This is a genomic window from Exiguobacterium sp. s130 (assembly GCF_018619055.1).
GTDB lineage: Bacteria > Bacillota > Bacilli > Exiguobacteriales > Exiguobacteriaceae > Exiguobacterium_A.
In genome coordinates this window covers 57,672-114,357 of record NZ_JACSNI010000005.1, presented here as the reverse complement: position 1 = coordinate 114,357, position 56,686 = coordinate 57,672, and the positions used below count along the sequence as shown (strand labels likewise).

Sequence of the window (56,686 nt, the reverse complement as noted above, 5' to 3'; positions counted from 1 at the left end):
TAATGTTTCGCATAAACGAACGTCGGAAGATAGGCATTTGCCTCAATTGTTTTGAACAACAACGGTGAAGTCGGGCGCTGTAATCGTTCTGCTAGCCCAACGGTCGCTTTGCATTCGCTCAGCTGATCCAGCACTCGAATCGTCAATTCTTCTTCGATATCAAGTAATAAGACGAGATCAAGTAGATTTAATTCATGCGTCTCCATGAATTGATCACTTCGTTGAAGATGCATTGTGTAGGTAACGTCCAATTTTGTAGCGACAAGTGTCCATAGCTCTGGATGACGCGCCGCATAAAGGCCTACAGGAAAGTGAAGCGGCTGCCGGACGATGGAGCGATGACCCTCAAGTGTGTAGACTTGATTGACGTCAAGACCGTGCGCTAATAGCATCTCGAGTAACTGCTGACGATTTTGACACGCGACAAGCGTTTGGAACAGACGATCGATTTCGCTGAACGGTTGTTTCATCTCCAGTGCTAGTTCTAAATGAGCAGGTGAATCCTGCTCTAGCGATCGTTTAATGAATTGTAAGGCACGTTGCTCCGCATCGTTCAGTTGAGCAACGTGCGTCCGAAACATCTCGACGTCAAGTTCCCGAAAGGCTTGCAACGCCGGAGCAATTGATTGATTTTTCGTAAAGGGTTTCCACATGATTCCCTCGACCTCCTCATTCCAGTATCTCTTCGTAGTGTACGCAATATCCAATCGTCTTAAAAGCAAAAAATGGAGGATCTTCCGTTGTTTCCGGAAGATCCTCCATTTTTTTATTTTTCCCCGACTTTTAGATGAGCATTTCGAAAGACGTCATCGTGCTTCCCTGTCTTTTCAACACTTGTTCCGACAGATCCATAATATTCGATTTCATCCTTTGGTTGGATGAATTCGTATGTGATGGCAGGCTCGCCACGAAGGCGGACGTGTATGATTTGCCGATGCTGTAAAGAAAAGGAGGCATGCACTTCAAGAAAGGAGGAAGCCGATAAATCATGTTGTCGCTCTAAAATCGTCATCAATTCTTGCTCAGAATCACGGTAATTCCCTTGCAATTGAGCATACGAAATACCGACTCCTAAAGAGAGGATACCGATTAAACTAAGCGCGCAAATGACCAGCACTTTCTTCATGACTGATCCACCTCCGAGAAAAGTTCATTCTACTTATTCATCGGTTCATCCTTCGACGACGTGAAGTCTTTTTTAGAATCCTTTGCGTAAAACTGCATATCTACATGTGGAATATCATCCTCTAAATAAGGTTCGGATACAGTTTCGAAACCAAATGACCCGTAAAACCCTTCTAAGTGCGCTTGTGCTTGTAAGTAGATCGTAGCTTTTTCCTGCAAATAATCCATCGCTTTCTCCATCATTTGTTTTGCCAATCCAACTGATCGGTGAGTACGATGAACGGCAACCCGGCCAATCGCTAATCCTTTTGTCGGATGGTTGTATATCCGAAGACATCCAACGATTTGACCGCTTTCGTTACGTACGATCAGGTGTGTGGCTTGTTGATCTTGATCATCTAGTTCCGGATATGCACACTCCTGCTCAACGACGAAAATATCCATTCGTAATTTCAACAATGCATATAACGTATCGGGTGTCATGTGATGAAAAGACTCAAATGCGAATGCGTACATAAAAACTCTCCTCTTTAGTTACGACAAAGTCGTGATAATTGTCCAGCATAGATCGTGACCGGAATGTCTTTGAAAATCGTATCTTTTTCCCAGTTCAGACCGTTTGCACGAGCGACATTTTGAGAAGAACGATTATCGGGATGAATGATCGAGATGATTCGATCATGCCCTCGATTAAAAGCTTCCATCATTAGTCGTTTCGCTGCTTCACGACCATAACCGACTTTCCAGTGCTTCGGTTCGAGCCAATAACCGACTTCTAATTCTTCTTTTCCATCCACTTCCTGCATCAATAATCCAGCGAAACCGATTGGTTCATTCGTTTCTTTTTTGAATAACAGCAAAAAACCAGTTTGTCGTTCATCCGAGTATCGTTCCAATTGTCGATCGAACCATTCTCGTGCCTCATCTTCACTCAGAGCAACGCCACCATTGATATAGCGCATGACTTGCTCATTTTGAACAAGTGACTTGTAAAAGCTGAAATCCACTTCTTCGAATGGTCGCATCCATAATCGTTCACTTTCCATACTCATCGCCTCCTTATGTTTCTTTTCCCGAGTTCTTTTCCCTTCATTCCTCTTCCCTATTATTCTATCTGTGCGATGTTTTTCATTACTAATCGATGACATTCACTCCCTACTGCTTGCAATTCCCGGCATAAGTCGGTATTTTGGGAACAGTATGTTGAACAACGACTGCACAATTAATGTTAAAATATATTTTGAGCGCATAAGCGCTGGATAGGAATTTATGAAAAGGACTGAGACCATGATGACTGAACAAGTAATGACAGGGCTATATGAAGGCATTTCAAAAGAATCTGTACTGATCAATGAACCTTTAAAATATCATACGTATACAAAAATGGGAGGAATCGCTGATCTCTTCATCATCCCAACGTCTTATGAAGAAACGGCTTTTGTCGTAAGATATGCTTACGAACGAGGCATCCCTTTGACATTGCTCGGGAACGGATCAAATCTCGTCGTACGTGATGGCGGTATTCGCGGTATCGTTCTTTCGTTTGAAAAGTTAACCGACATTTCGGTCGAAGGACATGAACTCGTCGCTCAAAGTGGCGCAGCAATCATCGAGGCGTCTCGTGTTGCGTATGCGCATCAACTGAGTGGTCTTGAATTCGCTTGCGGGATTCCGGGAACGATTGGTGGCGCGTTGATCATGAATGCGGGCGCCTACGGTGGAGAAGTCAAAGATTGCCTTCATAGCGCCACTGTTTTGACACGACAAGGGGATCTGTTGAACATTTCGCATGATGAACTCGAACTGGGATACCGGACGAGTTGTTTCTCAAAGAAAGAATACATCATTCTCGAAGGACGATTTGCTTTGACGGAGGGTGATCCAGCATTGATCAAGGAAGTCATGGATGATCTAACGCATAAACGAGAAACAAAGCAGCCTCTCGAATATCCTTCTTGTGGTAGTGTCTTCAAACGTCCAGAAGGCTATTTTGCGGGTAAATTGATTCAAGATAGTGAACTCCAAGGAACCCGCATCGGTGGTGCTGAAGTATCAAAGAAACACGCCGGTTTTATCGTCAACGTCGAAAACGCATCAGCATCTGACTACATTGCACTCATTCGCCATGTACAAGAAACCGTCCAAGAAAAATTCGGTATTTTACTTGAGACAGAAGTAAAAATCATTGGGGAAGAAGCTTGATAATAATCTAATCAGAAAAGGTGAGCCCAGTATTTGGACTCACCTTTTTATTCATTTAGATCGACCAGTTTCCGTCACGCATGACTGATTCACGCGTCCCGTCTGCAAGTTCTCCCTCAATTGATAGATCCGCGGATCCAATCATGAAGTCGACATGCGTCATCGAGTCGTTCGCACCTTGTGCTTCTAGTTCTTCCGCTGAAAGACTAGGACCATTTTCAAGACACGTCGAGTACGCACGACCAATTGCTAAGTGGCACGAAGCATTCTCATCAAACAACGTATTGTAGAATAAAATACCTGAATCAGAAATCGGAGAACGATGTGGTACGAGCGCGACTTCTCCGAGATACCGGGCACCTTCATCGAGGGAAATTAAATCATCCAATGCTTCTTGCCCCTGTTTCGCTTCCGCTTTGACGATTTTTCCGTCCTCGAACCAAAGAGTAAATTCATCAATCAAGTTACCACTGTAGCTGAGTGGTTTCGTACTCGAAACATGACCGTTAACACCTGTCTTCTTCGGTAATGTGAACACTTCTTCAGTCGGCAGATTCGCGATAAAATCAACACCATCTGCATTCGGACCACCGCCACCTAACCAAACGTGACGTTCTGGTAATTCAATTGATAACTCTGTTCCTGGCGCTGTATAATGCAATGTTTTGTATTTCTTCTCTGTCAGGAATTTCGCTTTTGAACGCAGATTATGATCATGATCCGCCCATGCAGCAACCGGATCCGCTTGATCAGCACGGGTTGCCTTCAAAATAGCTGCCCACAGTTCCTCAATCGGTTCCTCTGCATCAGGAAATACTTTCTTCGCCCAGCTTTCAGAAGGTGCTGCTACGACACACCAGCTGACATTGTCACTCATGACGAACTTTCGCCAATTGGCGAGAGCAATACCAGCTGCTTTATTCGCACGCGCGATTCGACTTGAATCAACACCATTTAATAAATCTGGATCTTCACTGACGACTGATAAGAATGCTGTTTTTTCTTCTGCAAGCTGATCGTAACGTGCTTTTAACCAATCCGGGAATGTATCAAACGAGTCTTCTGGTGCATCAAAATAACGGATTTTCGTCATCTCATCATCTGACCATTGTACATATACTTGCGTAGCACCTACTTCATATGCTACACGTGTGATTTCGCGAACAAGTGGTAAATTCTCGATTCCCGCTCGCACCTCCAATTGTTGTCCTGGCTGTAGATTGATCCCGGTACGCACTGCTAAAGACGCGTACTGTTGTAATTCTGCTTGTGTCGGCATTATGTAATCCCCTTTCTTGTATCTTTATTTTCACGAAATAGTTGCAATTTTGCAAGAAATAAGGCGAAACTAGATAGAGAAGAGAAGGAGGCATCATCATGGAATTCACACCCGGAGATTTTAAATCAGCTTATACGTATTTTCACCGACAGGCACTCGATCTCGTCGGTGATGAAAAAGCACAACAAGAATTGTTGATTCGAGCAGAAATCGGACTCGCACATCTGACACAAGATATCGCGTCTACGGAAAGTTCTGATATCGAACGCGAGGCAGAACTCGTCCTTTATTTCCAATTAAAACAACTACTCGAAATGCTTCGTGCCCTCTATCAGAAAAAATTCGAGATGCATGCAGAGCAAGAACAATTATTGCTAACGGCAGTTCTGTACTTTACGTCTCCTGTTGACGCCTTACCGGACGATAACGTCCTCGGACTCTTTGATGACGCACAAATCGTCGAAACGATTTACGAAGAACTCGCCGCAGATGTTGATCGCTTTCAACATATGGAATGAATGAAAAAGCAGCTGTCGCGACAGCTGCTTTTTCATTATGCATTTTGTTTAGAAGCGATATGAACCGGTGCCGTAGATTGACGTGATTCATCTATTTCTAGTTTTTCTTTATTCAACCACGTATAAATCATTCCCATGAAGACTGCTCCACCGATGATATTCCCAGCTAAAGCCGGTAACAGATTGTGCATGGCTCCTGCAAACGTAATCGTATCCGGATGTGGCACGATTAATGCGATAGAGAACAATGCCATATTTGCGATGACATGATCAAATCCTGATGCGAAGAAGACTGCGACAAGTACCATCATCATCATGATCTGCGCTAATTCATTCTTCATGTTCTTCGGAATGAAAATTGCTAAACAGACCATCCAGTTACAGAAGATTGCCCGGGTAAAGATTTCCCACGTCGAATGATGAATTTTTGTTTCCGATACAGCAAACAACCAATTGTTCATTCCAAGTTCCTGTAAGATACCTGTTTGAGAGAAGAGTAATGCGAATGCTAATCCTCCAAGACCATTTCCGATCAGACAAATCAACCAGACTTTCATCGTATCCATCTTCGTTGTATAGCCGCGCATCGTTGCCGTCGTGAAATACATCGTATTCCCTGTAAACAGTTCTGCACCGCCATAAATGATCAAGACGAGTGCCACTCCGAACGTCAATCCACCGACAAGTGTCGCGGCAGGTGATTCTGCCAAATACAGCCCGTTAATTGCTTTTAAGGTAAAAATGATTGCAAATCCAATGAATATCCCCGCTAACATAGCACGAACTAAGTATTCGAGAGGACGCAGTTGTAGCATACGTGTCGACTTGATTGCTTTATTCCGTAACCCTTCTAATGCTTCTACCTCGTTCATTGTAGAAACCTCTCTTCCTTTTGTTCAACACTTCACAATGTTTGTTCATTTATTATAATACTTCCATCTTAAGAGATGTTCAAGTCTTGATTAGACCTGTTTTATCGTTTTCATAAAAGAACGAGATGTAAACGATATCATTGTGTCGAGATTGTGAAAAATGCCTTTTCTTGCTTTATACAATTAATTAGTTTGAATCGAAAATCCTGATGCGAAACGCTCGAAAAAGGTTTGTCGTCTGGAGGAATCAAGCACATATCCATCGATGACGACACGATTAAAACGTCCAGACGATGACGTAGCGCGTTCGATGTCAGATGGTGTATAGATGTCGAACGCGCTACGATCTATCTTAAAATCAGCTTTCGAATAGGGATCGGTATAGTGAATTTCAAGATTGGTCAAGTCAGGAATCGTCGAAAATAAAACGAGCGTATGATGCATAAGTACTTTTGATAAGCGAGCGTTCAAGAAATCCTGATTCATTTGTAATGTACCAGTATCGGTCCCGATCCAAGCACGCCGTTCTTTGCCTGTGACGTCATAAGCGAGCCGTAACGACTCTCCTTCGACATCTACCTGTTTTAATTCTGATGAAAACGGGAGTTGTTCAGCTAATTGGCGAACAGCTACCGTATTCATCATGGAAGCACCGACTTGTCTAGCTACGAGATCACCATCATGCCAAATAGATCGTTGGTTTTCTTCGTCTGGTTGTTGAAAAAGACGAATCCCCACCAATACGCCTAAACAAATACAGCCTATAATCAAGAATGTTTTCTTCATTTTCATCACCTTCCTAAAAAAACTTACCCTTTTTCATCTTTTTTCATAAGAAGGGTTGAAATTTTATGCATATGGGCGTACTCTTGCAGGCAGATACTCACAGAAGGAGGAGCATGAGGTCACTCATCATAATGCCATGACTACAACACACCCACAGAAAAAGAGAGTTGAAAAAATCAGTTTTTTAATCATAGGTACGCTGCTGTATTCCTTGTACATCAGCTTACTACTATCTCCAAATGATATCGGATCAGGTGGTATCATGGGGATCACGCTTGTCCTTCAAGAGCTTTTCCACACCCCAATCGGATTAACACAATTGCTCTTAAACATTCCCCTCTTCCTTTTAGGTTTCCGTTTCTTACGAAAGCGATTCATGTTCTTATCTGGCATCATTGTCGTTGCCTCTTCTTTTTTAATCGACTGGATTCCGACTCAGATCGTTCCCGAGTCATTGAACGATCCGCTTGTTGCCTCCATCTTTGCCGGTCTAGTCTCTGGTCTTGCGATGGCATTGATTTTCTTTGGTGGCGCATCGACAGGTGGACTCGATATTCTTGGAAAGTTTTTCTTTGCTCGTTTTCATAATTGGCCACTTCCTCGCATATTTCTGATACAAGATCTTGTCATCTATATCTTGGTATGGTGGGTCTTCGATTTGAAACACGTTATGTATGCTCTTATCATGAGCTTCGTTCGCGCCAAAGCTCTTCAAACGGTTTACAGTTTTTATTCCGCTTCTAAGCAATGTATCATTATTTGCGAAAAGGCGGATGAAATAAATGAAGTCATCACAAAAGAACTTGGTCGTGGTGTGACGATCCTTGATGCACGGGGAGGATACTCCAACCGAACGAAGAAAATGGTCTATGTCGTCGTTCAAAATAATGAAATCGTCCGTTTGCAAGAAATCGTTTCTTCTGTCGAACCTAACGCGTTCGTTACGTTCTCAGAAATCCATACTATTTTTGGGAATTATAAGGAACATTCGTATTCGTTTTAAACTCAAGCGCAGCCTAGCTGTGCTTTTTCTATTTCGTTTACTTTAAAACAGCTTCTCGTATTGCACCAGCTTTCCTGCTTTTTTATTCGGAATACTGATTTTTTTACTTTCTTCTCCCTATTCAAAAAATGGACAGGCTTCACTTTTTTTGCGATAGTAGTTAAGCTTATGACATGTCTATTTATTTAAAGGAATGATTGCATGCACTCACTTTGGCGTCAGCGTATTCTGCTGATCCTTTTGATCAGTTTATTCGCTTCTATCCCAATCATTTACGCCCTATCCGGTTATCGGACGATTGCAACGATAACAGAGCAAATGAAGGATCATGACATACCGTTAATCAATCAAGTGGACCAGTTGGTTGAACATAACCGAGATCGTGCCAATGCGGTGCGTGGTCTTTTATTGTATGAAGATAGTCGTTATCTCGAACAGTATTACTTTTCTACTTCTAAAATTCATGATTTACGAAACAGTCTAAATCAATCGTCGACCACGCCAGGAGCAATCAAGGATTTACTACGTCGCAATAATGTCTGGGAGTCCGAGATTGAACGAGTATTCGTCGTCTATGAGCGTCAGAGTCCAACGGCAGCAAAGCGCCTTGCCAAACAAACGACGCAAACGACACAAACGATTCTCGAGGACTTATCTCGTGTGAAAGATGATTTGTATAAGACACTTCAAGCAAAATTACAACAATCAGATACTTTAGTCGCTAGATATAAATGGATGTGTCTCAGTCTCTCTATTCTGTCCTTTTTATTAATTAGTGCGACAATCTTTTTTTCCCACCGGTTCGCACCTAACAAGTCAGACGAATCGTCCTTAGAGTAAACGAAAAGCGCAGCTTTGGCTGCGCTTTTCGTTTACTCTAAGAATTATTCAGATACTGCTTTTCCCTCTTGTACATGCTCCATCGCCATATGAACAAGCGACGACACATGATGGTCATCTAAAGAATAATACACGACTTTTCCATCTTTACGAAACTTGACGAGCCCTTGTTTTAACAGGGAGCGAAGATGATGAGATGCTGTCGCAATCGAGCAGTCGACAGAAGCAGAGACATCACAAACGCACAATTCCTCTTCGATCGTCAACGCATAAACGATTCGTAGTCGTGTCGCATCTGAAAGGATCTTAAATAATTTTCCGATTTCAAGCGTCGGAATCGTATCAACGACTTGTCCAATCTCAGACGCACGCTGTTCATCAATAGCAATCGTTTCACAACGGGGAATGTCCATGTCCGTCACCTCGTTTCTATTTCTATATTGCACCATGAGAAACAGGACATTTGCAAGTTCAGCGCATCCGCCTACGAATGAGCCAAAATACAACCCATCCCCCTACGTAATCACCGATATCCCAAACGATTCGATTTTGATCGACCGCACGTACACCGATATCGATGATCTTCGTACTCTCCAATCGATTCCTATAACGCTTACGTAATCGAGCAGGAATCGGGAGACGAAGCAGTATTCGATAATAGATGTCTAAGTGGGTGTGTCCCCAAATTTCTGTAGCGATCGAACTTGTCTTGATATACAACGGACGTTTGTAGCGTCTTTCATACTTTTCCTTCAGCAAGAGAGCCATTTCATAAGATACACGATTAGGACGCGGAAATAAAATTTTCCCCAAATGGTAGATCCCCCGATTATCTACGCGAATGATTTGTGGTTCCAATCGATACCGGATCCAATAGCCCCGAAAACGGATCGTCTGCCATTTCAATACAATCACCTCTGAACGGATTATACCCTGTTCTGAAGAGATTGATGCCATTCCCGTACAGCATCTGTCATATGTTGTGCAGCACGCCGTCGATCTTCTTTAGCAAAAATTTCCGAGATGACCGCATATCCTTCTAATGGGATAGGAAGAGAAGCGACATTCGTTGCCGTAATTCCGCCAATGCCAATTAAAGGTAAGCGCACGGCTTCGCGAATCGCTTGAAGCATCGTGTGTGACATCGAGTCGGCGTCTGCTTTCGATGACGTCGCAAATAGAGAACCTACACCTAAATAAGATGCTCCATCTCGTTCTGCTTCAATCGCTTGCGCGACGGTTGCTACCGATACGCCGATCACAGTGTTCGGTAAGAGACGTCGCGCTGCGGTTAGAGGAATATCTTCTTGTCCGATATGCAAACCAGCTCCGACAAGTAACGCAATATCAATTCGGTCATTGATAATCAAAGGAACATCATGACGATCCGTCAGTCTCTTTAACCGGACTGCCTGTTCGAAGAATTCCTTTCCCTGCGCTGTTTTTTCCCGTAATTGTATAATCGTTGCACCACCTAAAATCGCTTCTTCAACGACCGTTTCGATTGCAACTCCCGGATGATATCGACGATCTGTCACCGCATAAATGGAATAATCAATTGACATGTTCTACCACCTCCATCAAATCTTGCTCCGTCATCAGACTGATTGCATTGAACAACTCTCGTTTGAAATTACCTAGACCTTTTTCTGATGCTGCCTGTTCTCCTGCTTTTCCCATGATAAATGTTCCGTGGACTGCTGCCTCAAATGCAGAATATCCTGCACCAAGAAAACTCGCAATCAAAGAAGCTGTCATACACCCCGTACCTGTGACGTCTCCGAGACGCGGCGTACCTACTTGTAGTTCCACTTCGCGCATGCCATCCGTGATGTAGTCGATTGGACCTGTGACGACAATGACGGACTTTTGTTTACGAGCGAATGCACGAATGATTTCTCGATCCATGATCTCATCACTAGCAGCATCGACTCCTTTTGTTCGTCCATTCTCCCCAAGCAATGTCTTGATTTCTGAAGCATTTCCTTTAACGACCGTACATCCGAGTCTACTCAATTCTTTTGAAAAGGACGTACGCAATGATGTGGCTCCCGCTCCAACTGGATCAAGGATGATCGGAACGTTCAAGCGTCTCGCTTCGCTTGCGGCGAGTCGTTGAGTTGCTTGCATGTCTGCATCAATTGTTCCAATGTTCAAGACAAGAGCTTGCGCGCGTCGAACCATCTCTTCCACTTCGCGAATATCCTCCGCCATGACTGGAGATGCGCCAACGGCAAGTGTGACATTGGCGCAATCATTGATCGTGACTGTGTTCGTCAAATGATGAATGAGTGGTTTGTGTTTAAGAATGGTCGTAAACATGTGAATCCCTCCAAAGTGAATGAAAATGATGTGTCGGTCCAATCCCTTGTCCGAGAGCAAATCCATGACGAATCGCCTCTGTAACATACTTCTTGGCCTGACGTACACTGTCCGGTAAAGCTTCTCCAAGTGCCATCCGTGCCGCAATCGCTGCAGATAAGGTACAGCCTGTTCCGTGAGTATGTTGATTATCTAACCGATCTGATGTGAAACGGTATTCTTCTTGCCCGTCCCATAATAAATCCGTGGCAGCTCCCGGTAGATGTCCACCTTTTAACAAGACAGCTCCAGTCTCCATAGCCAACTGATGCATCGCAAGTCGCATCTCCTCTAGATTAGTAACTGATTGCCCTGTTAAGCGCTCTGCTTCCGGTAAATTTGGTGTGACGAGTGTCGCAAGTGGCAGTAACTCCGCGATTAGTGCTTCCTCTGCCTCCGTCCGCAATAGGGCATGCCCGCCTTTTGCGACCATGACAGGGTCTAGTATGATTGGAACTGTCTGTTTGCGAAGATGTGTTGCAATGACGTGAATCGTTTGTGCATTCGAGACCATACCGATTTTGATAGCATCCACACGAATATCTGAAAAGATTGAAGCTAATTGGGCATCAACGATTTCCGATGATAACTCTTCTACTGCTTGAACGCCCAGTGTATTTTGAGCCGTTACCGCTGTCAAAACACTCATCCCATAAACGCCCAATGCCGAAAATGTCTTTAAATCTGCCTGAATTCCAGCTCCACCACCGGAGTCAGATCCCGCAATCGTCAATACATGTTTCATATTTTTCTCACCTTTCCATCGAGCAATGTAAGGGAGTTGTTACCGACAAAAAAAGCGTCGACCGCTGTAAAAAAGCAGTCGACGCTATACGAAATCGTTATCCAACCACTTCGGTATCCGTTCGGCTCAACTTTCCTACGCTGGTATTATCCAGTTCAGGTAATAGGGTCGAAAACAGATTGGTTTTCCTCTCAGCCGGATTCCTCCAGCTCCCCTAGTTGCTCAAGTATTCATTTCGCCTTAACTGTAGCATAGCGGCAAGAAAAAAACGAGCCGAAGCTCGTTTTGAATTATAGATATGCTAATGGATTAACTGCATTCAGAGGAGAAGAGGCACTGTACTGATAGCCTCCGACATGTAGTTCGAAATGCAAGTGTGGTCCTGTTGAATTCCCAGTACTACCAAGTGTTCCAACTTGCTGACCTTGAGAAACTGTTTGTCCTGCATGAACAGATAACGAACTCATATGAGCGTAGACTGTCGTATAGACTTTCCCGTCAAGGAAGTGAGAAATCATGACGTGATTTCCATAAGGCCCACCACCTGAAGCTGTAATGACCGTTCCAGCTGCTGCTGCGACGATTGGTGAGCCGACCGAACCACTGAAATCGACACCATTATGGAACGTATAGCCGTTCGCACCGCTTGCTGGTCCAAACCCTTGTGATACGCCACCAGAAGATGGACGAACGAATTTCCCACCGCTCGAAACAACGGGTGAAGCAACTGAAGTAGGTGATTCTGAACTCTTACCTGCTTGTTTTGCTGCTTGAGCATTCGCTTTAGCGGCTTTTTCAGCTGCTGCTTTCTCGGCTGCTGCTCTTTCAGCCGCCACTTTAGCTGCTGCCTTCGCTGCCGCAATCGCACGTTCTTGAGCTTCAAGTGTCGCTTGTAGTTCTTTCGCGTCTAGAAGTTCTGTCGTAAACTTCGTCTTACCTTTTCTTAATTTTTTAAGCGTAGCACTGCGTTCTTTCATTTGAACTTTCAACGCTTTTTTTTGTTCGATTAATGTTTTCTTCTCTTCAACCTGCTCCGCCTTTTTTTCAACGAGCGCTTGTTTTGCTTCCGCTAGCTTTTGTTGGGTTGCGATGTAATCCGAAATCATTTTATCATCTTGCTCCGCGATTTTTTTCCCTGCCATGACACGACTAAATAAATCACCTAAATCCTTCGATCCAAAAATGACTTCTTCCCATTTGATTGAGTTTCCATCGTTTTCTTGGAAGACACGTAGACGATCACCGAGTAGTTCTTCTTGTTTTTTCAACATCTCTTCGTAGCGAACGATGTCTGCTTTTAATTCATCGATTCGCAAATTCAATTTCTCGATTTGTTTATTTTTTTCGGAAATCTGAAAAATCTTTTCGTTGATCGCTGCATCGATTCGATTGATTTGACGTTGTTCTTTCGAAATTTTCGACTCTTGTTTTTTAATTGCTTTTTCTAATTTACGTTGTTCTGCGGCATTTTCAGCCTTTTTTTCTTTGATCGTTGCTGCCGCAATTGGTTGTGTTCCTGTTATAAGTAATGCTCCCAAAACAATGGTAGAAATTAGTTTTTTTAGCATATATCGTTTTCCTCACTTATGTTTTTCATATTTTATTATAGTATTCAAGTTTCTCTCATATCTGAAATAGATTATAGCACCCTAATCGTTTCAAAAAAATTTCATTTACATTTCAAATGAAAACATTTTTTGTAATATAATCATTTATTTTTTGAAAATCGCAAAAAAAGAACCGCTGCATAAGCAACGATTCTTTACTGTTTAAAACATCGTCATTGGGTTCACTGAGCTGGCTGGACCAGTTGCACTATAGCTGTATCCACCGACGTGGATTTCAAAGTGTAAGTGTGGACCAGTTGAATTCCCAGTGCTTCCACGTAAACCGATTTGTTCACCTTGACTGACGCGTTGACCTGCGTGAGCATTGAGTGCGCTCATATGAGCATACAATGTTGTGTACGTTTTACCGTTTAATTGGTGAGCAATCATGATGTGGTTTCCGTAAGGACCACCACCTGATGCTGTAATGACTGTTCCTGTTGCAGCTGCAACGATTGGAGTTCCAACCGGACCACCAAAGTCGATCCCGTTATGGAACGTATAACCGTTTTCTCCACCTGCTGAGCCATAGCCTTGCGTGACAGCCCCAACCGTTGGATGGATGAACAGACCACCGGATGATGGTGACGGTTTAGGTGTCGCAGGTGCTGACGGTGTTGGCGCAGCTGGTGCTGGCGCAGGTGTAGATGCTTTTGGAGTCGATTGTTTCGTCGAACCAGAAGGTTTCGCGGCTTGCGACGCTTTCTCTTGTGCTGCCTGCTGAGCCGCTGCTTCTTTAGCTGCTTGTTGCTCAGCTTCTTTTTGAGCCGCTGCTTGAGCTGCTTCAGCTTCTGCTCGCGCTTTTGCTTCACGTGCTGCTTGAGCTTGACGCTCTTTTTCGATACGTGCTTCACGTTCACGTGCTGCCTTTTCAGCTGCAATCGCTTTTTCTTGAGCAATCAGAATTTGCTGGACTTCTTTTGCATCCATCAATTGTGTTTCAAATTTCTCTTTTTTCTTACGTAATTCTTTTAAGCGTTTGTTTCGCTCTTTTAATTGCGATTCAAGTTCTGCTTGTTGGCGTTTCAATTCTTGCTTTTCAACAACCAATTGTGCTTTCTTGTTTTTCACTTCTTGTTGTGCATCCGCTAATTGCTTTTGCGTATTTTGATAATCCGTGATCATTTTATCATCTTGCTTTGAAATCGATTTTCCGGCCATGACACGGCTAACGAGGTCACCGACGTTTTTTGCCCCAAAAATGACTTCTTCCCATTTAATCGAGTTCCCGTCATTTTCTTGCATGACACGAAGACGATCCCCAAGTAGTTTTTCTTGGCGTTTTAATTTCGCTTTATACTTTTCGATTTCTTTTCCAAGTTGAACGATTTCTCGTTCCGTCGCCTTAATTTGACGATCTTTCGTTTCGACAGCAAAGATCTTTTCATTCAAGGCTTCGTCTAATCGATTGACTTCTTGTTGCGTCTTAGAAATTTTTTGACCCTCCTGATTAACGGAAGACTCTAAGTTTTTTTGTTTTTTAGCATTGTCTTGTTGCTGTTGTTCGTTTTTAGCTTTCTGTTCACTTAAATCGTCAGCTGCTGCAAAATGAGGTGCTGATGAAAGAACTAGTGCGGAAACGATGAGCGACGCGAACGTTTTTTTCATGTAGTATTCCCTCTTTTTCTCTAGTAGTATGTCGATGCATTATATGGAATAACAGTTACGTTAAAATTAAATTCTATAATAGTTTTTCTTATTTATAGGAACGTTTTTGATTATAGCATTCATTCCTCTTCCATAATATTTCAGTGATATTTCATTTTAAATAAATCGTTCTTCTTCTATGTAATAGAAAATGATGGAAAACAGCTTCCCATTGCAACTTTGATTCATTTTTGGGAAACTGAAGCGAATGGAGGGAAACATCAGATGAAACTAGATCATACCGGCATCGCCGTTCGCGATATGCAAGAAGCAATCTCATTTTATACAAAAGTACTTGGTGGAAAATTAACAAAAGAGTACTCAAACCCCGCACCTGGTGTCGCTTCCAACATCGCCGTCATCGAGTTCGATGATGCGCATATCGAGCTGTTGACACCTACTAGCCAGGATAGTCCAATCGCTCGTTTTTTAAAACAACGTGGAAAAGGAGTCCATCACATTGCCTACCGTGTTGATGATTTAGATCAAGCAATCGCCGAAGCAAAACAACAAGGCTTAACATTTTTAGAAGATACGTATCGAACGACGCCGTTTGGACGACGACTGATTTATATGAACCCTCGTCATTCACATGGGGTTATCACGGAACTCTGTGATTATCCAGAGAACTCATAAAAAAATCAGCACTGCGACAACGCAGTGCTGATTTTTGTTTTATACGATTAGCCGAGTTTTGCAACGATTTCTCGATTGAATGCAGGAATGTCATCCGGTTGTCGACTTGAGATAAAATTATCATCAACAACGACTTCTTCGTCCGCGAAATCTACTCCAGCATTTTCTAGGTCGATGCGAATTGATTTATAACCTGTCATTTTTCTTCCTTTAACGATTTTGGCGTTAATCATCAACTGAGGTCCATGACAGATCGAGAAGATCGGTTTTTTTGACATATCGAATTCTTCGACGAATGAGACGAAACGATCATCTTCGCGTAGTAAATCTGGTGAAAATCCACCTGGTATCAAAAGGGCATCATAGTCTGCCGCCGATGTCTCATCAATTGAGAGATCAACGGTTACTTTTGCATCTTCCTGTTTACCAACAAGCTCTGCACCTTTTTTGGCACCAATGACAGTAATGTCGTGCCCCGCTTCTTTTAACGCATCAACCGGTCCAGTGAATTCTACATCTTCAAAATGATCGGCGAGTACGACTGCTACTTTTTTAGACATGTGATTCATCTCCTAATTTGTTTAAATTTAAATCGAATCTTCTCCGCGATCTCGTGGAGAAACCGGATCATCTGGCATCTCGTTTTTCCCTTTTAGGATTTCCTTTTGCTGCTCCTCTGTCAGTTTCCGTTCTTTATCAGACAGACGATCCCGTTCATCTTCCAATTTTTCATTTGGACGATCGGTTTCTTTTGGTGCCATCGAAAACCCTCCTTAAGGATGCATTTCTTATAACGAATCGACGACTTTAACAGAAAGGTCAACATCGATGTTGCCACGAGTCGCTTTTGAATACGGGCAGAAATTGTGTGTCTTCTCAAGTAGTTCTTCTGCTTCTTCTTGCGATACCCCAACGACTTCGACGACGAGTTTCGCCGCAATTTTCACACCGTTATCCGCTTCGTCCTGTAAGAGGCTGACTTCTGAATTCGTCCGCGTCTCGACTCGTTTTTTCGCTTGGCGCGCCATCAAATTGTAGGCACCATCAAAACAAGCGGCATATCCTGCTGCGAATAACTGTTCCGGGTTTGATGTCGGAATGTCTTCTTTGCCTTTTGTTCCAGGCATGACTAAATCAAGATTAATGACGTTATCATCTGAAGCGACTTTCCCGTCGCGACCACCGACTGCAGATGCGCGTGAAGTAAGAATGACGTTTGACATGATAGAAAACCCCTTTTCCTGTTGAATTAAAAAAAGACTTTTTTGCCACATAAACAGTAATACCCGTCACTGGCGGAGATAAACACAAGGAGTGTTCAATCCCTTTACCCTGCCATTCTTTCAATAACGAAAAAAGACGATGAACTTAATGTCCATCGTCTTTTGATTTTGCTATTTTATCCGATATCCTCTGTTGCAACTTCTTCTTGATCAGGCAATTGAAGATAAATCGACTTCACTTGGTGGTTATCGACTTCCATGACCTTGATCGTATACGCTTGATAGCGGAATTCTTGACCACTTGATACTTCTGTATCCTGTGCCATGACCCAACCACCAATCGTATCAATATCTTCTTCTTCAATACCTAGGTTAAAGCGTTCATTTAAGTCATCAATTAAGACACGACCTGAAATCCGGTATAATCGCTCATGAATCTGTTCGATATCCGCTTTCTCATCTTTATCGAATTCGTCTCGGATTTCTCCGACGATTTCCTCCAATATGTCTTCCATCGTGATGACACCAGCTGTCCCTCCGTATTCATCAATGACGAGTGCCATTGGCGTCCGTTCCACCTGCATCTTCAGCATCGCGTCTTGAAGCGGTGAATACTCGGATACGATCGGCAAGTTATGGATATAATAACTTAATGCTTTCCCTTTGTTCGCCATATGGTCCGTAAATAATTGTTTTGCATTGATGAAGCCAAGGATTTTATCCTTATCTCCTTCTTCCGCTACCGGATAACGTGTGAACTGATACTCTTCAACGAGACGAATAATGTCCTCCATCGATGCATCGTTCGAAATCGTGATTAAATCTGTCCGCGGTAACATGATGTCTTTCGCGATCCGCTCATCGAACGAGAAGATGTTTTGCATGTAGGAAAGTTCGGTCTGGTTGATTTCTCCACTCTTGTAACTCTGCGTCATGATGATTTTAATTTCTTCTTCCGAGTGAACTTCTTCGTGACCAGCAGGTTCAACACCAAACAAACGAAGAATGACCCGGGCTGAACCGTTCAATGTCCAAATGAAAGGTTTCATGACCTTACCGAACCAATAAAGCGGTGGTGCGAGTAACATCGTGATAGCTTCCGTCTTTTGAATAGCCAAGGACTTAGGAGCTAGTTCTCCAAGCACGACATGAAGAAACGTTACAATTGAGAATGCAAGGACGAACGAAATGATCGTCGAAACGGAGTTTGGGATGTCGATTTCTTCGAACAACATACTGAGAATCGCACCTACCGTCGATTCTCCTAACCACCCGAGACCAAGCGCTGTCACGGTAATTCCAAGTTGACAGGCTGATAAATAATAATCCAAATTCTCAAGCAGCCTTTTCGCTACTTTCGCAGTCTTGCTTCCTTCTGTAATCAACTGATCGATTCGAGACATTCGCATTTTGACGACCGAAAATTCGGCGGCAACAAAAAAAGCGGTTAAAATGATGAGTAGTGCAATGACGAGTAGTCGAATAATGATCGTCGTCGTGTCGAATGTCTCCATTGAGTGTGTACTGTCCAATCGTTTCCCCGAAGAAAGGGGATTCACCTCCATTAATATAAAGCCAGATGCAAAGGCATCTGGTCGTTTACAGCAAAAAGAAGCTTTATTCTTTCAAAGCTTCCTTACTTTTTCATATTCATACTATAACGGAACTTTCACAAAATGTGTACTTGAAGACACGATTTCAATCGGTCAGACCACGTATAGGATGAAGATTACAATCATGAGCAACATCGCGATTCCCTTTAACAACGCACTTGATAAGATACCGAGAACCGTACCGATTCCTACTGAAACGGCTGTTTGCCATGTTTTTTTACTAATGATTTTTTCCGTCAAGATGGCAAAGACGAACGGGAATATCAATAGTCCGATTCCTGGTAAAATAAACGGTCCGGCAATCAATCCCACTGTCGTCGCGATTTTAGCCGCTTGAGATCCTCCCCGTCGATCAACAGTGTAGGCGCTGACGAGATAATCCAGTGTGAACAAGAGAATGATGAAAATCGCTTGAATCACCCAAAAACTAATCGATAATTCAGAGAAACCGAATCCGAATCCATAAATCAAAAAGCCTACTACTAAAATCGGCGCACTTGGGATGATCGGATATACGAGTCCTGCAAAAGCGACGAGAAAACACACGACGATTAGACTCCATAATAAAATTGTCACTTCCATCCCTCCCTTCTTCTAAAGTTCTTGCTTTTATTACGAACGTGAAGAGGCAAAGGTTTCATCAAACACTTATTTCAATCGTCCTTCTAAAAAAGAACGATCCTACTCATTTTTATAGCATTATATTGATTAAATTCCTGGTTTAAAGTGCTTTAAAACCCGCTTGACTGACTGATTTTGAGCAATATGTTTGGTAGAAGTGTATGGATGTGTTTTACTTCTTTTCATAACGTGAATAACTTAATTGTTATAATAACGAATGGAGGATGAAATGAGATGGCTCAACAAAACGAAGCTACATTGCATACGGATTTTACGAAGATTTATATTGACGGTCAGTGGCGCACAGGCGCAAGTGACAGCAACATGACGAACACAAATCCATTCACTGGAGAAGAGCTCTTTACGATCTCTGCCGCGAACCAACAAGATTTAGATGATGCGTATGAAGCGGCTCAAGTTGCTCAAAAAGACTGGGCGAAAGTTCCTGCCTTAAAACGCCAAGGTCTCATCGAAAACTTCCTGAAGGTGTTGTACGAAGAAAAAGAGACTATCATCGATTGGCTAATCAAAGAGTCAGGAAGTACACGTATTAAAGCGGAAGGTGAATTCCTCGCCTCAGTCTTGATCGTAAAAGAAGCTGCTACCTTCCCATTACGGATGCATGGTGAAATTCGTCCATCGGTCGTACCAGGCAAAGAAAACCGAATCTATCGTAAAGCACTTGGCGTCATCGGTGTCATCAGTCCATGGAACTTCCCGTTCCACTTAGCTGTGCGGTCGATCGCTACTGCTATCGCTATTGGGAATGCAGTCGTCGTTAAACCGGCAACAGACACACCTGTCTCAGGCGGTTTAATTTTCGCTAGCCTGTTTGAAAAAGCTGGATTACCAAAAGGTGTTTTAAATGTTATCGTCGGTCGTGGTTCAGAAATCGGTGACGCCATCGTCGAACACCCTGTCCCACGCTTGATTTCCTTTACAGGATCAACTGAAGTCGGTCGCCACATCGGAGAACTTGCCGGTAAACACCTGAAGAAAACAGCGCTTGAACTTGGCGGAAACAACGTCTTCGTCGTACTTGATGATGCTGATCTCGATCGTGCGGTTGAATCTGCTGTCTACAGCAAGTTCTATCATCAAGGTCAAATCTGTATGTCGACGAACCGAATTCTTGTCGCTTCTTCGATTCATGATGAGTTCGTCGAAAAATACGTTGCTCGTGTGAAAGAATTACAGTATGGTGATCCATCACATGACCGGACACAAGTCGGACCACTCATCAATCAATCACAAGTCGAACGCATCCTTGAAGATCTTGAAAAAACAAAAGCTGCCGGTGCAACCGTTCGTGTAGGTGGAGAAGCAAAAGACAACGTCATTGCGCCAACTGTCGTCACAGGCGTCACGAACGATATGCCGCTTGCTAAAAATGAAATCTTTGGACCAGTTGCTGTCATCATCCCATTCGATACAGATGAAGAGGCACTCGAAATCGCGAACTCTCTCCCATACGGATTGAGTGGCGCAGTGCACGGTTCATCTATTGAACGTGCGACCGCTTTTGCACTGGAAGTCGAGACAGGTATGATTCACATCAACGACCAATCGGTCAACGATGAGCCACATATGCCATTTGGTGGTGAAAAAGATTCAGGACTTGGTCGCTTTAACGGTGAATGGGTACTTGAAGAATTCTCAACTGTACAATGGTTGTCCGTCATGCATGATCGCCGCCAATACAAACCATTCTTTGAATAAATAATCGGGAGCAGGGAACTCTTCCCTGCTCTACATACTTAAAAAAGGAGCTGAACGGTTATGCCATTATTACGATTCGACGTCATTGAAGGACGTTCTGAAGAAGAGTTGAACGTGTTACTCGACACTGCACATGACGCAATGATCGAAGCATTCGACGTGCCGGAACGTGATCGGTATCAAATCGTGCATACACACAAAGCTCACGAAATGGTCATTCAAGATACAGGTCTTGGTTTTAAGCGGAGTAAAGATATCGTTCTTATCAGTGTGACAAGTAAAACGCGGACGAAAGAGAAGAAGCAACGTCTCTATCAATTGCTCGCTGAACGATTAGAAGCAAATTGTGGACTTGCTCCGACTGATTTAATGGTTTCAATCGTCGAAAATGATGCGGCGGACTGGAGTTTCGGTCTCGGTGAAGCACAGTTTTTAACAGGTAAACTATGAGCGTTCAACAAATGAAACAATTAAAGGGGGGTGTGTTACCGATGATTTCCGGTAACACCCCCCCTTTTTCTTCATTCATTAAACTATTAACATAAACCCTAACATGACTTATTTCACAGTGACTTCGACCTTCTCACGGGGATTTTCTCGCTGTAACGGCGCTTTCCAACTAAACTGATCAGGTTCTGGAACGAAATCGAGGCCTCCTGGATGAAACGGTTGGCAACGAAGCAAACGGCGTGTCGTCAAATAACTCCCTTTTACTGCACCATGACGTTCAATCGCCTCCATCCCGTAATGGGAACACGTCGGATAGAATCGACATGTGGCTGGTTTCATGGGAGAAATGACTTTTTGATAAAAGCGAATGCCTCCCATTAAGACACGTTTCATAACGTCCCTTCTTTCTTCTTTTTTTCTAGTGTAACGCATCTGTTCATCATTTTCAGATGTTCTGCTTTATCCTAAAAGTAGATTTAAAAGAAGGATGTGTTGAGATGAAGGCATTAACATTCCACGAATTCGGAGGTTCTGATGTATTACGCTTCGAAGACGTGCCAACGCCAACAATCAGCGAACAGGAAGTTCTGATTGAAATGAAAGCGATCGGTCTGAATTTTGCAGATATTTATCGTCGAAAAGGAAACTATCATTTAGAAGGACAGCCTCCCTATATTTTAGGTTACGAAGGAGCAGGAGTCATCACCGCAATCGGTGCAGCCGTTTCAACGTTCCATATAGGTCAACGGATTGCTTTTGCGGACGTTCCGCTTGCGAACGCTGAGTACGTAGCGGCACCCGTTGATAAATTGATTCCGCTTCCTGACGGTATCTCATACGAAACAGCAGCTTCTGTCTTATTACAAGGATTGACGGCACATTATTTGACTCGCGACAGTTATCACATTCAACCAGGAGATACCGTCTTAGTTCACGCTGCTGCCGGTGGCGTGGGACAATTACTGACACAACTCATTCGTTTACTTGGTGCAACTCCGATTGGCTTAACTTCTTCTCCCGATAAGGCACAGATCGCAAAAACTGCCGGTTGTGAGTCTGTCTATTTGTACTCAGAGAACTGGGTCGAGCAAGTGCTTACACAAACTTCTGGTAGAGGGGTCGATGTCGTTTATGAGTCTATCGGTTCTACGCTAATGGACAGTTTCCATGTAACGAAAGTGCATGGGACCGTCGTCTTCTACGGTATGGCAGGCGGTGATCCCGCACCTGTCGATCCACGTCTTTTAATGGATACGTCCAAAACATTAACGGGTGGCGATCTTTGGAATGTGTTAACGTCTTCTGAGGAACGCATCCGCAGATCGGGTGAGCTGTTTGATTGGATTTTATCTAGTCACCTTAACCTGTCCTCTCCGACAATTTTTGCTTTATCTGATGGAAAAGCAGCGCATGACTTTTTAGAAAGCCGACGTAGTACAGGAAAGTTACTGTTAATTCCTTAATCATTTTTTAGAGACGACTCTCGTGAGTCGTTTTTTTGTGTGAAATTGGAATTATCGATTGATTTTTTATAATGAAGAGAGTAAAGTAAATCTCATCAAAACCTAAAACTCAAATTAGTTTTGAGTTTTAGAAAGGGGATTTGTATTTATGTTTCGCTCAGAATGGAAGAAATTGAAGAGTCCGATGATGATCGTCGTTATTCTCGCCCTCATCCTCGTACCGTTTCTTTACAACTCCATCTTCTTATCTGCATTCTGGGACCCGTACGGTCGTACAGAAGATATTAAGGTAGCTATCGTCAACGAAGATCAGGCGACAAAGTTTAAAGGAGAGAAAGTCGACATCGGGGATCAATTCGTCGATAAACTCAAAAAAAATGATGATTTTGATTGGCAGTTCTTGTCTCAGGATAAGGCAGAGAAAGAATTGCGTGACGGAAAAGTCTACATGACAGTCGTCATTCCAAAGAATTTTTCTAAAAATGCAACGACACTACTCGATGATCACCCGAAGAAGATTGAGTTAGAATATTACTTGAATCCAGCGAAAAACTACTCGGGAACACAAATTTCGAGTACTGCCGCAAAACAGTTAAACGAAAAAATCCGAAAATCCGTTACGAAACAATATAGTAGTGCTATATTCGGTGCATTAAAGAAAATCGCAAACGGAATGGAAAAAGCGTCGGACGGTTCCTCTAAACTCGAGGACGGTAACCATAAAACAGCGGATGGCGCTAGAACACTAGCAACAAATCTTGGAAAACTCGCAGATGGCAGTCTGACACTGTCCGAAAAACTCGGGGAAGCGAATCAAGGTTCGAAAAAACTGAGTGATGGTGTCACGACACTCGACGAAAAGACCACCCTCTTCGCTCAAAAAACGGGTGAGCTATCTTCTGGATTGAACACACTCGATGAAAACGGTGGCAAGTTACAGGCAGGTGCCGCGCAACTTCAAGAAGGCGCAACAAAACTCAGCGGTGGCTCAACACAGGTACGCCAAGGGGCAGAACAACTGGCTGCGGGTACTGCTCAGCTTAATGAAAAAATTCCTCAGTTGACGGACGGATTAAATCAACTGGATGAAAAAGCACAAGCTGCGAATGCCTTTTTAACACAACTCAATCAAGATGCTGAACGGGCGAAACAGGACTTACGGGCCCGTCGCCAAGCACTTGAGACAAACGTCGCTCAACTAAAAGAAGTTATTTCTGCTTCTGAACAGTTATCAGATGAAGAAAAACAAACATTACTCGGTTCTATTGGTTCATTAGAAGAAAATATTCAAAGTCTTGCTGCCCAAGAAGGTGCAATTGATCAGAGTCTTGCTCAAGCAACAGAAGCAACGAAGAAAATCGGTCAACTCGCCGCAGGTGGTCAGCAAGTCCAGTCTGCTGTATCGCAACTAAACGCTGGACAATTGAAGCTCGTCGATGGTGCGAAACAAGTCGAGTCTGGCGCACAACAATTAGCTAGTGGACAACAGACGTTCAATGAAAAACTCGGTCAGTATACTGCGGGTGTGCATAAAGCCGCAACAGGCGGTGCCCAACTAGCTGACGGCGCGAACCAACTGTCAGATGGTACACATCAACTTCAAGCTGGGGCTAGCGCGTTGAATAACGGATTAGGACAATTGGCATCTGGTTCTTCTACGATTACAGATGGTATCGGCAAAACAACAGAGGGTGCTTCAAAAATCGCGGATGCCAACACGAAACTTGAAGATGGAGCTAAAACACTGAAGGATGAGCTCAGCAAGGGAGCTAAAGACGCGACGGTCAAGCCGACAAAAGAGCGGGATAATATGCTAGCAGAACCCGTCGTCTTAAAAGAACATGACTATTCGACTGTCAACAATTACGGTTCTGGTTTATCAGCTTATATCCTTAGTATTGCCTTGTTCGCAGGTGCCTTGATGTTCTCTTCGGTCTATCAGATTCGTCCCGAACATGGTGAGAGTCTGACATGGCGCTTCCTCGTCGGTAAATTATCACTTATCTTACCGATTGGCGCATTACAAGGTGTCGCAGCGGCCACAGCCATCGTCTATGTGCTGGATGCTGATGTCGCGAGTGTCCCTGCGCTCTATGGATTCGCTGCCTTGACAGGTATGACGTTCATTACCATTCTGTTCACGCTCGCGATGCTACTCGGTCGCGTCGGACAGTTCCTTGCCTTCTTACTACTCCTTCTTCAAATCGGTGGTAGTGGTGGAACGTTCCCTGTCGAAATGACGCCAGGGTTCTTCCAAGCGATTCACGCTTTCTTACCGATGACATATTCGGTCGGTGGATTCCGCGAAGCGCTTGGACTCGGTGTGACGGATGTCCTCGTATCCAATAGTCAAGTCCTTGCGACCATATTAGTCGTCGCATTAATCATCTGCTTCGTTGGAGGGCTCGGAGCCAAACGGATTCTACTCTCAACGAAAGCGAGACGAAAACAACATGACACAGTCTGATAAAGAAACTTTGATACTCGACTCAGCAATGGCTTGCTTTTCAGAACTCGGTTATAAGGGAACGACGATCGAGCGTGTCGCCCGACGCGCTCATGTCGGAAAACCAACCGTCTATCAATTGTTCGAAAGTAAACTCAATCTGTTTGAATCACTCGTAACACGTGTGTTGCAAGAGATGAAAGAAGAAGCAGAACGCGCTTACGTCGAACAGGCGACCGTAGAAGAAAATAAACAAGCAATGATCGACGCCATCATCTATCATCAGCAACAACACTTATTCATTCTTCAAATCATCGAAGAAACACGCAACTTAAAATTACAAGAGATGAAGGAATTACGGATGCGGATTGAACGACATGTCGTCGAATATATCAAGACATTACTTGAGACTCGTCTTGGTCAAGACGATCGCGACATACCGGTCGATGTCACGGCCTTCCTGATCTTTCGAACGTATATCGCGTTGATCGCCGAATGGCCATCGATTGCGCGTCCACTTGAACTCGATACGATTCGACGTGCCATGTTGCGCGTTCTGTGAATAAAAAACCGCTGATCAATGGATTGGGCTAACCTAAAATTTTGAGACAATATAAAACACCTTCGGAGTGGTACACTTTTAAAAAGTACTAACATCGGAGGTGTTTTTGCATGAGCAAAAACGTATATTCAAGTGAAGTGAAATGGGCAGTAGTAAAAGATGAGCTGAGTGGTAAGTTAACGACGAAAGAGATTATGGAGAAGTACGGAATCAAAAATGAATCTCAAATTAAAACATGAATGAGATGGTATCGCGCTAACGAACATTATCGATTTGATCAGCCGATTGGAAAACAATATACCTATGGACATGGTCCAGATTCTGCAAGTGAGGATGATAAGAGAGAACGACAAATGTCTCATCTGAAGATGGAAAACGAAATCTTAAAAAAGTACATGGAGATTGAAAGAGAGTTGAGAAAGAAGTAGTCATAAAAATTGTAGAGTTTCTCCGGGGAAAGTATACAATCACCGCTATTCTTAGCGTTTTGAATGTACCGAGAGCAAACTATTACCGTTGGATTAAAGAATCTGTGAAAGCACCCTCGGTGCTCGAAAAAGCCATCATTGAACTAAGTAAGCAGACGAGGTATCGGAATGGACACCGAAAAATAAAGACATTATTACAGCAAATTTATCAGTTGAAAGCCAATCGGAATACCGTGCAGAAAATCATGCAAAAACACCATCTCCAATACCGGATCAAGCCGAAACGAAGATGGAAGTCTCAAGGTGAGCGCATCGTAACGGCACCGGATCTCATCAAGCGCGACTTCACAGCAAGTAAACCGAATCAGAAGTGGGTGACGGATATCACTTATATCCAATACGGTAGCACGACGAAATATCTTTCAACTATCATGGACTTATTCAATAACAAAATCATCGCCTACAAGTTATACGAGCATCAACAAACGTCTCTTGTGATCGATACGTTGAAGATAACGCTTGAGAACCGAAACTATCCCGAAGGGGTCATCCTTCATTCGGACCAAGGCAGTGTCTATACGTCATATGCCTTTCAAGAATTCGTTAAGAGCAATCACCTAATAAGTAGCATGTCTCGTAGAGGAAACTGTTGGGACAACGCAGTTATTGAATCGTTCCACTCTAATTTAATGTCCGAGGAGTTCCAGTACGTCAAATTTAACTCGCTAAGAGACCATGAGGTCTCTGAACGCGTTATTAATTACTTAAACTACTATAACGAAGAACGAATCCAAGAAAAATTAGGCTACCTGACACCGAAAAGATACGGTGTACTGGCAGCCTAATCAAGGTGTTTTATATGTGTCTCATAGTGCTAGGTCAGTCTATACGTTCATCGATTCGTCACGTTTTTTCCTGCAAGACATATAGTCATCTTTGCTCCTTCCCTTATACTAAAAAAGGAATGGAGTGATGATCGTTTTGAGTTTATCGACCGGAATTATCTTTGTATTACTCGCTTATACACTTATGTCGCTTTACGACATGTGGCAGGTTTACCGGACAACGAGCAAGCTCTGGATATTTGTTTTATTTCTTGCAACACTGATCAGTCTTGTTCTTGCCTTTTTCGTGGCCCCTGTACTTGCACTATTCTTCTACTGGTCACGCCACTCGTTGAAACGAAATATCGGTATCCTGTTACTGATTATCGTCTGCCTCGTCTCAATCATGACGAAACTGTCTGCATGATCGACTTCCTTCATGATCTATTCATGAAGGTTTTTTTCATGATCTATTTCCGAAGAAGAGACGTCGCATCAATTCACGTTCCGGCATTTCTGTTGTATTGAGTACATTTAGAAATGGGCGGTCATCGTAAGGAATCGTCAGGATTTCCGAACGAACTTGTCCTTTTTCTAAAGTGAGGATTGCTACTGGGGCAAGAGCTGTTTCCTGACACCCGATCGCTCCAGGGTTGATGTACAGCGTTTGATCCGTCTCAACTTGTTGTGCTGGATGGTGGTGACCAAAGCCAATGATTCGCGCCTCATTTCCGGAAAAAAGGACGGGTAAGTTTTCTTTCGTTCCATCCACTGCTGGCTTTAAGGGTTCCTCACCGATTTTCTTCGTCTGATCGGCATAGGCATAATGTGTCAGATACATCGTTTGTTCCTGATGGGTGGCATTCAATACACGCGGTAAACGCTCCAAATAACTCTGATTCTCCTGCGTCAATGAATCTGCAATCCATTGATGGTGCTCTTTCGCATGTTGGTAACTAGCGGGATAAACATCCCCATGAATCAAAGCAAGGACGCATTCATCATGGTTTCCAGAAATCGTCTGAATATCAGGCCGCTGCCTTAACAAATTGATGACCTCATTATGTTCAGGTCCGATACCGACGAGATCACCGAGACAATATACAGCATCGATGTCTGAAGACTGATCGAGGTAGGACAACACGGCACGCAATGCTGAAGCATTCCCGTGAATATCTGTAAAAATCATTACTTTCATGTAAACGCCTCCATTGTTAGTACATTAGGATTTCCCGATGATAGCGTAAATTCCTATTAGATTTAAAGAAAAAATAAATTGTCAGAAAATATTGATTATTGATCAGAAGCATGTTAGGCTTAGAAAAATTCACAGAGAGGGGCACGATTGAATGATTCCGACGCAACAGCCATTTAGCCAAGCCGGACGACTGATTATTCTATGCATGAGGGACTGAAAACTTTTCCGATGATGAAACGGAAATGATTTTTGGGCCCTCCTTTCGATGCATCGAATGAGGCGCCCGCACAGAATGAGTGGCGCCTATCCCAAAAATGGATAGGCTTTTTTCATGGCAAAAAATAGAGATAGATAGAGAGAGGATGACAACGTTGAAAGAATATGCGATGGATCGAATGGTAAAAGTATCAGCTGGAATGGCGAATGCCGTTCTTGTAACACTCGGTGTCGGACTCCTGATTGAGACGCTCGGCAATTTTTTACATATCCAAATGCTACTGACGATTGGCGGCGTCGCAAAAGTACTGCTTGCTCCTGCACTCGGTGCCGGTATCGCCTTTCAGCTCGGAGGAAACACACTTGTCCTGTTCAGCGCGATGATCGCAGCGACGATTGGTGGTGCTGCGCTTCAATCGACTGCTTCTGGACTCGTTCTTGCCCCCGGGCAGCCAATCAGTGCATTACTCGCAGCTGCGGTCGCTGTATACGTTGGAAAACGCATGACTGGAAAAACGAAATTTGACATGATGGTTATCCCGATGAGTGCTGTGCTTGCCGGTGGTATAACTGGTATCGGTGCTGCTGCCGTAACGACACCACTCCTTACAAAATTCAGCGCTATGATCACCGCTTCAGTCGAATCGTCTCCTATTGCTACATCTCTTGTCATTGCACTCATCTTTAGTGTCTTATTGATGTCTCCCGCTTCGTCCGCTGCACTCGCTATCGCTTTGCAGCTTGATCCTGTAGCAAGTGCCGCTGCACTCATTGGCTGTTCCGCTCAATTCGTTGGCTTCACATTGATGGCATATCGTCAGACGGATCCCGGTGGTTTGATTGCTTCTTTCTTTGTCACACCTAAAGTACAATTCCCGAATATCGTTAAAAATCCACGTCTTGTCGTTGCACCGTTTCTCGCAGCGATGATTTCAGCTCCTGTAGCGACGCTTCTTCTCTCTTTGAAAGTACCATATGAACTCGCTGGACTCGGTTTAAATTCGATGATTGCGCCACTCAATATCTTCGTCAACCAAGGTCCTCAGGCGTTCCTTATATTCTTCTTGACTGGTGTCGTTTTACCTGGCGTCTTGACACTCGTCTTCTATCGATTGACGACTGTCGCAGGCTGGACGAAGCGTGGCGATCTTCATCTCGAAATCCAATAAAATAATATCTCTACCTTCCAACTATTCCTGATTGATTTCGGGAATAGTTTTTTTAATGCAAAAAAATCGTTCCTTCGAAAAGGAACGATTTCGGTATGATTCTGACTGGGCTCGAACCAGCGACCTCTACCCTGTCAAGGTAGCGCTCTCCCAGCTGAGCTACAGAATCATGCTGTGTTGTTACTGGGTATATTTTTATTATAGCAGCATATCGAAAGGTGTAAAGCCTTTTTAACAAAAAAAATTATCTTTTTTCAAAAAGATCTTTTTGAATAAAACAGTTTTAAAGTTGCGGGTTCTATGAGTGTCCTCTACTATGTAAATAAGCACATATAAACGAAAGGAGTGTTCATATGAACTTTTTAACCCGATTCAGTTTAAAAAATTCGGTGGCTGTTTTCATCATCGCCATTCTTTTAGTTTTAGGAGGCGTCTATTCTTTCTCGAAATTAAAAGTCGATCAGTTCCCAGAAATCGAATTTCCTCAAATCTCTGTTGAAGCAGTATATCCTGGTGCTTCGCCCGACGATGTCGATAAACAAGTCGTCTCGAAGCTTGAAACTGCATTGAAAGGAATCGAAGGAGCTACTAAGCTGACAAGCTCTTCTTATGAAAGCATCGGTATCTTAAACATCGAATTCCCGTTCGATACTGACATGGATAAAGTCGAACAACAGATTGATGCTGCAATCCAAGATGCGAATCTACCAGAGGAAGCAACAACGAAATTAAATCGTCTGTCCTTTGGATCGTTCCCAATCTATAATATCTCTTTCTTTAGTAAGGATGGTAAAGACATCGAAAAAATCCTCAAGGACGATATCGAACCTGAACTTAATAAGATTCCAGGAATCAATAGCGTTTCCGTTGGTGGCTACAAAGATGATCTCGTTCAAATCACCGTCGATAATCAGAAAGCAACAGAAGCAGGACTCTCGCTCTCAAGTATCAAGGAACAAATCAACGGAAAGTATGTCTCGTTCCCATCTGGTCAGCTATCAGAAAACGATTCAAAAATACCGATTCGCGTTGAGGAAAAACTAGAAAATCTAGATAAACTAAAAAATCTACAATTGACACCCGTTGCAGGTGCGACTAGTTCAGCTAGTAGCGATCAAACAGGTGGTTCATCTGCTGGCGGTCCACCACAAGGTGCAACACAAGGACCACCAAGTACAACAGGTGGAGCAGCTACAGATCAGGCGTCTGAACCTGCAGAACCGATTCGTCTAGAAGATATTGCAAAAATCGAAGCAGTCTCGCAACAAAGCGAAAAAACACGTTACGATTTAAAAGATTCCTTATCGATGGCAATCACGAAAAAACAAGATGCCAATACGGTCGAAATCGCAGATGAAGTCACGAAGATCCTTAATAAATATGACGATCAAGTCGACTATACGATTGGGATCGATTCAGCGAAGGATATCGAGGAATCCGTCGCGACACTCGTCAAAGAAGGATTACTTGGTGCCCTCTTTGCCTCTCTCGCTGTACTCTTGTTCTTACGAAATATTCGCGCAACGATTATTGCCATCGTCTCGATTCCTTTATCGTTACTCATTGCTGCTATCTTCTTGAACTGGCAAGATATTTCTCTGAACATCATGACACTTGGCGGGATGGCCGTTGCGGTCGGTCGTGTCGTTGATGATAGTATCGTCGTTATCGAGAACATCTTCCGGCGTGTTCGAAAATCCGAATCCGGTATGACGGATGAGATCATCGAACAATCGACAAAAGAGATTTTAAAAGCAATCACGTCATCGACGCTAACGACCGTCGTCGTCTTCCTGCCAATCGGATTCGTCGGTGGAATCACTGGTAAGTTCTTCTTACCGTTTGCTTTGACAATTATTTTCTCATTACTTGCTTCACTACTCGTTGCGATCACGATCGTACCGATTCTTGCGAAATTTGCCTTTAAGAAGGTTCCAGCAGAAGAAAAAGAAGGTGCTCTTCAACGGTGGTATGGCAAGCTGATTGAAAAGTCACTCTCGCATAAGGCGACGATCTTAATTGTATCGTTCATTCTTCTCGGCGGTTCTCTAGCGATCGTTCCACGTCTCGGCTTTACGTTCATTCCGAACGAAGCCTCAAAGACACTAACGGCATCGCTTGAACTTCCGGCTGCCACATCGCTCGAGAAAACGAGCGACGTCTCATTTGAGATGGAAAAGATGTTTGATAAAGAACAAGCAATCGCTGACGTCACGACGTCTGTCGGAGCACGAGACTTTACGACAGGCTTACGTCTCGATAATAAAGCAAGTTATTTCTTGAACCTGAAGGACGGCGTAAACGTCGAGAAAACGATCAAATCACTTGAGACACAGATGGAGGACATCGCTCAAGAGGAAAACGTCAATGTCAAAATCAGCGTAGCTGAATTATCAACAGGTGGTCCTCCGTCGAACAACAACGTCGATGTCGACCTGTTCTCGAACGATCTCGAAGCGCTTCAAAAAGCTGCGAAATTAGTCGAGGATAATATGTCCAAAAATAGTGATTTAAAATATATCACAAACAACTTCAGCGAAAAACAAAAGCAATTCCTCGTTGAAATCGATCCTGAAAAAGCAAGTGATCGTGGACTATCCGGCTTCCAGATTCTCGGGACCGTCAATGATCAAACGAAGCCTGTTACTGTTGGCACGTTGAATCTTGATAATAAAGATCAAAATGTACAATTGTCTTATGAAAAAGGACTCGTTTCGAAGAAAGATCTCGAAGACGTCCAACTGTTCTCAGCAAACGGTCCTGTTGCTCTAAAAGATGTCGCGACCGTCAAAGAAGTCGAGACCTTCACATCAATTCAAAAGCTCGACGGAAAAGTATATGCTCGCGTTTCCGGACAAGTTAAAGGAGACGACGTACAAAACGTTTCTAATGCTGTAAAAACAGAGGTCGAAAAAATTAATTTACCAGACGGTGTCTCGTTGACAAGTGGTGGTGGGAATGATGATACAGTCGAAATCTTCCAATCACTCGGAATTGCGATTGTCGTTGCAATCGGACTTGTTTACCTGACAATGTTGATTACGTTCGGAAAAGCACGAATTCCGTTCATCATCTTGTCCTCTCTGATCTTTGTTCCAATCGGTTCACTCGTCACGCTCTTCCTTGCGAATGAACCATTGTCTGTCAGTGTCATGATCGGCTTCTTGATGTTGATCGGAATCGTCACCACGAACGCAATCGTTCTCGTAGACCGCATCGGTCAAAACGTCGGACGTGGTATGCCGATTCGCGAATCATTGATTGAAGCGGGTAAAACACGATTGCGTCCAATCCTGATGACCGCATTCGCAACGATCATGGCATTAGTACCACTCGCATTAACAACTTCTTCAGGGACATTGATCTCAAAAGGTCTCGCCCTAACAGTTATTGGGGGGTTAACGACATCTACGTTGTTAACACTCATCATTGTTCCAGTCGTCTATGAACTGTTCTTCTTCAAAAAAGCGAAAAAAGAACGAACAACCAATTAAGTGAACATCAAAAAAGCCCATCGCTTGGATTGCGATGGGCTTTTTATAGTGTGAGGCTTATGATTCCAACGGTTCATCCGTCTGCTCCAATGTACCGTCATGTTCAGCTACCAATCAGCATGCCGGTCATTGTCAAACAGTCCATCTCTTTCATTCAAGACGAATAATAGATGAATCCAACACCCTCTATTTATCATGTTTTAAGATGTCGAAGTCTTTACTGGTTTCCAAGGAGCAAGATGAAAATACTCTTCCATTGTCAACCCACTGAGTTTCAGGCGAGCAGCAAGCGTCGCCCCTACATAACGGTAGTGCCAGCTTTCATACGTATAACCTGTCCACGATTCTTTACCAGATGGATAACGAAGATGGAAACCATACCGGTGCGCATTCGCGAACAGCCATTTCGCCTCTTTCGTCTTCGCAAAACTGAACATCGCGTATTTAGAAGAATCTGCTCCCCCTATATCAAAAGCGAGTCCTGTCTGATGTTCGCTTTTTCCTGGCTCCGCACTATAAGTACTCGCTTTTTCATATCCATCTCGCGCGACATATTTATCAAACAATGCCTTTTGGTAAGCGTACGAACGGTATGTACTAAATGCGACCAGCGTAATCCCCTCTTTTTTTGCCGCCAAGCGCATTTTCTCAAAAGCTGTACGCGCTTGCTGATTCTCTCCAGGAGCGTACGTCGAACGGAGTGCTAAGTTCTTATTCGCGATGAGTGTCTTACCGATCCGTTTCCCACCGATTTGTTCATCCGTCAGTAGATACTTCGTACTCGCATAACCAATCTTCGTACCATATTGTACTTTTGACCATATACCGACTTTCGACAGTTCCGTCACATAGATCCCCGTCGGAATAACCGCAAGACTCGGTTGATCAATCGATGCTCCTTTACGCAAATGAAGAGATGTCTTTGCTTGCCGATAAGTAGAAGTCGATGCTTCGACTGTTGGTATATACACTGATGTACAGGCCGCTGTTAATGTCAACGTCGTGATGAGTGTCGTGATGTATTTCATGAATCGTATATCTCCTTTAATGCATGTTCTAATCTGCATCCATATTTTAGATTAGAATACCATTCTTTTTTTCAAACAGGGTTCTTTCGGAATGCTTGTCATGAAAATGAAGTATTTCTGAAGTTTTCTAAATGTAGCTTAAGGACGAATTACAATGGGTAAATAACGATGTATGCGTTTTCGAAACATGATTCTGATGTAGAAAGGAGTAGCGTACGTGTCACTTTGGGAATGGATTTTCAGTATTGGTAGCATCTGCTGGATTGGTGAGATGGTTCGTTTTCGGAATCGCTCCGAGTCTAAGTCAGGGGCAGCAGAACAAGTGAGTTTTTATTTGATTTTCCTTGTCCTAAGCGGAACGATCGTCTGCGCTTTCCTCTTTGCGAATGAAACCGTTTCTTCTATCATGCGCATCTTTTCATGCATTTTATTATGGTGTGGTGTTTCCTTACGTCTATGGGGAATTCTCCACTTAAAGCAACAGTTCACTCGTCATGTCGTCGTGGCGTCGGGTGATCAGCTCGTCAGTAGCGGTCCCTATCGCTTTTTACGTCACCCGTTATATAGTGGATTGTTGTTGATTACGATGAGCTTCCCCCTGTTCACCGGTCAGTTCGGACTTTTCATTCTCTCTGGACTTCTGATGTTCATTTTCTTGCTCTACCGGATTCGAATCGAGGAAGCGATGTTGACAAAAGGTTTCGGACCTGCCTATACGATGTGGGCTGCAAAACGAAAACGTTTGATTCCATTCATCTATTAAAAGGAGAAGTGATCCATTTGAAGAAACGTGCAATCGTCATTGGAGCTGGTCTTGCCGGTATGTCTGCTGCCATTCGTTTAGCTGGAGATGGTTACGCAGTCACGATGCTTGAAAAAAATGCAAACGTCGGTGGGAAACTAAATCAGCGCAGCGGGAAAGGATTTACTTTTGATACTGGTCCATCGATTTTAACGATGCCTTGGGTACTCGAACAACTCTTCTCAAGTGTTCATCGTAACTTAGATGATTACTTAGAAATCGAACGCATTGAACCGCAATGGCGTACTTTTTTTGAAGACGGGACAAAAATCGACGTCAAAGGTGACTTACCCGGAATGCTTGAAGAAGTCGAGCAAATTTCGTCACGAGCGGATTTCGTCGAATTGTTCCGGTACTCAAAACAAATGTATGACTTATGTCTCGACAGCTTTTATAAATACAGTCTCGAAGATTTAAAGGACTTAAAAAAATACCATACGATGTCTGATTTATTAAAGATGGACCCGATGAACACCGTCGCGACCGGAACAAAAAAACACCTCAATGATCCGTATCTCGAACAGCTGTTCAACTACATGGTCATGTATGTCGGTTCCAACCCTTATCAAGCGCCAGCCGTCTTCAATCAAATGATTTATGTACAGATGGGACTTGGCATCTATTATGTTAAGGGCGGGATGTATCAAATCGCGCGTGCTATGAAACGATTGCTTGACGAGCTCCGCGTCACGGTGCATCTCAACTCACCGGTTGAACAAATCGTCCTTGAAAATAAAAAAGCAGTTGGTGTCCTTTCGAATGGTACGTTCCATGCAGCCGACATCGTCGTCTCAAATCTTGAGGTCATCCCGACTTACGAACGAATCGTACCTGAGAAAAAAGCCCGGAAGCGGGCAAAAAAATTACAGGCATCGTTTGCTCCCTCTGTTTCTGGACTCGTATTATTACTTGGTGTGAACCGTGAATACAGTGGACTAGCACATCACAACTTCTTTTTCTCAGAAAATCCAGAGCGCGAATTCGCTCAAATGTTCAAAGAAGGAACGCCTCCTGAGGATCCGACGATTTATGTCGGGGTCTCGTCGAAATCTGATGCTTCGCAAGCGCCCGATGGAAAAGATAATCTGTTCGTCTTGACGCATGTCCCTCCTCTAACACTCCAAAAAGGCGAGGTCGACTGGGATGCTTATCGTGAAGTTGTTCTTGATAAACTCGAACGAATGGGACTTTACGGTCTTCGGGAATCAATCGAGTTTGAATATCGCTTCACCCCAGAAGATCTGAAGGACTTATATGGTCCAAACGGTGGATCGATTTATGGTGTCGCAGCCGATCGGAAGAAAAATGGTGGATTCAAGATTCCATCGAAGAGCGACTTATACGAAGGACTTTATTTCGTTGGTGGTTCTACACACCCAGGCGGCGGTGTGCCGATGGTCACCTTATCCGGTCAATTAACAGCTGATTTGATCCGAAAACATGAAGGTGCTATTCCTACGCCTTAAGATTTCTTTGATTATAAAAGAGACGGAAACTGATTTACTCATCAGTTCCGCCTCTTTTTTACTTTACATTCGTCAAAAGTGGTACGACGTGAATATCTACCTCTCCTCCTGATTTCACTTCCATCCGGCACACGGCTGGCATCGGTAAGGATTTCCAAAATGTATAATCAAATGTCGGATCGAATGTTTCGAGAAGTAACACCATAATGTTTCCATGTGTTCCAAGAACAACTATTTCGTCGGAATGCTTCTCCACCAGTTCATCGATGAATTGCCGAATGCGTTGCGCTGCTTCTTTGTTCGTTTCGCCCCCGAATGGATTATCGTTCGGATGTTGCCATACATACATAACCGCCTCCTGAAAACCGTCAAGCTCTCCAGGTGCTAGTAATCGCTCTCTTAGTTCTTCTACCTCAATAATTGGTTGTCGACGTGCCTCCGCGAGCGGTGCAACCGTCTCGATCGCCCGCTGATACGGACTACTATAAAATCTGTCGATTGGAATTTCTTGAAACGTTTCAAGTAAACGTCTCGCATCTGCCTGTCCTTTATCGGAAAGTGGACGTCTCCGTTCATCCGGTGAGTATGTCGAATGTGCGTGCCGTACGAAATACAGTGTCGTCATGTTTGAATCTCCTTCTTACTAGTGTATCCAGCGGTATCCGATTCCGCGAACCGTTTCCAGATGCTGTTCGATTGGAAAACCGCAAACACGTAGTTTTTCTCTTAAATGTCTGATATGCGAGTCGATTGTCCGCTCGTCTACAGACGCTTCCGCTCCCCATAACATCGTCGTCAGCTGATCCCGTGTCCAAACACGTCGTGGAGAATCTAAAAATACACCTAACAATTCAAACTCCGTCTTCGTTAACGAAATCGTTTGTTGGAGGTAACAACAACGATAGCTTTCCCGGTCATAGGATAGACCATCATACTGTTGCTGTAATAAAACTTCCATTCGTCCGATCAGTTCTCCTTCTTGAATCGGCTTTGATATGTAATCATTCGCCCCTACTTCCCGTGTTCGAATGATGTCTTCCCGCTGATTCCGTGCCGTAACCATCAAGATCGGGATGTTAGAGTGTTTTCGAATGAGACGACAACATGTCCATCCGTCCATATCTGGCATCATGACATCCATTAAAATCAGGTCGAATACGTGCTGACGGCAGAGGTCAAGAGCTTGTTGCGCAGAATCCACAAGCTGACACGTGTACCCATACGGCTGAATATACAATTTTAACAGTTCAAGCATTCTCGGTTCATCATCTACAATCAATACATGCGGCATTTCATTTCTCCTTCCACTGCAGTGTCACTTGTGTTCCATGTCCAAGCTGACTCTTGATGTTCAATTCTGCTCCATGTGCCTGCGCAATTGCTTCAACGATGGAGAGTCCGATTCCAGTTCCTCCATGTTTTCGAGAACGAGATGCTTCCGTTCGGTAGAGCCGTTTCGTTACATGAGGTAAAGATTCTGCAGCAATCCCTTCTCCTGTATCTTCGATTTGAATGAAAGCCCCTACTGCGTTGACACCATAACGAACGATGATTGTTCCCGAAGTCGTATGTCGACGTGCATTTTCAATGATATTTACAATCATCTGACGGAGCTGCTGAGCGTCACCTATCACTTCTAATCGCTCACCTTCTATCTCGAACGAAATATTTTCTTGTTCGATGTCCAGGCGCATCAATCGTATCACTTGATGAATCAAGTCTTCGACATCGACAGGTTTTCGTTCCATCATAAAAGCATTGGCATCAATTCGTGCCAGCCAAAATAATTGTTCAATCCATTCATTCATTTGCTGACTTTCTTCTCGAATGATCGTAATGTAGCGTCGTCGTTCATCCGGCGTCAACGTTTGGCGTTCGAGAATATCTGCGTATCCCTTTATATATGTCAATGGTGTGCGTAGTTCATGAGATACGCTTGCTAAAAATTCGGATCGTTCTCGATTCAAAAAATCGAGATCCTGTTTTAATTGCTGAATCGAACGCGCCAATTGTCCCAGTTCGTCTTGTCGATCAATTGGCAACTCTCCACTTTCCCCATCCAATAGACGCGCCGTCGCTTTTTCCATCTGAATCAACGGACGAGAAATGATTCGGGTCGTCCAAATGCTTGCCGCACCTGCTAATAATAGTGCGAGCAGACCCACTTGGAAAAACTGCTGTTTCAACGGATCAAGTACGTGATCTACGATTGCTTTAGAAGCGAACATGAAGACATGACCACGATGTTCCTCGTCAATGGTGATGGGACTGTCCGTCATTAAAAAGTTACGCATCGTTACGATTTTTCCTCGTTGACGATAATCAAAATCTGTATGTTGTAATACACGTCTCATCTCACTCGTCAAAGGACGTGATGCTTCGAGTTGTTTCCCTCTTGCATCGGTGATCACGACAGTAAAGGATGAGTTCGCTTCCATCATACTGACATGACGCATCGTCGTTTGGTCGTAGGAATCGACCAGGACATCACGATGGGTATTCCCTCGGTTCAGCAAACCATCCACCACTTCCTGCGTTCGTATTTGAGACAACTGATAATACAACGTCCCGAACAATACACTGCCACAAATTAAAAATGCCGCAAGAACGATTCCTCCGACCGAGTATGAAATACGACGCATGACGTTTCCCTCCTTATCTCTCCATTTTAGTATAGCGAAAAAAACATAATCACTGCCGATAAACGAAACTGTCACTTCATCTGCACACGATTTGCACATACGCTGGGTATAGTAAAAAAGACTAATGACTTCAGGAGGGTTTTAATATGAAAAAATCATTGACGTTAACTGTACTTGCTCTTAGTTCTACGCTTTGGCTCGGTGCATGTGGATCCACTTCAAATGACGATGGAAGTAATAGTGACTCACACGACATGTCACATGGAGATATGATGCATTCGAGTGACGGAAAGGTACCGTCCGGTTTAAAGGAAGCCAGTGATCCGACTTATCCGAAAGGAAGCAACGTCACGTTGACGACGGATCATATGGACGGTATGGACGGAGCTAAAGCAACGATTGCGGGAGCTTACGATACCGTCGTCTATGCGATCAGTTACAAACCGACTACTGGTGGAAAGATGGTGAAAAATCATAAATGGGTCATTCAGGAAGAACTCGATCCCGTTCCAACTAAGCCACTGCAAGTTGGTGATGAAACGACTGTCAAGGCGGATCATATGAAAGGTATGGATGGAGCAAAAGCGACGATTGATGAAGTAAAGGAAACGACGGTCTACATGGTGAACTATGAACCGACGGACGGTGGAGAAATGGTGAAAAACCATAAATGGGTCACAGAGGATGAGATAAAGAAATAATAAAAAAAGCCCGCTTTTCCTATAAAGGAAAAGCGGGCTTTCGGTATGATTCTGACTGGGCTCGAACCAGCGACCTCTACCCTGTCAAGGTAGCGCTCTCCCAGCTGAGCTACAGAATCATGTTTGCAGTACGTTATGTACTTGCTAGGACATATATTAATATATCAAGAAACTAAAAGGCTGACAAGTCTTTTTCTGAAAAAAAATAAAAAAATTAAAATGGAGGAATTGAACCCCGCTTCCTCCATTTTGAATGACTTACAGGAAGGTCGACACTTGATCGATCGGTAAACGGAGTGCCGGACGCTTTTTCGCATCTTCGACCGCTTTTCCGACAGCAATCAACATGACCGGTACATACCGTGACTCGGTAATGAACGTTTCCGCAAAACGTTGATGATCGAATCCACCCATTGCGAGTGTTGATAATCCACGCGCTTCTGCCGCAAGCATCAATTGCATCGCAGCAAGGCTCGCATTCGACATTGCCGCATCGCGCCCATAGGCTTCACTTTGATAAGCGCCTTCTACCTGTGCCTTGATCGAATCAAATAAATCCTCTGTCATGCCACCTGCTTCTACTGCTGGACCGTACACCGGATTGTAGTTTCGATTAGCTTGAACATCACCTAAGATCGCAATGACTGCTGAAGCCGAAGTGATAGCCGGCTGATTGTATGCGATCGGTGCAAGCTGTTGCTTCGCTTCTTCTGAATGGAAGACCGTGAAATGCCAGTGTTGCAAATTCCAAGCACTCGGCGCCGCTGTCGTCCATTCTAATAGTTCTTCCACTTCCTGTTTTGAAAGTTTGAACGTTTCGTCGTAATGACGAACCGAACGTCTTTCTGTTAAGACACGCATTGTATCCAGTGTTGCCTGTGTCATGTGTAAATCCCCCTTATTATTATCAGATTACTTAGATATCGTAGCATGTCTCTTTTTTATTGTCCTCTATCAATACTTCAAATGAATTTACTGTTATAAAACAATAGTTGACATTAAACTTCTGTACTAATACAATAAAAACAAGAAAAAGACCATTGCGTTTATTTTGAAGGAGGAAAAACACATGGAACAACCCCTTTACCAAGAAGCATCTGCTGCATTCTATCGTGAGCTTCCCGTCAAGACGTGTGCCCATTGCGGAAAAGAGATGGATGAACAATGTGAATCCTATCAAACGGAATGCGATGAGTGTGCTGTAACAGAACACTAATAACACATGAAACAATCACTTATTCAGTGGTTGTTTTTTTATTTCTTACAAACTTCTTCTAAATAAATCGATATTTTTTAGAAAAATCGATTTTTCGTCATCTTTTTGTCATCTGTTTGTTACAAAAGAAACAGTCAGAATGTTACATTATCTGTATATGATATTTTTGACAAAAGGAGCGACAGACAACGATGGATCCATTTACCTCAAGCCACGCTAGCGAACTCGGTCCACGACCGCGTACAAAAAAAAGAAAGTTTTTCCCTCGGTTCTTCTTACTTCTCACACTTGTCTTTCTCGGAGTTGGGGGATATGTCGCTTATCGATACGTATTTACTCCTGAACAACAATCCATTACGACAGGTAAATCCATTACTGTAGTCCCTGTCGTCAATATGGAAAAAGCACGCGTGGAAAAATGGAATGGTGTGACGAAAAAAGTCGCTTATTTAACATTCGAGGATGGTCCATCCGCATTAACACCGGACTTACTTCGAACATTGGATCAACTTCAGACTCGTGCCACTTTCTTTTATCTCGGAACACAAATAGATGCTTTTCCGCAAGAAGTCAAAGCTGCTGCTAAAGCTGGACACTATATCGGATTACACGGGGAAACACACGATTACGATACATTGTACGAAAAAGGACAGTATGTCTCAGAGATGCAAAGTGTTCAGAAGAAAATCCATGAGTTGACGAAGCTAACACCACATTTGACACGACCACCTTATGGCTCTGATCCAGGCATCACGAAAAAAATGGCATCTGCCATTCATTCAGCAGACTTCCGAGTATGGGACTGGTCGATCGATTCAATGGACTGGTATTACAAAGATAGTGCAAAAGAAGTGGCTAATACGGTCATTCGGCGAGCAGAGCGTCCATTTGAAATCATTCTCTTGCATGAACAACCACAAGCTATCAAGGCCCTTCCGGCCATTGTTGCCGGACTTCAGAAAAAGGGCTATCAGTTCGCGATTTATGATGAAGATTTCCATATTCCGTACAACTTCGTGCAATACTCGAATTTATAAGGAGTTACTATCTAGATGAAAAAATCATTCGTAGCAGTACTGTTCCTGTCGAGCTTCGGACTTGCTGCCTGCTCCAACGATTCACCAACCTCTCTTCATGAACAGCTAGAGCAACAAGTCAAAGGTGAAGAAAAGGCATTCATGCTAGCTGATCAACGTGCTCGTAAGGACGAAATTTCAGTTAATACGTACCAAGCTGTTCTTGATGCAGGTGCTGAAGAAATCAAACGCTCTCAAAATGAACGGGAGGAACTAGAAGCCTTAAATGACGAACGGCTTTCTTTATTGAAACAAGAAGAAACGTTACGTAAGGAAACGTACGCTGAACTTGATCTTGAAGAATTGAAGGATGCTGTAAACAAACTTGATGGTAAAGCAAAAACGGAAGGAACTGCCTTAGTGGCAATCATCAAGGAACGCCAGCAGACGTTTCAAACGTTCTCTAAAACGTATCGACAAGCGATGGACGCTGAAAAGAAAGTGCTTTCACGCTTGACTAAAAAACCGGATTTCGTTAAGATTGATGAGTCAACAGCGGATTTAAATCGTTTAACACGGAAAGCTACCGCGTCATTAAAGAAGTGGAATACGCTGACCGTTCAGTACAACCAAACGAAAACCCGGCTGTATCGTTTGCTCGACACATCAACTCAATAAATCACACAGGTTGCAACCAAACCCTGTCCAAAAAACCTGGACAAGGCCCCGTTGCAACCTTTTTTGTGTGGTTTTTACTAAAAATGGAGGGAAATTATTCATGCATCGCTCAAAAGCAACCTTATTCGTTCTCATTGGCGCTATCAGTTATGGTGTCCTCTCAACGATCGTCAAACTCGCTTATGCAGCTGGATTTAACTCAGCAGCCGTTTCTGGGAGTCAATTTTTCTTCGGTTGGCTGATGATTTTCAGTCTTGCCTTATTTACGAAAAATCTTCGTCTCGATCTCAAGACAGCTGGTCTTCTCATGTTGATCGGTATCTCTAGTGGTACAACTGGTTATCTGTACTATCAAAGTCTTCAGACCGTATCGGCATCCGTTGCAATCATTCTCTTATTCCAATTCACTTGGATCGGTGTCATCATCGATGCGCTCGCATTCAGACGTTTACCATCTCGCGCGCATTTCCTGTCTGCGATTCTGTTGATTGGCGGAGCCATTCTTGCGAGTGCCGCTTACTCGAGTTCACTTGACTTCCGTGGAACATTATTCGGTCTTGGAGCGGCTGTCAGCTTCTCAATTTTCTTACTCGCTAGTGGACGCATCGCCAATCATTTACCCGTCATCAAGAAGAGTTTTTACATGATGACAGGTGGTCTTGCTTTCGTCATGACGATGTATCCACCGACGACGTTCTTGTCCTCTGCGAACTTCGAAAATGGACTTCTGTTATACGCGATTCCACTCGGTCTATTCGCGTTAATTTTACCACCGCTCTTATTTGCTGCGGGCGCGCCTCACCTCTCCCCAGCAAGCGTTTCTTTGCTTGGAGCAGCTGAACTACCGACAGCGGTCATCTGTTCCGTGTTAATTTTAGGTGAACATCTGACGAGCTCTCAATGGATTGGGATCGTCATCATCTTGATTGGAATCTTTTATCCGATCTATCGCTCGAGCAAAACAGCACCTGTTGCGAACGTACAGCAAAACGACCTTTCCTGAGCTCAGGAAAGGTCGTTTTTTTTACTTCTGTCGTTTCATCGCATCTGCAACGAATTCGACATCTGTGCCAATGATGATTTGAACACTAGTCGCCCCCATCTTCATGACACCTTTTGCTCCAGCCGCTTTAATCGCCGCTTCATCAATGATGCTTGGATCCTTGACTTGAAGACGTAAACGTGTCGCACAGTTGTCAATCGACGTGACATTTTCTGTTCCTTTCAATCCAGCAAAAATTTGAGCTGCTTGTTGTTCATATTTATCGTCTGAGTCCGTCAAAACGACTCCCGTGTCTGTAACGAGCGATTCATCTTCACGACCTGGTGTCTTCAGATCGAATTTTGTGATCATGAAGTAGAACAGGAAGTAGTAGACGACCGCGAACGCGAGACCAACCGGGATGATCAACAATGGTTTTTTCGCAATCCCGAAGTTCAAGGCGTAATCAATGAAACCAGCCGAGAAGGAGAAGCCATGTAAAATACCGAGTAAGTTAACGATGGCCATCGATAGACCCGTTAGTACAGCATGGATGACGTATAAAACAGGTGACAAGAACATGAACGAGAACTCGATTGGTTCCGTAATTCCTGTCAGGAAGGATGTCAGTCCAAGACCAATCATCGCTCCGGCAACGGCTTTTCGATTTTCCTTACGCGCAGCCATGACGATGGCAAAGGCTGCAGCTGGCAAGGCAAACATCATGATCGGGAAGAAGCCAGCTTGATAAATCCCCGCTGTTGGATCTCCAGCGAAGAAACGCGCAATATCCCCGTTCGCTACCGTACCATCTGCTTTTTCGTATGAACCGAAAACAAACCAAAAAATATTATTTAAAACATGGTGCAAGCCGACAGGAATCAGGAGACGGTTAAAGAATCCAAACAAAGCAGCGCCTCCTGCGCCAAGACCGACCATCCATTCACCGGCACCGTTGATACCTTGCTCGATGAACGGCCAAACATAACCAAAGATGAAAGCAAGTACGAGCATGACAGCTGAGGTAATGATTGGAACAAAACGACGGCCTCCGAAGAATGCCAACCAATCCGGTAACTTAATATTGTAGAAGCGATTGTATAGAAGACCTGCAACGATACCCGCAATGATCCCACCGAATACTGCCATATTGACGGTTGAACCGAGCGTCGCCTGGTTCGCAATCGAACTAAGCGTCGCGCCATCGACCTTGGTCGAGGAATCATTGACGATCGCCGCAATCGCATCATATTTTGCTTGAATCTGTGCACTGGAATAATCCTTGTTCATCGAGTCGACGCCATTTTTTAAGACAAGATACCCGATGGCTCCGGCAAGACCCGCTGCCCCACTCGCATCAATCGATAGACCGATTGCGACACCAATGGCAAATATCAATGGAAGGTTATCAAAAATTGCCCCTCCTGCTGCTACCATCAATGGAATATCTAGCATATCCGCCGAACCTAATCGAAGTACGATTCCGGCAGCTGGTAATACTGCGATTGGTAACATCAAAGCCTTACCAATTCGTTGTAGAAACTGCAACATCCCTTTCACCCTTTCCTGAATAAAACGATAATGACAGAACAATGTAAACGCTTTTACGTTTTTAATTATTCCATATAAATATCTAAATGACTAGACCTTCATACAAATTATTCACTATCTTTTTTATTAGTATAAAAATTCATTATAGCAAACACTAAAAACCGGACTAGAGTAATCCTCCAGTCCGGTTTTTCTATTTAATTCCCACGGTCTTAACGACGAGTTGTATCTTCAAAATTTTGTTGAACGTTTCCTACGGTTTTCTTGGCGTCACCTTTTAATTGATCTTTTTTACCTTCGCGCTCTGTCGATTTATCTCCTGTTGCTTTACCGAGTGCTTCTTTTGCTTTACCCGCTACTTTATCAACAAGACCATCTGCTTTTTTATTGAGACCACTGTCATTTGACATAACCATTACCCCCATTTAAAAAAAATTTTTGCGATAGTTGTATGTTCCCGTATGACTGAATTTCAAACATTTCCTGTATCCATACCGACACTCATCCAAACAAAAATAACAGTGAACATCTTGTTCACTGTTATTCGATTTGAATGTATTCATTTACTGGGCGACGGAAACGCCTAACACTTGTTCAATCCGTTCGAACGCCCAATCCAACTCTTCTTTTGTGATGACAAGCGGTGGTGCAAAGCGAATGACTGTCTCGTGTGTTTCTTTACAGAGTAAGCCTTTCTCTTTCAACGCTTCGCAATATGGTCGAGCTGCTTCTGTTAGTTCAACACCAATGAACAATCCACGACCACGTACTTCTTTGATCATCGGGTTGTTGATTTGTTTTAATTTCTCCATGAAGTACGTACCGAGTTCGAGTGAACGTTCCGGTAACTTTTCGTCTTCTAATACTTCAAGTGAAGCAATCGAGACGGCACAAGCGAGTGGATTGCCACCGAACGTCGAGCCGTGTGAACCTGGATTGAAGACAGAAAGGACATCTTTATTCGCAGCAACACACGAGATTGGGAATACCCCACCGCCCAGTGCTTTCCCAAGAATGTACATGTCTGGTGTTACCTCGTCCCAATCAGAAGCAAACCATTTACCGGAACGACCAAGTCCAGATTGAATCTCGTCTGATACGAGCAAAACATTCTGCGCACGACAAACTTCTTGTGCATCTTTTAGGAAGCCATCATACGGAATTAAAATTCCTGCTTCGCCTTGAATCGGCTCCAAGATGAATGCCGCTGTATTTTCAGTGATTGCCTGTTTTAGTGCCTCCAGATCGCCGTATGGAATCGTCTTGATTCCAGGAAGAAGCGGTCCAAATCCTCGTTGATATTCTGCCTCCGTCGACATGGAGACGGCTGTCATCGTTCGACCGTGAAAGTTTCCTTCACAAACGATGATTTCAGCATCACCTGGGATTTGTTTCACTTCATATGCCCAGCGTCGTGCTGCTTTCACTGCCGTCTCAACAGCTTCCGCACCTGTATTCATTGGTAATACCATGTCTTTACCCGTCAATTGTGCTACTTTTTCATAGAAAAAGCCCAGTTGATCATTGTGGAAGGCACGTGACGTCAAAGTGATTTTATCCGCCTGTCGTTTTAGAGCTTCGATGATTTTCGGATGACGATGTCCTTGGTTGACGGCTGAGTAAGCACTCAACATATCCATATAACGACGTCCTTCTGGATCCGTGACGAAGACACCTTCTGCTTCTGAAATGACGATCGGGAGTGGATGGTAGTTATGTGCTCCGAACTGTTCTGTCTGTTGAATGATTTTCTCTGTTTGATTCATCGAGATTCCCCCTTATAGCTCTTTAGATAACGCTTTCAAAATCATTATAGCAGATTTTCTTGTATAATCTTCATCTAAAAAATGTATAACCTAGAGGATTGGGATGCGTAAGAATTGAATATATTGGGAAAAGACAAGACAAGTGAACCGTCATCTCTTTTCATCATAAAGGAGCGTGCGCACGTAATGGATCGTTCGACCATCGATTCCTATGAAGTCGTCATTCAAGAGTTTCCACTACCGTCTTTCATCTTAAATATCGATTTGACTATTCGTTCCTGGAACGAGTTAGCAGAACAGCATTGGGGCTGGACACAACAGGAAATCGTCGGACAAATCGTTCCTTTACTTGACCAGGAAGATATGGCATTCAGCCATCAAATTTGGCATTCCTTTTTAGAACGCCATCAATCGGTCCAATTGCCGAATGCCTCCTTATTCCATAAGTCTGGTACTCCCATGACCTCAACGTTGCTACTGTCTCCTCTACTTGATGAAATAGGCAATGCCATTGCTGCTTTCGTTTGCTGTATTCCGTCTGCTCAACAACCGATTACAACAAAACCATTATTTCAAGGTTTGATGGATTTACGTCAGGCGTTCGATCAAATCGCCAGTGTCGCTGTATTTGACGCGCGTGGTGCAATTACGTATATAAACGCCCAACTCATGGATGTAACAGGTTACTGTCCTGAAATGCTTATTGGTCAGCCATGGTCCATAATTCTCGATCAAACTAGTGCGACTGTCTCAGAAATCCGAACACAACTCCGTGAACGCAAAGCATGGTCTGGTCGTCTTAGTCTCATTTCACACACGGGTGAACGAAAACATCTCCAAGCGACATTGATTCCGATTTATGATGCAAACGGCGTTCGTTTTCAGCATCTGTTCATCGGTAACGACATTACGGAAACAACTGTGCTTGAAGAAGAACTTGATTTTTTAGTGCATCACCATGAGATGACGCATTTATTGAATAAACGTGGATTTTTACGCGAAGGGGAAGCATTGTTCCAGTCTGCTGCATCACATGAACCCATTGCACTCATTTTGTTCGATATCGATCGTTTCAAAGTCATAAACGATTCGTTTGGAACACATGTCGGGGATCAACTCCTTCAAGCAATGGCAACACGGCTTTTGGAACATACGACGGGTGTCCTTACTTTTCATCCGACGAGTGATTTATTCGGTGTCCTATTACCTGCACCCTCGAGTAATCTACTCTTTCAATATGCTCGAAAATTACAACAAGCGTTACAACGTCCTTATTACATTAACGGTCATTCACTCATCGTTTCTTGCACATTCGGTATCACCGTCTATCCGTCTGAAGCGAAAACACTTGAAGATTTATACCGCCGCTCTGAAACTGCTCTCTATGCAGGAAAATCAATTGGTACGGGAACGATTCAGTACTTAACACACGAGATGGACACACAATTCACACGTAAAATCCAACTCGAACGTTCTCTCTTCACGGCACTCGAAGATCAGTCGCTCTACCTTGCTTATCAACCGATCATCGAGCTTCAATCTCAAGCCGTCAAAGGATTCGAAGCGTTATTACGGTGGAATCATACGGCGCTCGGAAATATTCCGCCGGATGAGTTCATCCCACTCGCCGAAGAAGCTTCTCTAATCACACCAATCAACAACTGGGTCATCATCGAAGCATGCGAACAGCTCGCGAAGTGGCAACAAACGATTGACCCTGAATTGACGATGGCGATCAATATTTCACCGCACCAATTCCAAAGTGACTCCTTTATTCGAACGTTGCAACATATCGTAACGGAGCGACTCGTTTCGCCATCTTCCGTCACGCTCGAGATGACAGAGAATATTGCTATCTTACAGACACAACGAACCGTCGAACGCATGCACCTCATTAAGTCACTCGGTTTCCGCTTATCGATTGATGATTTTGGAACCGGCTACTCTTCTTTACAGTATCTCAGTGCGTTTCCAATTGATGAATTAAAAATCGATAAAGTATTCATTGATGGACTAGCAAAGAACGATCATGCTTTGCTGGATTCTATCATTCAACTGGGTCGCAATCTAGAGTTGAACCTCGTCGCTGAGGGTGTCGAGACAGAACATGCCTTGACTTACTTGAAAACGACAGATTGCCAGTACATGCAAGGGTTCATTTTCTCTGAACCACTGTCCGTACAGGATGTCGAAAAAAGATTCTTAACCCCTTAATAAAAAAAGAAGTCACGGTGATTTTTATCCACCGTGACTTCTTTTGCATATCGTTTCTTACAATTGAATTTCTCCTACGACCATTCCGTAAACAGCCACTCCGGCTAAGACAACAAGAATCATGCTAGCAATCCACTCATAACGTGACATGCCTGTCCGTTGCTGTTCTCGTTCTGCTAACGCATATGCTAAAATGCCCGGCGCATAAACTAACGCCGCAATGACGATATACCAAACGCCCGACGCATAGACGAGCCAAATAGAGTACGCGGATGCGATGACCGAGAAGAGTAACATTTTCCGATTCCGCTCTTCCCGTGAAGTCCGGATGCTGTACAAGGCTGATAACAGATATGGTAAGAGCGCACAAATCCCGGCAATACTTGATAGAACGAGATACGTCTGTGCAGAGAATAGCGCAATCCCAGCAACAATTTGTGTGGCGATCTGTGTAATCAGCAGCGCTCCAACTGGCGCCCCTTTTCGATTCGTCTTAGCGAATGCTTTCGGGAACGCACCATCTTTCGCAACCAAATATGAAATCTCTGATGCTAAAATTGTCCATCCAAGAAGCGCTCCGGATAGTGAGATGATTAAACCAATCATGATGATCGTCGCGCCGACTGGTCCGATTGCTGCCTCTAGTACATACGCCATCGTCGGTTCCTTTAATCCAGCCAGTTTTTCTTGACTAAGGACGCCAAGTGATAAGACCGAAATCAAGATATAGATGACCAAAACACCAACGAGTCCCGTTACGGTCGCTTTTCCGACATCACTTCGATTTTTAGCACGACTCGATAAAACGACTGCCCCTTCAATTCCAACGAACGCCCAAAGCGTGACGAGCATCGTTCCCTTGACTTGATCGAAGATTGAACCGAGTTCTGTCCCATCTCCCCAGATGTCTAAATTGAACGTTTTGATATTAAAGGCGATCCCAACCAATAGAATGAAAATCAAGATTGGAACAAGCTTTGCAATCGTTGTAATCAGATTGACGAGGGTCGCTTCCTTAATCCCACTTGAGACGAGCCAGAATAATCCCCAAATGACGACCATACTCATCAAGAGAAGGAATATCCGATTCTCTGCCGCGAAAATCGGGAAGAAATAACTAATCGCATTGAAGACGAGCGTGATGTTCGCAACCGTTCCAATCCATGCAGATACCCAGTATCCCCAAGCACTGTTGAAACCGACGAAACGTCCGAACCCTTCACGTGCATAAGCATAAATACCACCTTCAAGTTCGGGTTTACTGTTTGCAAGGTGCTGGAAGACGAGCGCGAGCATGATCATTCCAATTCCTGTAATACTCCATCCGATGAGAATAGGTCCTGCACTTGCACTCTGAGCCATTGCACCGGGAAGGTTAAAGGCACCTCCACCGACCATCGAACCGATGACCATTGCTGCGAGAGCAAAGAAGCCGATTTTTTGCTGATTCATGATGAGACACTTCCTTTTTTCGTATATCTATTACATCTTACGTATATTCATTCGAAAGACACAAAAGTCATTATAACAAATCACCTTTTAAAGTAAAGAAAGGATTTGAGACGAATGAACTGGATTCATGTATTTCAGCTCGAGGACCTCTTTAAACTCCTAATGGCTGCTGCCCTTGGAATTTTCATTGGATTCGAGCGTGAAATAAAAAATAAACCGGTCGGTATACGCACTAGCCTCGTAATTACCCTCATCAGCTGTCTTTTAACCATCGTATCCATCAAATCCGTTTCACTCTATCACGATATGGCGACGAATGTTCAAATGGATCCGATGCGCCTTGTCGCACAAATCATTGCCGGTATCGGCTTCATTGGTGCTGGTGTCATTTTGCGTCGCCCTCACGATATCGTCAGTGGATTAACGACGGCCGCCATTATATGGAGTTCAAGTGGAATTGGAATTGCTGTCGGTGCAGGATTTATATGGGAATCGGTTTTTCTTGTTTTATTTTTGTTCTTCTTATTAGAGGGATTGACTCGAGGAATGCGCCGTATTAATAACAGTCGATTCGAAGCGAACGTCCTTGTCGCACACTTGCTCCTTCCTGCTAATCTGGACCCATCTGAAATCATCTTCGCTCTTGAACGAAAAGGTGTTTATATTACGAATATGCGCATGCGGGGAGATCCGGTTCGGTTGACATTACGAATGTATTCTCCTCATAAACTGACCATATTCCTACTTTATGACTATTTAAAATCACTCGGAATTAAGGATATAGACCTTGATCAGTGAGAATTATCTGAAAATTTATGTTGCATTTTTAATCACTTTCACTTAAATTAACAATATGTTCACATTTTTCTGAAATATTTAACTCTAACTCTCGGGGGGTCATCGTTCCATGAATAAAACATCGAAAATTGCGTTTGCTGGACTATCTAGCATCGCACTACTTGCTGTCGCTGCATGCGGGCAAGGAAATGATGAAAACACAAGCGGATCTGATTCAAAAAACAAGAAAAAGGAAGTCACGCTCGTTTCGACGACAGATGTACCTCAGCTTGATCCGACGAAAACGACGGACTCGACTTCCATCATTGTTACGAACAACGTCTTTGAAGGACTTTATCGACTCGATGGTGATAACAAGCCGACACCTGGAATCGCAGAAAGTGTCGAAGTGTCAAAAGATAAAAAAACATATACGTTCAAATTGCGTAAAGATGCGAAGTGGTCGGATGGATCAGCCGTCACAGCAGATGATTTCATCTATGCTTGGAAACGTGCACTTGATCCAAAGACAGCAGCAGAATACGCGTACATTTTGCAGGACTTGAAAAATGCCAATAAAATTATGGCAGGCAAAGCTGAACTCGATGAACTCGGTGTCAAGAAAATCGATGATCAGACACTTGAAGTGCAACTCGAAGCTCCAGCACCTTACTTCCTTGGTTTGACGAGTTTTCCGACTTACTTACCATTAAAGCAATCATTCGTTGAAGATAAAGGCGATAAGTTCGCGACAAGTGTGGACACTATGGTCTTCAACGGACCTTTTGTCCTCGATAAGTGGCAAGCGAACGCGGGTTGGACATATAAGAAAAACCCGGATTATTGGGATAAAGCAAACGTCAAGATGGATCAGATTAACGTTAAAGTCGTTAAGGAAATCTCGACTGGCGTCAACCTCTTTGAAGCAAAAGAAGTCGACTTCGCACCGATTACATCTGAATTCGTCTCACAATATGAAAAATCAGAGGATTACAAGACACGTCCAGATGCTCGGATCAACTTCCTCCGCTTTAACCAAAAGAATAAAGCATTGAAAAACAAGAACATTCGAAAAGCGCTCGCACTTGGTTTTGAGAAACAAGGGATTACGGACGTCATCCTAAACGATGGATCAAAACCAGCAAACTTCATCGTTGCGAAAGACTTCACGTTCACACCCGATGGTGAGGATTTCCGAGTGAAATATCCGGATCTTCAAAGCTATGATGCTGATGCAGCGAAAAAAGCTTGGGATGCTGGTTTAAAAGAACTTGGTGTCAAAACAGTCGAACTCAGCATGCTCTCACGAGATGAAGATGCATTCAAGAAAGTTTCTGAATACTTAAAAGGTGATCTAGAGAAACATCTTCCTGGTTTGACGATCAATATCAAACAACAACCGTTCAAGAACTTCCTCGACCTCGAATCGAAGGGCGATTATGATATCTCTGCAGCTGGATGGGGACCTGACTATCAGGATCCAATGACGTTCCTCGATATGTGGTTGACAGGCGGAAGCTTCAACCGGATGGAATACTCGAACAAAAAATTCGATGATCTCATCAAAGGGGCAAAACAACAAGCAGATGAAGCGAAACGCTGGTCTGATATGCAAGAAGCTGAAAAAATCTTGCTAACCGATGACTACGCGATCGCGCCAATCTATCAAAAAGGTGAAGCGTACTTGCAACGAACAAATATTGATAAATTATACCGTCACCCATTCGGTGCCGATATGAGCTTTAAATGGATGGAAATCAAGTAAACGAGGACCTGACACACACATCGAATTCTTTAATCAACAAGTAGTGGACCTCGTCCGCTACTTGTTTTTGATTTCCTGAAGATATCTCTAAAAACAACAAAGACCCCTTCTGACGGAGCCATCGGGGGTCTTTACTGTGCGATTTGTTTATAAAAAGCGATTTCTTCATCTTGTCCTTCTTCCACTGCTCGGAAGAATTCAGCAAAATAGGCGTACAAAACGGTGCGTTCTTCATACGTCGGTCTGGCTTGACGAATAACGGAGAATGCAAGGTTTCGCAATTGACGTTTCGTTCGCCGATGTGTCGGAAGTGCATAAAATTGACGCGTGAATGAACGATAGACGTCCGCAATCAAGACTTCATGTCCTTCAAAATATGATTTATCCATAAATATAGTCCCCTTTCCACTTTAGTGATCCTATTCTTTTCTACGACTCTTTTAAATAAAGAGTTTCAAAGAAAGTGAGATTTCTCACAAATGATATAGACCTTACTATAACAAGCTTTCCAAAATGATTCAACATCCAAACTATTAAGTTTCATTAAGAATATTTAGAGCTTTTGTAAAGTATCTTTCTTTGATTTTAGATCATCTATTTCTAATAAAAAACGGTCTGAGTCCCGGAAAGAGACTCAGACTCGCGATGGACTTTAGTTTGCTTGTACTGAAATATGCTGGAAGTGTTTCACATCGAATAACCCACTGTCGGTCAACTTCAATTCCGGAATGACCGGTAAGCAAAGGAACGACATCGTCAAATAAGGATTAAAGGACCGATCCGCTTCTAATACATCAAGTGCATCGTTTAATGCTTCGAGTGTGTCCCCGACTTCTTGGAAAGGACGATTCGTCATCAGCCCAGCGATTTCAAGCGGTAACTCTGCAAGCACGTCTTGCCCATTAACAGCAATGACACCCCCACCCGCTTGAACAAGACGTTCTGCAGCAAGTCGCATCTCTTCGTCTGATGCCCCAACGATGACGAGATTATGTGAATCATGGGCAACGGTCGCAGCAATCGCTCCACGCTTCATCTTAAATCCTTTGACGATCCCAACTGCTGAGAACGATGTCCCGTGATGACGCTCAATGACAGCAATTTTTAAGAGATCCTCCTCTGGCACAGGAACGAAATGTCCTTCTTGAAGCGGAACGTCAAGAATCAAGTGCTCGGTGACGATGCTTTTCGGAATGACTCCGATGACATGCGCACGTGGTGATTCGAGTGGAAGGGCGAATACTTCTGGTGTGATCGGTTTTGTATTCAAGGTTCCACGTAATGACTCCGGCACATGAGCACGGCGAACGGGTCGAATCGTTTTCCCTGCTCGTGCGACACAATTCCCTTGAATATAAACCTCATCAATCACGACGTTATCGGCATCCGATAATAAGACGAAGTCCGCCCGGCGTCCTGGTACGATGGCTCCCCGATCGTCTAGACGATACGCGTTTGTCGCGTGCAACGATGCCATCGCATACGCTGTTTCGCGTTTAATCCCATGACGAATCGCATAGCGAATATTATAATCAATCGTACCTTCGCGTAATGTATCGTCCAAATGTTTATCATCCGTACAGAAGAGGAACCTGCTGGCATTACTCTCTGTCACGGCATCGAGTACTTCCTTCAAGTTACGGGCTGCTGACCCTTCCCGTATTTCGACATACAGACCACGACGTGCTCGTGCAATTGCATCTTCCTTACTGATGGATTCATGATCCGTCCGAATTCCAGCGACACCATAAATATTGATTTCGCGTGGTCCGAGTCCTGCAGCATGTCCATCGACAAGTTTCCCTGCGTCTTCAATCTGTTTGATTTTTTGTAACATGTCGCGATCGGCTCGTTCGACAGCCGGATAATCCATGACTTCCCCTAAACCATGGACACCCGGATGATTGACGAATGGCGCAAGTGCCGCAGCATCAAGTGATGCTCCCGCGTGTTCAAACGAAGTCGCCGGAACACAGCTCGGTAACATCATGCGCACGTCAAGGGCGAGACCTTCTGCATCGTCTAGCATGAAGGACAAACCTTCTGCGCCTTTGACGTTCGCAATCTCATGTGGATCCGCGATGATCGTCGTGACGCCTAGTGGTAAAATCGCCTGCTCATACTCACTTGGTGGTACCATCGATGATTCAATATGAACATGGGCATCAACAAAACTTGGAGCGATGAACAGACTCGTTCCCGGACGATTCTCGACTCCTTCATATCCCTCTCCGACAGCAGCGATATAACCTGAATCAATCGCTACATCTGCTGTATACGTCTCACGTGTCATGACATCGATGACTGAAATGTTCTGAAAGACGACAGCTGCTTTCTCTTTTTTTGCAGCAATCGCAATCAATCGTTCACGTACTGTTTGTTCCATCCTGTCTCCTCCTGGTGTAAGCGTATTTTCACTATCTTACAATTAGTTTGGAAGCTGTTGCAATTTATTTTTTGTAACGTCAAGATGAAAGAGTATGGATTTAATGCCTGAGGGGGAAAAACGCATGAAATATCGTGTCGGTTCACTTATTCCAAACATCGATCCATCCGTTTATTTAGCGGATGGATCAAAGGTCATCGGAGAGGTCACGATCGGAAAAGACTCATCCGTCTGGTTCAATACGGTCATCCGGGGAGATGAAGGTCCGATCCAAATCGGAGAACGCGTCAACATTCAAGATGGTTCGATGATTCATCAGTATGAAGGGTTTCCGACTATCATTGAAGATGAAGTCACGATTGGTCATATGGCAATGATTCATGGAGGTATCATTCGAAAAGGAGCGTTGATCGGGATGTCGGCGACGATCCTTGATGAAGCTGAAATTGGAGAAGGTGCATTCGTTGCTGCGGGAAGTCTTGTGCCGCCAAAAATGAAGGTGCCTGCCGGTGCGATGGTCATGGGTGTTCCTGCAAAAATCGTCCGGGATATCAGTGACCATGATCGATTCATCATGGAACGAACAGTCCGAAAATACGTGAAACGAGGGCAGCAGTATGCTGACAGTTGTGAAGCCATTACAGAGGATTTGACAAGTTTGTGAGAACGTTTACAAATTTCACGGGTTCTTAACACCTCCCCTCTTCCGTCTTTACAATTCTTTCGTACACTAGAGGTGCAAGAGATGAATCAAGACACAGAGAGGGGATTTTATATGATTCCAGTATATGAAGAACGTATTATGTCTGATTTATTTTCATCTACGAGTAACCCAAGCTATGGTTTGCCGACGTTACCTGAATTCGAAACAGATTGGTTGACAGTCGAGGTTCAAGTACGTATCGTTAAAGATGCCGAGCACCGCCTTGGAACATTAAACCGAGAGGAAGAACGTGTATGATTCAGCAACGCACTGTTCGCGCTTGGCTCGCTAGTCGCATCAAAAAATAATTTAATCACTTGATTACGTATTTTCCAAAACGATATAGCGCGTCAGCGCGCATACAAAAAGAGCCGAAGCGGATTCCCGCCTCGGCTCTATCTGTTTATTTAGAAATCAACCCTTCTTTAATCAAGAAATCGCGCGCGACTTTTTCAGGACGTTGTTTCTCAACATCTGCTTTGTAGTTCAGTTCT

The 56,686-nt window shown here is 43.7% G+C and carries 60 protein-coding genes, 2 tRNA genes and 1 riboswitch (2 of these 63 only partly in view); of the genes, 27 read left to right on the top strand and 35 right to left on the bottom strand.

The window, feature by feature from the left end:
- The 4 genes from HZS85_RS13120 to HZS85_RS13105 form a co-directional block, all read right to left on the bottom strand.
- Positions 1-653 carry the 5' portion of a hypothetical protein gene (locus HZS85_RS13120; RefSeq protein WP_214856442.1) on the bottom strand. The gene continues 283 nt to the left of window position 1, outside the view, so 653 of the gene's 936 nt are visible here — the first part of the coding sequence; its start codon is at positions 651-653; its stop codon lies beyond the left edge, outside the window.
- A 113-nt stretch (positions 654-766) separates the two neighbouring features.
- Entirely contained in the window at positions 767-1,126 is a 360-nt protein-coding gene (locus tag HZS85_RS13115) for a hypothetical protein (protein ID WP_035412515.1), read from the bottom strand.
- Positions 1,127-1,155: 29 nt separating this feature from the next.
- Positions 1,156-1,641: a GNAT family N-acetyltransferase gene (locus tag HZS85_RS13110; RefSeq protein ID WP_214856441.1), complete on the bottom strand. Its 486-nt coding sequence runs from the start codon at positions 1,639-1,641 to the stop codon at positions 1,156-1,158.
- A 14-nt stretch (positions 1,642-1,655) separates the two neighbouring features.
- Positions 1,656-2,171 (bottom strand): GNAT family N-acetyltransferase, encoded by a 516-nt coding sequence (locus tag HZS85_RS13105; protein ID WP_214856440.1) that lies wholly within the window; start codon positions 2,169-2,171, stop codon positions 1,656-1,658.
- A gap of 241 nt (positions 2,172-2,412) precedes the next feature.
- Here HZS85_RS13105 and murB point away from each other — a divergent pair, with 241 nt between their 5' ends.
- Positions 2,413-3,327: a UDP-N-acetylmuramate dehydrogenase gene (gene murB, locus HZS85_RS13100; protein ID WP_214856439.1), complete on the top strand. Its 915-nt coding sequence runs from the start codon at positions 2,413-2,415 to the stop codon at positions 3,325-3,327.
- A 55-nt stretch (positions 3,328-3,382) separates the two neighbouring features.
- On the opposite strand, the gene HZS85_RS13095 is transcribed toward murB, so the two are convergent.
- Positions 3,383-4,606 carry an aminopeptidase gene (locus HZS85_RS13095; RefSeq protein ID WP_035412507.1) on the bottom strand — a complete coding sequence of 408 codons (1,224 nt, stop codon included), beginning with the start codon at positions 4,604-4,606 and terminating at the stop codon, positions 3,383-3,385.
- Between the two features lie 98 nt (positions 4,607-4,704).
- On the opposite strand from HZS85_RS13095, the gene HZS85_RS13090 reads away from it, so the two are divergent.
- Positions 4,705-5,124 (top strand): YkvA family protein, encoded by a 420-nt coding sequence (locus HZS85_RS13090; RefSeq protein WP_035412504.1) that lies wholly within the window; start codon positions 4,705-4,707, stop codon positions 5,122-5,124.
- Positions 5,125-5,159: 35 nt separating this feature from the next.
- Here HZS85_RS13090 and HZS85_RS13085 read toward each other — a convergent pair whose 3' ends face one another.
- Together HZS85_RS13085 and HZS85_RS13080 are read right to left on the bottom strand one after the other, a co-directional pair.
- Positions 5,160-5,996: a formate/nitrite transporter family protein gene (locus tag HZS85_RS13085; protein WP_214856438.1), complete on the bottom strand. Its 837-nt coding sequence runs from the start codon at positions 5,994-5,996 to the stop codon at positions 5,160-5,162.
- Between the two features lie 183 nt (positions 5,997-6,179).
- Complete coding sequence (locus tag HZS85_RS13080) at positions 6,180-6,782, bottom strand: hypothetical protein (protein WP_214856437.1); 603 nt, start codon at positions 6,780-6,782, stop codon at positions 6,180-6,182.
- Positions 6,783-6,918: 136 nt separating this feature from the next.
- Between HZS85_RS13080 and HZS85_RS13075 the strand changes: the two genes are divergently transcribed.
- Entirely contained in the window at positions 6,919-7,785 is an 867-nt protein-coding gene (locus HZS85_RS13075; RefSeq protein ID WP_214856436.1) for a YitT family protein, read from the top strand.
- Between the two features lie 201 nt (positions 7,786-7,986).
- Positions 7,987-8,625 carry a CHASE3 domain-containing protein gene (locus HZS85_RS13070; protein ID WP_214856435.1) on the top strand — a complete coding sequence of 213 codons (639 nt, stop codon included), beginning with the start codon at positions 7,987-7,989 and terminating at the stop codon, positions 8,623-8,625.
- Positions 8,626-8,669: 44 nt separating this feature from the next.
- On the opposite strand, the gene HZS85_RS13065 is transcribed toward HZS85_RS13070, so the two are convergent.
- The 7 genes from HZS85_RS13065 to HZS85_RS13035 form a co-directional block, all read right to left on the bottom strand.
- A complete protein-coding gene (locus HZS85_RS13065) occupies positions 8,670-9,038 on the bottom strand; it encodes an ArsR/SmtB family transcription factor (RefSeq protein WP_035412491.1) in 369 nt (122 codons plus the stop codon).
- A gap of 58 nt (positions 9,039-9,096) precedes the next feature.
- A complete protein-coding gene (locus HZS85_RS13060) occupies positions 9,097-9,438 on the bottom strand; it encodes a hypothetical protein (RefSeq protein ID WP_251137984.1) in 342 nt (113 codons plus the stop codon).
- 113 nt (positions 9,439-9,551) lie between these two features.
- On the bottom strand, positions 9,552-10,190 hold the full coding sequence (thiE, locus tag HZS85_RS13055) for a thiamine phosphate synthase (protein ID WP_214856432.1): 639 nt from the start codon (positions 10,188-10,190) through the stop codon (positions 9,552-9,554).
- Positions 10,180-10,947: a hydroxyethylthiazole kinase gene (thiM, locus tag HZS85_RS13050; RefSeq protein WP_214856431.1), complete on the bottom strand. Its 768-nt coding sequence runs from the start codon at positions 10,945-10,947 to the stop codon at positions 10,180-10,182. The genes thiE and thiM overlap by 11 nt, the downstream gene beginning before the upstream one ends.
- Entirely contained in the window at positions 10,928-11,731 is an 804-nt protein-coding gene (gene thiD, locus HZS85_RS13045; protein WP_214856430.1) for a bifunctional hydroxymethylpyrimidine kinase/phosphomethylpyrimidine kinase, read from the bottom strand. Before thiD ends, thiM begins: the two co-directional genes overlap by 20 nt.
- A 115-nt stretch (positions 11,732-11,846) precedes the next feature.
- Positions 11,847-11,957: riboswitch (TPP riboswitch) on the bottom strand.
- 64 nt (positions 11,958-12,021) lie between these two features.
- Positions 12,022-13,299, bottom strand: a complete 1,278-nt coding sequence (locus HZS85_RS13040; protein WP_214856429.1) for a murein hydrolase activator EnvC family protein — start codon at positions 13,297-13,299, stop codon at positions 12,022-12,024.
- Between the two features lie 201 nt (positions 13,300-13,500).
- Positions 13,501-14,946, bottom strand: a complete 1,446-nt coding sequence (locus tag HZS85_RS13035; protein WP_214856428.1) for a murein hydrolase activator EnvC family protein — start codon at positions 14,944-14,946, stop codon at positions 13,501-13,503.
- Between the two features lie 264 nt (positions 14,947-15,210).
- Between HZS85_RS13035 and mce the strand changes: the two genes are divergently transcribed.
- Positions 15,211-15,621 carry a methylmalonyl-CoA epimerase gene (mce, locus tag HZS85_RS13030; protein ID WP_214856426.1) on the top strand — a complete coding sequence of 137 codons (411 nt, stop codon included), beginning with the start codon at positions 15,211-15,213 and terminating at the stop codon, positions 15,619-15,621.
- A 47-nt stretch (positions 15,622-15,668) separates the two neighbouring features.
- Here mce and HZS85_RS13025 read toward each other — a convergent pair whose 3' ends face one another.
- The 5 genes from HZS85_RS13025 to HZS85_RS13005 all read right to left on the bottom strand — a co-directional run bounded on the left by HZS85_RS13025 (position 15,669) and on the right by HZS85_RS13005 (position 19,039).
- A complete protein-coding gene (locus tag HZS85_RS13025) occupies positions 15,669-16,181 on the bottom strand; it encodes a type 1 glutamine amidotransferase domain-containing protein (RefSeq protein WP_214856425.1) in 513 nt (170 codons plus the stop codon).
- A 27-nt stretch (positions 16,182-16,208) separates the two neighbouring features.
- Complete coding sequence (locus tag HZS85_RS13020; protein ID WP_214856424.1) at positions 16,209-16,382, bottom strand: hypothetical protein; 174 nt, start codon at positions 16,380-16,382, stop codon at positions 16,209-16,211.
- Between the two features lie 27 nt (positions 16,383-16,409).
- Positions 16,410-16,844 (bottom strand): organic hydroperoxide resistance protein, encoded by a 435-nt coding sequence (locus tag HZS85_RS13015; RefSeq protein WP_035412467.1) that lies wholly within the window; start codon positions 16,842-16,844, stop codon positions 16,410-16,412.
- 176 nt (positions 16,845-17,020) lie between these two features.
- Complete coding sequence (locus HZS85_RS13010) at positions 17,021-18,358, bottom strand: hemolysin family protein (protein WP_056063508.1); 1,338 nt, start codon at positions 18,356-18,358, stop codon at positions 17,021-17,023.
- Between the two features lie 192 nt (positions 18,359-18,550).
- Positions 18,551-19,039, bottom strand: a complete 489-nt coding sequence (locus HZS85_RS13005; RefSeq protein ID WP_231496923.1) for a DUF456 domain-containing protein — start codon at positions 19,037-19,039, stop codon at positions 18,551-18,553.
- 273 nt (positions 19,040-19,312) lie between these two features.
- Here HZS85_RS13005 and HZS85_RS13000 point away from each other — a divergent pair, with 273 nt between their 5' ends.
- Both HZS85_RS13000 and HZS85_RS12995 read left to right on the top strand, forming a co-directional pair.
- Positions 19,313-20,797 carry an aldehyde dehydrogenase family protein gene (locus HZS85_RS13000; RefSeq protein ID WP_081780441.1) on the top strand — a complete coding sequence of 495 codons (1,485 nt, stop codon included), beginning with the start codon at positions 19,313-19,315 and terminating at the stop codon, positions 20,795-20,797.
- A gap of 60 nt (positions 20,798-20,857) precedes the next feature.
- Entirely contained in the window at positions 20,858-21,247 is a 390-nt protein-coding gene (locus HZS85_RS12995) for a tautomerase family protein (protein ID WP_214856423.1), read from the top strand.
- 108 nt (positions 21,248-21,355) lie between these two features.
- Here the strand turns inward: HZS85_RS12995 and yidD are convergent, their stop codons facing one another.
- Positions 21,356-21,640 (bottom strand): membrane protein insertion efficiency factor YidD, encoded by a 285-nt coding sequence (gene yidD, locus HZS85_RS12990; RefSeq protein ID WP_214856422.1) that lies wholly within the window; start codon positions 21,638-21,640, stop codon positions 21,356-21,358.
- A gap of 104 nt (positions 21,641-21,744) precedes the next feature.
- On the opposite strand from yidD, the gene HZS85_RS12985 reads away from it, so the two are divergent.
- The 6 genes from HZS85_RS12985 to HZS85_RS12965 all read left to right on the top strand — a co-directional run bounded on the left by HZS85_RS12985 (position 21,745) and on the right by HZS85_RS12965 (position 27,397).
- The gene (locus HZS85_RS12985) at positions 21,745-22,710 is read left to right on the top strand and encodes a quinone oxidoreductase family protein (protein WP_214856421.1); all 966 of its coding nucleotides are present in this window, start codon (positions 21,745-21,747) and stop codon (positions 22,708-22,710) included.
- A gap of 148 nt (positions 22,711-22,858) precedes the next feature.
- On the top strand, positions 22,859-25,177 hold the full coding sequence (locus HZS85_RS12980; RefSeq protein ID WP_214856420.1) for a YhgE/Pip domain-containing protein: 2,319 nt from the start codon (positions 22,859-22,861) through the stop codon (positions 25,175-25,177).
- Positions 25,164-25,718, top strand: a complete 555-nt coding sequence (locus HZS85_RS12975; RefSeq protein WP_214856418.1) for a TetR/AcrR family transcriptional regulator — start codon at positions 25,164-25,166, stop codon at positions 25,716-25,718. The genes HZS85_RS12980 and HZS85_RS12975 overlap by 14 nt, the downstream gene beginning before the upstream one ends.
- A gap of 110 nt (positions 25,719-25,828) precedes the next feature.
- A complete protein-coding gene (locus HZS85_RS17030) occupies positions 25,829-25,957 on the top strand; it encodes a hypothetical protein (protein WP_396196950.1) in 129 nt (42 codons plus the stop codon).
- Positions 25,958-26,148: 191 nt separating this feature from the next.
- Positions 26,149-26,991, top strand: coding sequence for an IS3 family transposase (locus HZS85_RS12970; protein WP_396196955.1), 843 nt, complete (start codon positions 26,149-26,151; stop codon positions 26,989-26,991).
- A 127-nt stretch (positions 26,992-27,118) separates the two neighbouring features.
- The gene (locus HZS85_RS12965) at positions 27,119-27,397 is read left to right on the top strand and encodes a hypothetical protein (protein WP_056063494.1); all 279 of its coding nucleotides are present in this window, start codon (positions 27,119-27,121) and stop codon (positions 27,395-27,397) included.
- Positions 27,398-27,433: 36 nt separating this feature from the next.
- On the opposite strand, the gene HZS85_RS12960 is transcribed toward HZS85_RS12965, so the two are convergent.
- Positions 27,434-28,168, bottom strand: a complete 735-nt coding sequence (locus HZS85_RS12960; RefSeq protein ID WP_214856416.1) for a metallophosphoesterase family protein — start codon at positions 28,166-28,168, stop codon at positions 27,434-27,436.
- A gap of 362 nt (positions 28,169-28,530) precedes the next feature.
- Here HZS85_RS12960 and HZS85_RS12955 point away from each other — a divergent pair, with 362 nt between their 5' ends.
- Positions 28,531-29,553 carry a PTS sugar transporter subunit IIC gene (locus HZS85_RS12955; RefSeq protein ID WP_035412440.1) on the top strand — a complete coding sequence of 341 codons (1,023 nt, stop codon included), beginning with the start codon at positions 28,531-28,533 and terminating at the stop codon, positions 29,551-29,553.
- Between the two features lie 96 nt (positions 29,554-29,649).
- Here the strand turns inward: HZS85_RS12955 and HZS85_RS12950 are convergent.
- A tRNA-Val gene (locus HZS85_RS12950) sits at positions 29,650-29,722 on the bottom strand.
- Positions 29,723-29,906: 184 nt separating this feature from the next.
- On the opposite strand from HZS85_RS12950, the gene HZS85_RS12945 reads away from it, so the two are divergent.
- Positions 29,907-33,047: an efflux RND transporter permease subunit gene (locus tag HZS85_RS12945; RefSeq protein WP_214856415.1), complete on the top strand. Its 3,141-nt coding sequence runs from the start codon at positions 29,907-29,909 to the stop codon at positions 33,045-33,047.
- A 200-nt stretch (positions 33,048-33,247) separates the two neighbouring features.
- On the opposite strand, the gene HZS85_RS12940 is transcribed toward HZS85_RS12945, so the two are convergent.
- The gene (locus tag HZS85_RS12940) at positions 33,248-34,075 is read right to left on the bottom strand and encodes a M15 family metallopeptidase (RefSeq protein WP_214856414.1); all 828 of its coding nucleotides are present in this window, start codon (positions 34,073-34,075) and stop codon (positions 33,248-33,250) included.
- A gap of 217 nt (positions 34,076-34,292) precedes the next feature.
- Here HZS85_RS12940 and HZS85_RS12935 point away from each other — a divergent pair, with 217 nt between their 5' ends.
- Positions 34,293-34,838, top strand: coding sequence for a methyltransferase family protein (locus HZS85_RS12935; RefSeq protein ID WP_290758198.1), 546 nt, complete (start codon positions 34,293-34,295; stop codon positions 34,836-34,838).
- Between the two features lie 17 nt (positions 34,839-34,855).
- Positions 34,856-36,343, top strand: a complete 1,488-nt coding sequence (locus HZS85_RS12930; RefSeq protein WP_214856413.1) for a phytoene desaturase family protein — start codon at positions 34,856-34,858, stop codon at positions 36,341-36,343.
- Positions 36,344-36,401: 58 nt separating this feature from the next.
- Here the strand turns inward: HZS85_RS12930 and HZS85_RS12925 are convergent, their stop codons facing one another.
- From HZS85_RS12925 to HZS85_RS12915, 3 genes are read right to left on the bottom strand one after another with little or no spacing between them, the layout of a single operon-like run.
- The gene (locus tag HZS85_RS12925) at positions 36,402-36,968 is read right to left on the bottom strand and encodes a histidine phosphatase family protein (protein WP_214856412.1); all 567 of its coding nucleotides are present in this window, start codon (positions 36,966-36,968) and stop codon (positions 36,402-36,404) included.
- A gap of 18 nt (positions 36,969-36,986) precedes the next feature.
- The gene (locus HZS85_RS12920; RefSeq protein ID WP_214856411.1) at positions 36,987-37,634 is read right to left on the bottom strand and encodes a response regulator transcription factor; all 648 of its coding nucleotides are present in this window, start codon (positions 37,632-37,634) and stop codon (positions 36,987-36,989) included.
- A gap of 1 nt (position 37,635) precedes the next feature.
- Positions 37,636-38,985 carry a sensor histidine kinase gene (locus HZS85_RS12915; RefSeq protein WP_214856410.1) on the bottom strand — a complete coding sequence of 450 codons (1,350 nt, stop codon included), beginning with the start codon at positions 38,983-38,985 and terminating at the stop codon, positions 37,636-37,638.
- Positions 38,986-39,131: 146 nt separating this feature from the next.
- Between HZS85_RS12915 and HZS85_RS12910 the strand changes: the two genes are divergently transcribed.
- Positions 39,132-39,686 carry a YdhK family protein gene (locus HZS85_RS12910; protein ID WP_214856408.1) on the top strand — a complete coding sequence of 185 codons (555 nt, stop codon included), beginning with the start codon at positions 39,132-39,134 and terminating at the stop codon, positions 39,684-39,686.
- Positions 39,687-39,732: 46 nt separating this feature from the next.
- On the opposite strand, the gene HZS85_RS12905 is transcribed toward HZS85_RS12910, so the two are convergent.
- Together HZS85_RS12905 and HZS85_RS12900 are read right to left on the bottom strand one after the other, a co-directional pair.
- Positions 39,733-39,805, bottom strand: a tRNA-Val gene (locus tag HZS85_RS12905).
- 139 nt (positions 39,806-39,944) lie between these two features.
- Positions 39,945-40,571, bottom strand: coding sequence for a nitroreductase family protein (locus HZS85_RS12900; RefSeq protein ID WP_050678080.1), 627 nt, complete (start codon positions 40,569-40,571; stop codon positions 39,945-39,947).
- A 184-nt stretch (positions 40,572-40,755) separates the two neighbouring features.
- Between HZS85_RS12900 and yhfH the strand changes: the two genes are divergently transcribed.
- From yhfH to HZS85_RS12880, 4 genes are all read left to right on the top strand, one after another.
- Positions 40,756-40,902: a protein YhfH gene (yhfH, locus tag HZS85_RS12895; RefSeq protein WP_064505459.1), complete on the top strand. Its 147-nt coding sequence runs from the start codon at positions 40,756-40,758 to the stop codon at positions 40,900-40,902.
- Positions 40,903-41,093: 191 nt separating this feature from the next.
- Positions 41,094-41,939, top strand: coding sequence for a polysaccharide deacetylase family protein (locus HZS85_RS12890; RefSeq protein WP_214856405.1), 846 nt, complete (start codon positions 41,094-41,096; stop codon positions 41,937-41,939).
- A gap of 15 nt (positions 41,940-41,954) precedes the next feature.
- A complete protein-coding gene (locus HZS85_RS12885; RefSeq protein WP_214856404.1) occupies positions 41,955-42,596 on the top strand; it encodes a YkyA family protein in 642 nt (213 codons plus the stop codon).
- A 100-nt stretch (positions 42,597-42,696) separates the two neighbouring features.
- Positions 42,697-43,599, top strand: coding sequence for an EamA family transporter (locus HZS85_RS12880; RefSeq protein WP_214856403.1), 903 nt, complete (start codon positions 42,697-42,699; stop codon positions 43,597-43,599).
- Positions 43,600-43,620: 21 nt separating this feature from the next.
- Here HZS85_RS12880 and nagE read toward each other — a convergent pair whose 3' ends face one another.
- From nagE to HZS85_RS12865, 3 genes are all read right to left on the bottom strand, one after another.
- The gene (gene nagE / locus HZS85_RS12875; RefSeq protein WP_214856402.1) at positions 43,621-45,129 is read right to left on the bottom strand and encodes an N-acetylglucosamine-specific PTS transporter subunit IIBC; all 1,509 of its coding nucleotides are present in this window, start codon (positions 45,127-45,129) and stop codon (positions 43,621-43,623) included.
- A gap of 212 nt (positions 45,130-45,341) precedes the next feature.
- Entirely contained in the window at positions 45,342-45,539 is a 198-nt protein-coding gene (locus tag HZS85_RS12870; RefSeq protein ID WP_035412412.1) for a CsbD family protein, read from the bottom strand.
- Between the two features lie 153 nt (positions 45,540-45,692).
- Positions 45,693-46,895, bottom strand: a complete 1,203-nt coding sequence (locus tag HZS85_RS12865) for an ornithine--oxo-acid transaminase (RefSeq protein ID WP_023467138.1) — start codon at positions 46,893-46,895, stop codon at positions 45,693-45,695.
- A 186-nt stretch (positions 46,896-47,081) separates the two neighbouring features.
- Between HZS85_RS12865 and HZS85_RS12860 the strand changes: the two genes are divergently transcribed.
- Entirely contained in the window at positions 47,082-49,109 is a 2,028-nt protein-coding gene (locus HZS85_RS12860) for an EAL domain-containing protein (protein ID WP_214856401.1), read from the top strand.
- 57 nt (positions 49,110-49,166) lie between these two features.
- Here HZS85_RS12860 and HZS85_RS12855 read toward each other — a convergent pair whose 3' ends face one another.
- On the bottom strand, positions 49,167-50,564 hold the full coding sequence (locus tag HZS85_RS12855) for a basic amino acid/polyamine antiporter (RefSeq protein ID WP_201247407.1): 1,398 nt from the start codon (positions 50,562-50,564) through the stop codon (positions 49,167-49,169).
- A gap of 111 nt (positions 50,565-50,675) precedes the next feature.
- On the opposite strand from HZS85_RS12855, the gene HZS85_RS12850 reads away from it, so the two are divergent.
- The gene (locus tag HZS85_RS12850) at positions 50,676-51,359 is read left to right on the top strand and encodes an MgtC/SapB family protein (protein ID WP_214856400.1); all 684 of its coding nucleotides are present in this window, start codon (positions 50,676-50,678) and stop codon (positions 51,357-51,359) included.
- Between the two features lie 109 nt (positions 51,360-51,468).
- On the top strand, positions 51,469-53,103 hold the full coding sequence (locus HZS85_RS12845; protein WP_056063473.1) for a peptide ABC transporter substrate-binding protein: 1,635 nt from the start codon (positions 51,469-51,471) through the stop codon (positions 53,101-53,103).
- Between the two features lie 131 nt (positions 53,104-53,234).
- Here HZS85_RS12845 and HZS85_RS12840 read toward each other — a convergent pair whose 3' ends face one another.
- Positions 53,235-53,492, bottom strand: coding sequence for a hypothetical protein (locus HZS85_RS12840; RefSeq protein WP_035412398.1), 258 nt, complete (start codon positions 53,490-53,492; stop codon positions 53,235-53,237).
- A 263-nt stretch (positions 53,493-53,755) separates the two neighbouring features.
- Positions 53,756-55,489 carry an adenine deaminase gene (gene ade / locus HZS85_RS12835; protein ID WP_214856399.1) on the bottom strand — a complete coding sequence of 578 codons (1,734 nt, stop codon included), beginning with the start codon at positions 55,487-55,489 and terminating at the stop codon, positions 53,756-53,758.
- Between the two features lie 124 nt (positions 55,490-55,613).
- Here ade and HZS85_RS12830 point away from each other — a divergent pair, with 124 nt between their 5' ends.
- Positions 55,614-56,153: a gamma carbonic anhydrase family protein gene (locus HZS85_RS12830; RefSeq protein ID WP_214856398.1), complete on the top strand. Its 540-nt coding sequence runs from the start codon at positions 55,614-55,616 to the stop codon at positions 56,151-56,153.
- A gap of 111 nt (positions 56,154-56,264) precedes the next feature.
- Positions 56,265-56,450 carry a hypothetical protein gene (locus HZS85_RS12825; protein ID WP_214856397.1) on the top strand — a complete coding sequence of 62 codons (186 nt, stop codon included), beginning with the start codon at positions 56,265-56,267 and terminating at the stop codon, positions 56,448-56,450.
- A gap of 145 nt (positions 56,451-56,595) precedes the next feature.
- Here HZS85_RS12825 and HZS85_RS12820 read toward each other — a convergent pair whose 3' ends face one another.
- Positions 56,596-56,686, bottom strand: partial view of an ABC transporter permease/substrate-binding protein gene (locus HZS85_RS12820; protein ID WP_214856396.1) — the 3' end only. 1,493 nt of this gene lie beyond the right edge of the window; 91 of the gene's 1,584 nt are visible here — the last part of the coding sequence; the start codon falls outside the window, past its right edge — the gene reads right to left on this strand; it ends in the stop codon at positions 56,596-56,598.

What these genes read in the sequence shown, in the direction of transcription:
- HZS85_RS13115 (WP_035412515.1), bottom strand. Translation starts at nt 1,126, where the DNA reads ATGAAGAAAGTGCTGGTCATTTGCGCGCTTAGTTTAATCGGTATCCTC.
- HZS85_RS13110 (WP_214856441.1), bottom strand. Translation starts at nt 1,641, where the DNA reads ATGTACGCATTCGCATTTGAGTCTTTTCATCACATGACACCCGATACG.
- HZS85_RS13105 (WP_214856440.1), bottom strand. Translation starts at nt 2,171, where the DNA reads ATGGAAAGTGAACGATTATGGATGCGACCATTCGAAGAAGTGGATTTC.
- murB (WP_214856439.1), top strand. Translation starts at nt 2,413, where the DNA reads ATGATGACTGAACAAGTAATGACAGGGCTATATGAAGGCATTTCAAAA.
- HZS85_RS13095 (WP_035412507.1), bottom strand. Translation starts at nt 4,606, where the DNA reads ATGCCGACACAAGCAGAATTACAACAGTACGCGTCTTTAGCAGTGCGT.
- HZS85_RS13090 (WP_035412504.1), top strand. Translation starts at nt 4,705, where the DNA reads ATGGAATTCACACCCGGAGATTTTAAATCAGCTTATACGTATTTTCAC.
- HZS85_RS13085 (WP_214856438.1), bottom strand. Translation starts at nt 5,996, where the DNA reads ATGAACGAGGTAGAAGCATTAGAAGGGTTACGGAATAAAGCAATCAAG.
- HZS85_RS13080 (WP_214856437.1), bottom strand. Translation starts at nt 6,782, where the DNA reads ATGAAGAAAACATTCTTGATTATAGGCTGTATTTGTTTAGGCGTATTG.
- HZS85_RS13075 (WP_214856436.1), top strand. Translation starts at nt 6,919, where the DNA reads ATGACTACAACACACCCACAGAAAAAGAGAGTTGAAAAAATCAGTTTT.
- HZS85_RS13070 (WP_214856435.1), top strand. Translation starts at nt 7,987, where the DNA reads ATGCACTCACTTTGGCGTCAGCGTATTCTGCTGATCCTTTTGATCAGT.
- HZS85_RS13065 (WP_035412491.1), bottom strand. Translation starts at nt 9,038, where the DNA reads ATGGACATTCCCCGTTGTGAAACGATTGCTATTGATGAACAGCGTGCG.
- thiE (WP_214856432.1), bottom strand. Translation starts at nt 10,190, where the DNA reads ATGTCAATTGATTATTCCATTTATGCGGTGACAGATCGTCGATATCAT.
- thiM (WP_214856431.1), bottom strand. Translation starts at nt 10,947, where the DNA reads ATGTTTACGACCATTCTTAAACACAAACCACTCATTCATCATTTGACG.
- thiD (WP_214856430.1), bottom strand. Translation starts at nt 11,731, where the DNA reads ATGAAACATGTATTGACGATTGCGGGATCTGACTCCGGTGGTGGAGCT.
- HZS85_RS13040 (WP_214856429.1), bottom strand. Translation starts at nt 13,299, where the DNA reads ATGCTAAAAAAACTAATTTCTACCATTGTTTTGGGAGCATTACTTATA.
- HZS85_RS13035 (WP_214856428.1), bottom strand. Translation starts at nt 14,946, where the DNA reads ATGAAAAAAACGTTCGCGTCGCTCATCGTTTCCGCACTAGTTCTTTCA.
- mce (WP_214856426.1), top strand. Translation starts at nt 15,211, where the DNA reads ATGAAACTAGATCATACCGGCATCGCCGTTCGCGATATGCAAGAAGCA.
- HZS85_RS13025 (WP_214856425.1), bottom strand. Translation starts at nt 16,181, where the DNA reads ATGTCTAAAAAAGTAGCAGTCGTACTCGCCGATCATTTTGAAGATGTA.
- HZS85_RS13020 (WP_214856424.1), bottom strand. Translation starts at nt 16,382, where the DNA reads ATGGCACCAAAAGAAACCGATCGTCCAAATGAAAAATTGGAAGATGAA.
- HZS85_RS13015 (WP_035412467.1), bottom strand. Translation starts at nt 16,844, where the DNA reads ATGTCAAACGTCATTCTTACTTCACGCGCATCTGCAGTCGGTGGTCGC.
- HZS85_RS13010 (WP_056063508.1), bottom strand. Translation starts at nt 18,358, where the DNA reads ATGGAGACATTCGACACGACGACGATCATTATTCGACTACTCGTCATT.
- HZS85_RS13005 (WP_231496923.1), bottom strand. Translation starts at nt 19,039, where the DNA reads ATGGAAGTGACAATTTTATTATGGAGTCTAATCGTCGTGTGTTTTCTC.
- HZS85_RS13000 (WP_081780441.1), top strand. Translation starts at nt 19,313, where the DNA reads ATGGCTCAACAAAACGAAGCTACATTGCATACGGATTTTACGAAGATT.
- HZS85_RS12995 (WP_214856423.1), top strand. Translation starts at nt 20,858, where the DNA reads ATGCCATTATTACGATTCGACGTCATTGAAGGACGTTCTGAAGAAGAG.
- yidD (WP_214856422.1), bottom strand. Translation starts at nt 21,640, where the DNA reads ATGAAACGTGTCTTAATGGGAGGCATTCGCTTTTATCAAAAAGTCATT.
- HZS85_RS12985 (WP_214856421.1), top strand. Translation starts at nt 21,745, where the DNA reads ATGAAGGCATTAACATTCCACGAATTCGGAGGTTCTGATGTATTACGC.
- HZS85_RS12980 (WP_214856420.1), top strand. Translation starts at nt 22,859, where the DNA reads ATGTTTCGCTCAGAATGGAAGAAATTGAAGAGTCCGATGATGATCGTC.
- HZS85_RS12975 (WP_214856418.1), top strand. Translation starts at nt 25,164, where the DNA reads ATGACACAGTCTGATAAAGAAACTTTGATACTCGACTCAGCAATGGCT.
- HZS85_RS17030 (WP_396196950.1), top strand. Translation starts at nt 25,829, where the DNA reads ATGAGCAAAAACGTATATTCAAGTGAAGTGAAATGGGCAGTAGTAAAA.
- HZS85_RS12965 (WP_056063494.1), top strand. Translation starts at nt 27,119, where the DNA reads ATGATCGTTTTGAGTTTATCGACCGGAATTATCTTTGTATTACTCGCT.
- HZS85_RS12960 (WP_214856416.1), bottom strand. Translation starts at nt 28,168, where the DNA reads ATGAAAGTAATGATTTTTACAGATATTCACGGGAATGCTTCAGCATTG.
- HZS85_RS12955 (WP_035412440.1), top strand. Translation starts at nt 28,531, where the DNA reads ATGACAACGTTGAAAGAATATGCGATGGATCGAATGGTAAAAGTATCA.
- HZS85_RS12945 (WP_214856415.1), top strand. Translation starts at nt 29,907, where the DNA reads ATGAACTTTTTAACCCGATTCAGTTTAAAAAATTCGGTGGCTGTTTTC.
- HZS85_RS12940 (WP_214856414.1), bottom strand. Translation starts at nt 34,075, where the DNA reads ATGAAATACATCACGACACTCATCACGACGTTGACATTAACAGCGGCC.
- HZS85_RS12925 (WP_214856412.1), bottom strand. Translation starts at nt 36,968, where the DNA reads ATGACGACACTGTATTTCGTACGGCACGCACATTCGACATACTCACCG.
- HZS85_RS12920 (WP_214856411.1), bottom strand. Translation starts at nt 37,634, where the DNA reads ATGCCGCATGTATTGATTGTAGATGATGAACCGAGAATGCTTGAACTG.
- HZS85_RS12915 (WP_214856410.1), bottom strand. Translation starts at nt 38,985, where the DNA reads ATGCGTCGTATTTCATACTCGGTCGGAGGAATCGTTCTTGCGGCATTT.
- HZS85_RS12910 (WP_214856408.1), top strand. Translation starts at nt 39,132, where the DNA reads ATGAAAAAATCATTGACGTTAACTGTACTTGCTCTTAGTTCTACGCTT.
- HZS85_RS12900 (WP_050678080.1), bottom strand. Translation starts at nt 40,571, where the DNA reads ATGACACAGGCAACACTGGATACAATGCGTGTCTTAACAGAAAGACGT.
- yhfH (WP_064505459.1), top strand. Translation starts at nt 40,756, where the DNA reads ATGGAACAACCCCTTTACCAAGAAGCATCTGCTGCATTCTATCGTGAG.
- HZS85_RS12890 (WP_214856405.1), top strand. Translation starts at nt 41,094, where the DNA reads ATGGATCCATTTACCTCAAGCCACGCTAGCGAACTCGGTCCACGACCG.
- HZS85_RS12885 (WP_214856404.1), top strand. Translation starts at nt 41,955, where the DNA reads ATGAAAAAATCATTCGTAGCAGTACTGTTCCTGTCGAGCTTCGGACTT.
- HZS85_RS12880 (WP_214856403.1), top strand. Translation starts at nt 42,697, where the DNA reads ATGCATCGCTCAAAAGCAACCTTATTCGTTCTCATTGGCGCTATCAGT.
- nagE (WP_214856402.1), bottom strand. Translation starts at nt 45,129, where the DNA reads ATGTTGCAGTTTCTACAACGAATTGGTAAGGCTTTGATGTTACCAATC.
- HZS85_RS12870 (WP_035412412.1), bottom strand. Translation starts at nt 45,539, where the DNA reads ATGTCAAATGACAGTGGTCTCAATAAAAAAGCAGATGGTCTTGTTGAT.
- HZS85_RS12865 (WP_023467138.1), bottom strand. Translation starts at nt 46,895, where the DNA reads ATGAATCAAACAGAGAAAATCATTCAACAGACAGAACAGTTCGGAGCA.
- HZS85_RS12860 (WP_214856401.1), top strand. Translation starts at nt 47,082, where the DNA reads ATGGATCGTTCGACCATCGATTCCTATGAAGTCGTCATTCAAGAGTTT.
- HZS85_RS12850 (WP_214856400.1), top strand. Translation starts at nt 50,676, where the DNA reads ATGAACTGGATTCATGTATTTCAGCTCGAGGACCTCTTTAAACTCCTA.
- HZS85_RS12845 (WP_056063473.1), top strand. Translation starts at nt 51,469, where the DNA reads ATGAATAAAACATCGAAAATTGCGTTTGCTGGACTATCTAGCATCGCA.
- HZS85_RS12840 (WP_035412398.1), bottom strand. Translation starts at nt 53,492, where the DNA reads ATGGATAAATCATATTTTGAAGGACATGAAGTCTTGATTGCGGACGTC.
- ade (WP_214856399.1), bottom strand. Translation starts at nt 55,489, where the DNA reads ATGGAACAAACAGTACGTGAACGATTGATTGCGATTGCTGCAAAAAAA.
- HZS85_RS12830 (WP_214856398.1), top strand. Translation starts at nt 55,614, where the DNA reads ATGAAATATCGTGTCGGTTCACTTATTCCAAACATCGATCCATCCGTT.
- HZS85_RS12825 (WP_214856397.1), top strand. Translation starts at nt 56,265, where the DNA reads ATGATTCCAGTATATGAAGAACGTATTATGTCTGATTTATTTTCATCT.